At 73.6% G+C, this 57671-nt stretch carries 29 protein-coding genes and 2 pseudogenes (2 of these 31 only partly in view); 14 read left to right on the top strand and 17 right to left on the bottom strand.

Annotated elements, in window-relative coordinates; all coding sequences use genetic code 11:
• Positions 1 to 2205 carry the 3' end of a type I polyketide synthase gene (locus ACPXCS_RS26455; RefSeq protein WP_425951786.1) on the top strand. The gene continues 8613 nt to the left of window position 1, outside the view, so the window shows 2205 of its 10818 coding nt (coding positions 8614–10818); its start codon lies beyond the left edge, outside the window; its stop codon occupies positions 2203 to 2205.
• A gap of 73 nt (positions 2206 to 2278) precedes the next feature.
• Here ACPXCS_RS26455 and ACPXCS_RS26450 read toward each other — a convergent pair whose 3' ends face one another.
• From ACPXCS_RS26450 to mqnE, 9 genes are all read right to left on the bottom strand, one after another.
• On the bottom strand, positions 2279 to 3313 hold the full coding sequence (locus ACPXCS_RS26450; protein ID WP_365099786.1) for a ketoacyl-ACP synthase III family protein: 1035 nt from the start codon (positions 3311 to 3313) through the stop codon (positions 2279 to 2281).
• A gap of 110 nt (positions 3314 to 3423) precedes the next feature.
• Positions 3424 to 7464: an AMP-binding protein gene (locus ACPXCS_RS26445; RefSeq protein WP_425951780.1), complete on the bottom strand. Its 4041-nt coding sequence runs from the start codon at positions 7462 to 7464 to the stop codon at positions 3424 to 3426.
• Positions 7457 to 8308: an ABC transporter permease gene (locus tag ACPXCS_RS26440; protein WP_351366618.1), complete on the bottom strand. Its 852-nt coding sequence runs from the start codon at positions 8306 to 8308 to the stop codon at positions 7457 to 7459. The genes ACPXCS_RS26445 and ACPXCS_RS26440 overlap by 8 nt, the downstream gene beginning before the upstream one ends.
• The gene (locus tag ACPXCS_RS26435; RefSeq protein ID WP_425951781.1) at positions 8308 to 9297 is read right to left on the bottom strand and encodes an ATP-binding cassette domain-containing protein; all 990 of its coding nucleotides are present in this window, start codon (positions 9295 to 9297) and stop codon (positions 8308 to 8310) included. Before ACPXCS_RS26435 ends, ACPXCS_RS26440 begins: the two co-directional genes overlap by 1 nt.
• A 49-nt stretch (positions 9298 to 9346) precedes the next feature.
• A complete protein-coding gene (gene mqnC, locus ACPXCS_RS26430) occupies positions 9347 to 10552 on the bottom strand; it encodes a cyclic dehypoxanthinyl futalosine synthase (RefSeq protein WP_425951782.1) in 1206 nt (401 codons plus the stop codon).
• A gap of 37 nt (positions 10553 to 10589) precedes the next feature.
• Positions 10590 to 11495, bottom strand: coding sequence for a menaquinone biosynthetic enzyme MqnA/MqnD family protein (locus tag ACPXCS_RS26425; RefSeq protein ID WP_425951783.1), 906 nt, complete (start codon positions 11493 to 11495; stop codon positions 10590 to 10592).
• Between the two features lie 62 nt (positions 11496 to 11557).
• Positions 11558 to 12325: a thioesterase II family protein gene (locus tag ACPXCS_RS26420; protein ID WP_425951784.1), complete on the bottom strand. Its 768-nt coding sequence runs from the start codon at positions 12323 to 12325 to the stop codon at positions 11558 to 11560.
• Positions 12326 to 12478: 153 nt separating this feature from the next.
• Positions 12479 to 12781 carry a ferredoxin gene (locus ACPXCS_RS26415; protein WP_351366603.1) on the bottom strand — a complete coding sequence of 101 codons (303 nt, stop codon included), beginning with the start codon at positions 12779 to 12781 and terminating at the stop codon, positions 12479 to 12481.
• A 73-nt stretch (positions 12782 to 12854) separates the two neighbouring features.
• The gene (gene mqnE, locus ACPXCS_RS26410) at positions 12855 to 14018 is read right to left on the bottom strand and encodes an aminofutalosine synthase MqnE (protein ID WP_351366600.1); all 1164 of its coding nucleotides are present in this window, start codon (positions 14016 to 14018) and stop codon (positions 12855 to 12857) included.
• A 444-nt stretch (positions 14019 to 14462) separates the two neighbouring features.
• On the opposite strand from mqnE, the gene ACPXCS_RS26405 reads away from it, so the two are divergent.
• The 5 genes and pseudogenes from ACPXCS_RS26405 to ACPXCS_RS26385 all read left to right on the top strand — a co-directional run bounded on the left by ACPXCS_RS26405 (position 14463) and on the right by ACPXCS_RS26385 (position 35554).
• Entirely contained in the window at positions 14463 to 15323 is an 861-nt protein-coding gene (locus ACPXCS_RS26405; protein WP_425951785.1) for a 1,4-dihydroxy-6-naphthoate synthase, read from the top strand.
• Between the two features lie 409 nt (positions 15324 to 15732).
• Positions 15733 to 19320, top strand: a pseudogene (locus tag ACPXCS_RS26400) (type I polyketide synthase); the annotation flags it as partial.
• Positions 19303 to 19842, top strand: a pseudogene (locus ACPXCS_RS26395) (SpnB-like Rossmann fold domain-containing protein); the annotation flags it as partial. The pseudogenes ACPXCS_RS26400 and ACPXCS_RS26395, both read left to right, overlap by 18 nt.
• Before the next feature lie 138 nt (positions 19843 to 19980).
• Positions 19981 to 25893 carry a type I polyketide synthase gene (locus ACPXCS_RS26390; protein WP_425971029.1) on the top strand — a complete coding sequence of 1971 codons (5913 nt, stop codon included), beginning with the start codon at positions 19981 to 19983 and terminating at the stop codon, positions 25891 to 25893.
• Between the two features lie 136 nt (positions 25894 to 26029).
• Entirely contained in the window at positions 26030 to 35554 is a 9525-nt protein-coding gene (locus ACPXCS_RS26385; protein WP_425951088.1) for a type I polyketide synthase, read from the top strand.
• A gap of 158 nt (positions 35555 to 35712) precedes the next feature.
• Here the strand turns inward: ACPXCS_RS26385 and ACPXCS_RS26380 are convergent, their stop codons facing one another.
• The 6 genes from ACPXCS_RS26380 to ACPXCS_RS26355 all read right to left on the bottom strand — a co-directional run bounded on the left by ACPXCS_RS26380 (position 35713) and on the right by ACPXCS_RS26355 (position 47436).
• On the bottom strand, positions 35713 to 36423 hold the full coding sequence (locus ACPXCS_RS26380; protein ID WP_425951089.1) for a LuxR C-terminal-related transcriptional regulator: 711 nt from the start codon (positions 36421 to 36423) through the stop codon (positions 35713 to 35715).
• Between the two features lie 455 nt (positions 36424 to 36878).
• Positions 36879 to 39701, bottom strand: coding sequence for an AAA family ATPase (locus tag ACPXCS_RS26375; protein WP_425951090.1), 2823 nt, complete (start codon positions 39699 to 39701; stop codon positions 36879 to 36881).
• A gap of 708 nt (positions 39702 to 40409) precedes the next feature.
• Positions 40410 to 43268 carry an AAA family ATPase gene (locus tag ACPXCS_RS26370; RefSeq protein WP_425951091.1) on the bottom strand — a complete coding sequence of 953 codons (2859 nt, stop codon included), beginning with the start codon at positions 43266 to 43268 and terminating at the stop codon, positions 40410 to 40412.
• A gap of 272 nt (positions 43269 to 43540) precedes the next feature.
• Positions 43541 to 44923 (bottom strand): acyltransferase, encoded by a 1383-nt coding sequence (locus tag ACPXCS_RS26365; RefSeq protein WP_425951092.1) that lies wholly within the window; start codon positions 44921 to 44923, stop codon positions 43541 to 43543.
• A 7-nt stretch (positions 44924 to 44930) separates the two neighbouring features.
• On the bottom strand, positions 44931 to 46151 hold the full coding sequence (locus ACPXCS_RS26360; protein ID WP_425951093.1) for a cytochrome P450: 1221 nt from the start codon (positions 46149 to 46151) through the stop codon (positions 44931 to 44933).
• 61 nt (positions 46152 to 46212) lie between these two features.
• On the bottom strand, positions 46213 to 47436 hold the full coding sequence (locus ACPXCS_RS26355; protein WP_425951094.1) for a cytochrome P450: 1224 nt from the start codon (positions 47434 to 47436) through the stop codon (positions 46213 to 46215).
• 389 nt (positions 47437 to 47825) lie between these two features.
• On the opposite strand from ACPXCS_RS26355, the gene ACPXCS_RS26350 reads away from it, so the two are divergent.
• From ACPXCS_RS26350 to ACPXCS_RS26335, 4 genes are all read left to right on the top strand, one after another.
• A complete protein-coding gene (locus ACPXCS_RS26350) occupies positions 47826 to 48038 on the top strand; it encodes a ferredoxin (RefSeq protein ID WP_425951095.1) in 213 nt (70 codons plus the stop codon).
• Between the two features lie 47 nt (positions 48039 to 48085).
• Positions 48086 to 49333 (top strand): activator-dependent family glycosyltransferase, encoded by a 1248-nt coding sequence (locus tag ACPXCS_RS26345; protein ID WP_425951096.1) that lies wholly within the window; start codon positions 48086 to 48088, stop codon positions 49331 to 49333.
• 101 nt (positions 49334 to 49434) lie between these two features.
• A complete protein-coding gene (gene rfbB, locus ACPXCS_RS26340) occupies positions 49435 to 50451 on the top strand; it encodes a dTDP-glucose 4,6-dehydratase (protein WP_425951097.1) in 1017 nt (338 codons plus the stop codon).
• A complete protein-coding gene (locus ACPXCS_RS26335; protein ID WP_425951098.1) occupies positions 50445 to 51236 on the top strand; it encodes an AfsR/SARP family transcriptional regulator in 792 nt (263 codons plus the stop codon). Before rfbB ends, ACPXCS_RS26335 begins: the two co-directional genes overlap by 7 nt.
• 109 nt (positions 51237 to 51345) lie before the next feature.
• On the opposite strand, the gene ACPXCS_RS26330 is transcribed toward ACPXCS_RS26335, so the two are convergent.
• The gene (locus tag ACPXCS_RS26330; RefSeq protein WP_425951099.1) at positions 51346 to 52329 is read right to left on the bottom strand and encodes an NAD-dependent epimerase/dehydratase family protein; all 984 of its coding nucleotides are present in this window, start codon (positions 52327 to 52329) and stop codon (positions 51346 to 51348) included.
• 187 nt (positions 52330 to 52516) lie between these two features.
• Here ACPXCS_RS26330 and ACPXCS_RS26325 point away from each other — a divergent pair, with 187 nt between their 5' ends.
• The gene (locus ACPXCS_RS26325) at positions 52517 to 53125 is read left to right on the top strand and encodes a dTDP-4-dehydrorhamnose 3,5-epimerase family protein (RefSeq protein WP_365099075.1); all 609 of its coding nucleotides are present in this window, start codon (positions 52517 to 52519) and stop codon (positions 53123 to 53125) included.
• Between the two features lie 46 nt (positions 53126 to 53171).
• Positions 53172 to 54401, top strand: coding sequence for a macrolide family glycosyltransferase (locus tag ACPXCS_RS26320; protein WP_425951100.1), 1230 nt, complete (start codon positions 53172 to 53174; stop codon positions 54399 to 54401).
• An 89-nt stretch (positions 54402 to 54490) separates the two neighbouring features.
• Here the strand turns inward: ACPXCS_RS26320 and rfbH are convergent, their stop codons facing one another.
• On the bottom strand, positions 54491 to 55792 hold the full coding sequence (gene rfbH, locus ACPXCS_RS26315) for a lipopolysaccharide biosynthesis protein RfbH (RefSeq protein ID WP_425951101.1): 1302 nt from the start codon (positions 55790 to 55792) through the stop codon (positions 54491 to 54493).
• Positions 55793 to 56053: 261 nt separating this feature from the next.
• Here rfbH and ACPXCS_RS26310 point away from each other — a divergent pair, with 261 nt between their 5' ends.
• Complete coding sequence (locus ACPXCS_RS26310; protein ID WP_425951102.1) at positions 56054 to 57409, top strand: acyltransferase; 1356 nt, start codon at positions 56054 to 56056, stop codon at positions 57407 to 57409.
• Between the two features lie 89 nt (positions 57410 to 57498).
• Positions 57499 to 57671: the 5' portion of an HAD family hydrolase gene (locus ACPXCS_RS26305; protein ID WP_425951103.1), read on the top strand. The gene runs 454 nt beyond the window's last position; 173 of the gene's 627 nt are visible here — the first part of the coding sequence; it begins with the start codon at positions 57499 to 57501; its stop codon lies beyond the right edge, outside the window.

Below are 57671 nucleotides of genomic sequence, written 5' to 3'. Positions count from 1 at the left end.
GGGGCGGCCCTGCCGGACGTCGCCGGCGCCGCCCTGTGGGGACTGGTGCGCTCCGCGCAGGCCGAGCACCCCGGACGGTTCCAGCTGCTGGACCTGCCCGGCGAGCCCACGGACGCCGACGACCGGGCGCTGCTCGCCGCGGTCGCCGCCGGCCACCCGCACGGCGCCGTCCGCGACGGACGCCTCCTGCACCCCGACGTCGCCCCCGCCGCCACCGGCCCCACCACGCCTGGCCTGGCCGCCGGAACCGTCCTGGTCACCGGCGCCACCGGCACCCTCGGCCGGGCCGTCGCCCGGCACCTGGTCACCCGGCACGGCGTGCGCTCCCTGCTGCTGACCGGCCGCCGCGGCCCCGCCGCCGACGGCGCCGACACCCTGGTCGCCGAACTGACCGCACTGGGAGCCAGGGTCCGGCTGGAGGCCTGCGACGTCGCCGACCGCGCCGACGTCACCCGCCTGCTGAGCCGGCTGCCCGACGACGCGCCGCTCACGGGCGTCGTCCACGCGGCCGGCGTCACCGACGACGCCGTGCTCACCGCCCTCGACCCGGGCCGTCTGGACACCGTGCTGCGGCCCAAGGCGGACGGCGCCCGGCACCTGCACGACGCCACCGCGCACCTCGGCCCGACGGCGTTCGTGCTGTTCTCCTCCGCGGCCGGCACCTTCGGCGCGCCCGGCCAGGCCAACTACGCGGCCGCGAACGCCTTCCTCGACGGGCTCGCCGCCCATCGGCACGCCCTCGGGCTGCCCGCCGTCTCCGTCGCCTGGGGACTGTGGGACGGCGACAGCGGCATGACCTCCCGGCTGTCCGCCACCGACCGCGGCCGGCTGGCCCGCGGCGGACTGCGCCCGCTGGCCACCGACGAGGCCCTCGCCCTGCTGGACGACGCGCTGACCGCCACGGACCCCGCGGTGATCGCCGTACGCACCGGCTCGGGCACCGCGGGAGTACGCGCGCTGCTCCGCCCCGCCCCCACCGCCCCGGCCCGCCGCACCGTCGAGGCCGGGTCCACCGGTGGACCGGTCACCTCGCGCCTGCTCGCCGGCACCACGCCCGAGGAGGGCCGCGCCCGCCTGCTCGGACTGGTCCGCGACCTGGCCGCCACCGTGCTGGGCCACCCCTCGGCCGACGCGGTCGAACCCGACCGCCTCTTCACCGAGCAGGGCTTCGACTCCCTGACGGTGGTGGAACTGCGCAACCACCTCGCCTCGGCGACCGGTCTCACCCTGCCCCCCACCCTGCTGTTCGACCACGCCACCCCCGAGGCGCTCGCCGCCCACCTGCACCAGCGCCTCGACACGGAGCCGCAGCAGGCCGCCGCACCCGCCGGCGGCCCGGCTCCGGCCGGCCCGCCGGTCCGCGCCGAGGACACGATCGGCGGCCTGTTCAAGGCGGCCTGCCTGGACGGCCGGGTGGACGACGGCTTCACGCTGCTCCAGGCGGCGGCCGGACTGCGCCCCACCTTCACCGCCCCGGCCGACCTGCCGTCCGTCCCGGAGGCCATCCGCCTGTCGGCCGGCGACGCCGCCGCACCCCTGGTGTGCTTCAGCTCCTACGTCGCCCTCGCCGGCGTCCACCAGTACGCCCGGTTCGCCTCCCGCTTCCGCGGCCGGCGCGACGTGTGGGCGCTGCCCACCCAGGGTTTCGGCGCCGGGGAGCCGCTGCCCGCCACCTTCGACGCGGTGGCCGACCTGCACGCCGACGCCGTACACCGCACCGTCGGCGACACCCCGGCGGTCCTGCTCGGCTCCTCCTCCGGCGGCGTACTGGCCCTGTCCGCGGCCCGGCGCCTGCAGGAGCGCGGCGCGGCACCGGCCGCCGTCGTCCTGCTGGACACCTACATGCCGCGGGCCGACTCGCCGTTCCTGCGCTTCTCCCAGCAGATGCTGAGCGGCATGTTCGAACGGGAGTCGATGTTCGCGCACATGGACACCGACCGGCTGACCGCCATGAGCTGGTACGTGGCGCTCATCGGCGAATGGGAGCCGGGCCCGCTCGACTGCCCGGTCCTGCTGGTGCGTTCCAGCGAACCGCCGGTGCCCCCGGCTCCCGGGGAGGAGCTGCCCGCGCACGAGTGGCAGACGTCCTGGGACCGGGCCCACACCGTGCTCGACGTCCCCGGCAACCACTTCACCATGATGGAGGCGCACGCCCGCTCCACCGCCGACGCCACCGACGGCTGGCTGACCGGCCTCGGCGCCTGACGCGGGTCCGAGGACACAGCGCAAGGGCCCGCCCCCTCGGATGGGGGGCGGGCCCTTGCGTCGTGCCGCGCGGTCACTCGGCCCAGTGCGGCACCTCGGTGACCGTGACCACGGCCGCGCTGCACAGCCAGCCGGGCCCCTGGGACACCAGCAGCACGTGGTCGCCGGGGGACACCGCCCGGGTGCGGACCAGGTGCTCCAGCGTGATGAACACGTCCGCGCCGCCCACGTGCCCCACCGCCCGGCCGAAGTCCCAGCTGCACCGGTCCATCGTCAGCCCCAGCGGCATCATGATCGAGTACTCGATCATCCGGCCGTCCATGTTGATGGGGACGACCTTCGCCAGGTCCGAGGCGTTGATCCCGGCGTCCACCAGGGAACGCTGGATGATGTCCAGGTCGAACAGGGTCAGCTTCTCCATCGTCTCCGACAGCGGCATCTCGCGTTCGGTGAACCGCTGCGCCCGCTCGGCCATGTCGGACATCGACCCGGCGCCCTCGCGCAGCACCAGCGGACCGTCACCGCGGTGCCACTTCTCCAGCTCGTGCAGCACCCCGGAGTTCAGCGAGCGCACCTCGGCGAACCCGCCCTCGTCGCTGACCAGCGCCGCCGCCGCGCCGTCCCCGAGGATGTACGCCTGCCCGAAGCCCCGCCAGCGGTCCATGGTGGGGGAGGAGAAGTTCTCACCCGTCGTCAGCAGCACCGACCCCGCCTCGGCGGCCCCCGTGAGCTTGCCGATCGCCACCTCCAGCGCGCTGAGCATGCCGTCGCAGCCCTGCTGGAGGAAGAGCGCGGGCAGCCGTCCCAGCCCCAGCTCCCGCAGGATGTAGCCGGGCGGGTACGCGCCTTCGGGTGCCTGGTAGTGGACCGCGCTGTGAATGTGCGCCCCCAGGTCCTCCGGGTCGATCTTCGAGCGGTCCAGCGCGATCCGCGCCGCCGACACCGCCAGGTCCATCGCCGGTACGTCCCCCGCGACATGCGCCCCGGTCAGGCCGTTCGCGGCCTGGATCTCCGCGTCCAGCCGGCCCTCGGCCACCGCCTGCTCGGCACTGGCCCAGGCGGGCAGCACCACGCCCAGCGACTCGACGTACACGTTCTCGACACGCATCTCTTCCTCCTCCTGGCCGGCCTGTCGGGCCGACCTCCATGGGCGGCGTCGAACACGGCACCGGGCGGCAGCGCACCCCTCGGTGCCCTGCCGCCCGGCGTCGGCTCGCCTCAGCCGGCGAGCAGTTCCTCCCGCAGATGACGGGCCAGCCCCGCCGGTGTCGCGAAGTCGAAGACCACCGACGCCGGCAGCGACAGCCCGGTTGCCGACTCCAGTGCGTTGCGCGCGGTCAGCGCGGTCAGCGAGTCGAAGCCCAGATCGCGGATCTCCTGGTCGGCGGGCACCTGTCCGGCGCCCGCGCGGCCCAGCGCCTCCGCGAAGTGCCCGCGCACCAGACGCAGCAGGATCTCCTCCTGCTCGGCGCCCGTGAGCGCGGCCAGGCGGTGCCGCAGCCCGCCGGGGTCGGCGACCGCGTCGCGCGCGGCCCGCCGCACCGTGCCCGGTGCGAGGCCGCGCAGCAGCGCGGCGCTCGCCGTGAGGGGCGCGGCGGTACGCGGGCGCGGTATCCCGGGCCGCTCGGCGGTGAGCGCCGGCCGTCCGGCGCCGACGGCCGCGGCGAACAGGTCGGCGGCCTCCTCCGGCGGTCCGGCCGGGCCGCGCACCGACACGGCCGCCACCCCCGCCTCCCGCAGCCGGCGGGCGCAGACGTCGAACACCGCCGCGACCGCCGCGTCCGCGGGCCCCGCCTCGCGCGGGCCGGGCGTGGCGAACACCACGGACGTCACCGCGGCGGTGGGTGCCGAGCGGACCAGTTCCAGTGCCGGGTCCACGACGGGGCGCAGCGCGGCGTCCACGTCGGCGTCCCGCTCGGCCCGTACGGAAGCGGCGAACACCACGGTCGCGGGACCGGCGTCGAGCAGTGCCCGGACGGATCCGGCCGGGTCGCCGGGCTCCCACGGCACCGGATCGCCGTCCCACGGCACCGGATCGCCGGCCCCGGTGGCCGCCGGCATCCGGTCGGCCGCGTTCTTCGCGTACGGGCCCGCCAGCAGCGGCCGGTGCCCGGGCCACACGGCCGGCAGGAACGCCGCCGGACCCGCCTCCTCGCCCGCGGCGAACAGCGCGACCCGCCCGGCCGGGGGGCCGTCGGGCACCGCCACCGGCAGCCGGGCCGCTCGCGGCCGGCGGACCTCGCCGCCGCGCAGCGCGAGTCGGGGCTCGCCCGAGGCGACCGCGGCCTCCACCCGCCGCCAGGAGCGTTTGACGGCGTCGGTCTCGATCAGCGCGATCCGGCCCGGCGCCCGGTCCTGGACCGCGCCGACCAGACCCCACACGGCGGCGGCCGCCGGGTCCGGCGGCACGCCGTCCTCCCGGGCGGCGAGGGCGCCGCGGGTCAGCACGACGAGACGGCTGTGCGCGAAGCGGGGACCGGCCCAGTGCCGCACCCAGCCCAGCGCCTCGTCGACGGCCGCGCGCACCGCGTCGGCGGACGACGGTCCCTCCGCCGTTCCGGCCGGCGAGACGACCACCACGTCCGGTACCGGGGCGCCCTCCTCCACCGCGGACAGCAGCTCCGGCAGACCGGGCTGGATCTCGCAGTAGCGGCCGGCCGACATCAGCCCCGAGCGGGCCCCCAGCGCGTCCGCGCCGACGACCGTCCAGCGCTCCTGCCGCGGCGGCGTGCGGGGCAGGTCGAAGACGTCCCACACCTCCTCGAACAGGCCGTCCTGCTGGGCCGCGGACGCCGCCCGGACGGCAGCGCGGGCCGACGGCGCGAACGTCACCGAGCGCGCCGTCAGCACCGGGTCCCCGGCACCGTCCGAGGCGTCCACCGACCAGGTCCCGTCCGCCGCGGCCCGCAGCCGCACCCGCAGCACCGACGCGTCCACCGCGTACAGGGACACCTCGCGCCAGGACACCGCGGTCTCCGGTTCCGGTGACCGTCCGACCGCGGCCGCGAACGCCGCCTCCAGCAGCGCCGGGTGCGCCTCGAACCCGTCCCGCGCCGTAGTCCAGTCCGGCAGCGACACCTCCACGAACACCTCGTCGTCCCGCCGCCACACCGTGCCCGGCACCCGGCCGTCCGGCTCGGCGTCACCGGCGCTGTCGCGGCGGGCGCCCTGCGGAGGCCACACGGCCACCGGATCGTCCGGCTCCGGCAGGGCGACGGGCGCCACCGCGCCCGACGCGTGCCGGGCCCACGGGCGGCCCGCGGCGCCGTGCGCGTCCCGCCGTCCGTGCACCTCCACGCGCCGCACACCGGCACCGTCCGCCGCACCCACGGTCACCCGCAGCTGCACACCCTCCTCGCGGGGCACCACCAGCGGCTCGTCTGCCGAGAGCTCGACCACGCGCGCGCAGCCGGCCCGGCCCGCCGCGTACAGCACCAGCTCCAGCAGCGCGGATCCGGCAACGACCGTGCCGCCGCCGGTCCGCCGCAGCAGCGAGGGGTCGGTCCCGGCGGCCGTGAGACGGCCGGTGTACACCAGTTCCCGCCGGTCGGGCAGCTCGACGCACGCGGTCAGCAACGGGTGACCGGTGTCGTCCAGGCCCAGGTCGGCGGCGCCGGTGTACCGGCGGGCCGACTCCGCGGCCTGCCGGTTACGGCGCCACAGCAACCGGCCCGCCGCACCGGCCAGTTCCTTGCGGATGACCTTGCCGGCCGGGTTGCGCGGCACCTCGGCGATCTCGTGGATCTCCTCCGGCAGCTTGAACGCCGACAGCCGCTCCCGGCACACGGCCAGCACGGCGTCGACGTCGATCCCGTCCGGGCCCGGCACCAGGTAGGCCGCGGGGACCTCGCCGAGCGACTCGTGCGGGACACCCGCCACGGCCGCGTCGGCCACCCCGGGAGCCGCGGCCAGCGCCTGTTCCACCTCGCGCGGGTGGATGTTCTCCCCGCCGCGGATGATGAGCTCCTTGAGCCGGCCCGTGATCGTCACATAGCCGTCGGCGTCCTGCCGGGCCAGGTCACCGGTGCGGTACCAGCCGTCCGACAGGACGGCGGCGGTCTCCTCCGGCTGCCGGTGGTAGCCCAGCATCAGGGCGGGGCTGGAGACCCAGATCTCCCCCTCGGAACCCGGTTCGACCTCCGCGCGGGTGCGCGGATCGGTCAGCCGCAGCGTCAGCCCGGGCAGCGGCACCCCGCACGAACCCGGCACGTACGGCCCGCCGGGCAGGTTGGTCGTGATGGCGCCGCCGGTCTCGGTGGAGCCGTAGCTGTCCAGCAGCCCGATGCCGAAGGCGGCCCGGAACTCCTCGTGCAGGGACCGCGGGCAGGAGGAGCCCGCCACCATGCACACCCGCAACCGCGGCACCTCCACGGCACCGGAGCGGGCCAGCTCCACCATGTGGTGGAACAGCGTCGGCACGCCCACCAGGAACGTGGCGTCCTCCTCCCGCGCCCGGAGCAGCACCTCCTCGGCCGCCAGCGCGTCGGTGATGCGGGCGCTCGCGCCGACGGCGACCACACCGAGCACGCAGATGTTGTGCGCCACCGCGTGGAAGAGGGGCATCGGCCACACGAGGCGGTCCTGCGGCGACAGCCCCAGCAGCGGGGCGTTGCACGCGGCCGTCGCCCACAGGGAGCCGCGCTGCGTGGAGACGACGCCCTTGGGGCGTCCGGTCGTGCCGGAGGTGTACAGCATCGAGGCCGGCTCGTCCAGGCCCAGGTCGTCGCGGGGCGGGTCGCGCAGCGACCAGGTCGACGCAAGTACCTCCCACCGCGGCAGCGTCTCGTCGCGGGCCTCGGCGAACCCCGGCTCGGAGGCGTCACCGACCAGGATCACCACGACGTCCGGCCGGTCCGCGAGGACCCGGCGCACCTGCGGCAGCTGCGCCGCACCCGTGATGACCACCCGGGCCGCGCAGTCCGCCAGCACATGGGCCAGTTCGGGGTCGGTCGACTGCGGGTTCAGCGGCACCCCCACGCCGGCGGCGCGGGTGACGGCGAGATAGCTTTCCACCGTCTCCACCCGGTTCGGCAGGTAGATCACCGCCGACTCGCCGCGGCCCAGCCCCAGGCCCACCAGGTGCCCGGCGACCCGCGCCGTGCGCCGGTCCAGCTCGGCCCAGGTGACCGAGCGGCGGCCGTCCTTGAAGGCGACGCGGTCCGGCTGCCGGGCCGCGTGCCCGGCGAGCAGTTCGTGCACCGGCCGGATCAGATCCGCCCGGAACGTGGCGTCCGTCATCAGGCCGTCCCCCTCAGGCACCGGCCGCACGGTAGCGGCGCACCGCCAGCGTCCGGCACACCACGGCGATGACCACCGACCAGGTCACCGAGACCAGCACCGGATGCTGCGCGGGCCACGACCCGGTGGCGGCCAGCCCCGGGTTGCCGAACAGCTCGCGGGCCGCCTGCACCGTCGCGCTCAGCGGATTCCACTCGGCGGCCCAGCGCAGCACCGTCGGCAGCGTGGACGGCGCCACGAACGCGTTGGACAGGAACGTCAGCGGGAACAGCCACAGGAAGTTGCTGGTCGCCGCCGCCTCCGGGGCGCGCACCGACAGTCCGACGACGACGCCCACCCACGACAGTGCGTACCCCATGAGCAGCAGCAGCGCGAAGGCCGCCACCGCCCGGAGCACACCGTGGTGGATCCGCCAGCCGACCAGCAGCGCGCAGAGGATCATCACCACGATGACGATCACGTTCTGCACCAGGTCCGCGACCGTGCGCCCGGTCAGCAGCGCGCCGCGCGCCATCGGCAGCGACCGGAACCGGTCCACCATGCCGCTCTGCACGTCGGTGGCCATGCTGACGCTGCTGTTGCTGGCCGTGGCGAACGCGATGGTCTGGGCGAAGAACCCCGGCATCATGAACTCCCGGTAGGCCGCCGGGCCCTCCGCGCCGGGCAGCCCGAAGGAGCCGGCGAACAGGTAGGCGAAGAGCAGCACGAACACCACGGGCTGCACCAGGCTGAGGATCAGCACCTCGGGGATCCGCACCATGCGGAGCACGTTGCGCCGGGTCACCACCAGGACGTCGCGTACGGCCTTGGCGGCCGTACCGGGCTTCAGTTCGGGTACGGCGGGTGCCGCTGCCGACACGTTCATCACTCCTTCTCGCTCGGCGCGCCGACGCCCACCGCGGTCCGTCCGGTGCCCCGGGACACGTTCTCGGTCAGGGCCAGGAAGACCTCGTCCAGGGTGGGGCGGCGCAGCCCGATGTCGGTGATCTCGATGCCCTCGGCGTCCAGCGCGGTGACCACCTCCGCCAGCAGCCGCACCCCGCCCTCGGCCGGTGCGGACACCGTGGCCCGGGGCCGGTCGACGTCCGGGGTGCGGCCGGCGAGCCGGGCCAGCAGCCGTGCGGCGGCGTCGAGTTGCTCGGACCAGGACACGACCAGCTCGATGCGCCGGCCGCCGGCCCTGGCCTTGAGGTCGTGGGGGGTTCCCCGGGCGATGATCCGCCCGTGGTCGACCACCGCGAGGTCCTGGGCGAGCCGGTCGGCCTCCTCCAGGTACTGGGTGGTGAGCAGCAGCGTGGTGCCCTGCCGCACCAAGTCCTCGATGGCGTCCCACAGCAGCAGCCGGCTCGTCGGGTCAAGACCGACCGACGGCTCGTCGAGGAACATCACCGAGGGCCGCACCACCAGCGCGCACGCCAGGTCCAGGCGGCGCCGCATGCCGCCGGAGTAGGTGCCCGACACCCGGTCGGCGGCGCCGGCCAGGTCGAACCGGTCGAGCAGTTCGTCGGCGCGCCGCCGGGCCGAGCGGGAGCGCAGCCCGTACAGCTCGCCGATCATGCGGAGGTTCTCGCGGCCGGTGAGCCGGTCGTCGACGGCGGCGAACTGGCCCGACAGGCCGATCGCGAGCCGCACCGAGTCCGGGTCGCGGACCACTTCGTGACCGGCCACGGTCGCGGTGCCCGCGTCGGGGCGCAGCAGCGTGGTGAGCAGACGCACCATGGTGGTCTTGCCCGCTCCGTTGGGGCCCAGGAGGCCCAGCACGCTGCCTTCCGGTACGTCCAGGTCGACTCCGTCGACGGCCCGGACATCGCCGAAGGTCTTCACCAGACCCGCGGCGTGAATGGCGCCCGCCATGGGCTTCTCCGTCCTTGTGCGCAGGGGTGGGGGTGGGGGAGCCCGGTCGTCAGGTGGCGGCGATCAGCTTCAGTTCCGGGTGTGCGGTGCCGCCCTCGATGGCCGTGGAGGACACGTGCGAGACGACGCGGTCGTCGACGGGGTCGTTCGCCGGGTCGTCGTGCACCACGAGGTGCTCGTAGGTCGTGGAGCGCTGCGCCGGGACCCGGCCCGCGGCGCGGATCAGGTTGATCAGCTCCATCAGGTTGGAGCGGTGCTTGGCGCCCGCGGAGGACACGACGTTCTCCTCGAGCATGACCGAGCCGAGGTCGTCCGCGCCGTAGTGCAGCGAGAGCTGGCCGACCTCCTTGCCGGTGGTCAGCCAGGAGCCCTGGATGTGCGCCACGTTGTCGAGGAACAGGCGCGCGACGGCGATCATGCGCAGGTACTCGAACAGGGTGGCCTGGGTGCGGCCCTTCAGGTGGTTGTTCTCGGGCTGGTAGGTGTACGGGATGAACGCGCGGAAGCCGCCCGTGCGGTCCTGCACGTCCCGGATCATGCGCAGGTGCTCGATGCGCTCGGCGTTGGTCTCACCGGTGCCCATCAGCATCGTGGACGTCGACTCCACGCCCAGGTTGTGCGCGATCTCCATGATCTCCAGCCAGCGCTCGCCGGACTCCTTCAGCGGGGCGATCGCCTTGCGCGGCCGCTCCGGAAGCAGTTCGGCGCCGGCACCGGCGAAGGAGTCGAGGCCCGCGGCGTGGATGCGCTGGATGGCCTCCTCCACGCTGACCTTGGAGATCCGCGCCATGTGCTCGACCTCGGAGGCGCCCAGGCTGTGGATGACGAGCTGCGGGAACTCCTTCTTGATGGCGGCGAAGTGCTTCTCGTAGTACTCGACGCCGTAGTCCGGGTGGTGGCCGCCCTGGAACATGATCTGCGTGCCGCCCAGCTCGACGGTCTCCGCGCAGCGGCGCAGGATGTCGTCGAGGTCGCGGGTCCAGCCCTTGGCGGTGTCCTTCGGCGCGGCGTAGAAGGCGCAGAAGCGGCACGCCGTCACGCAGACGTTCGTGTAGTTGATGTTCCGCTCGATGATGTACGTCGCGATGTGCTCGGTGCCGGCGTACCGGCGGCGGCGCACGGCGTCGGCGGCGGCGCCCAGCGCGTGCAGCGGGGCGTCGCGGTAGAGGTCGAGGGCCTCTTCGGGGGTGATCCGCCCACCGGCGGCAGCACGGTCGAGGACGGACTGGAGGGGATGGTGTGGAGGTCGGGACACGGTGCCGGCCTTTCCGGTGGCGTGGTCGGGGAAGTGATCAGGAAGCAGCGGGTTCGAGCAGCCGGACCACGACGTCGGGCGGGAAGCCCGCGTCGTCTCCGCCGACCCGCTGGGCGAACTCGGAGATGCCGGCGAGCTGGGCCCGGCCGAGGCTGAAGTCGAGAGCGGTGGTGTAGTAGCGCTCCAGCGTCGCGGCGTCGAACTCCTCCCATTGGGCGGCCTGTTCGCACACCTTGGTGACCTCGGCCAGCGACAGGTCGCGCGAGGCGAGCAGGTCGGCGTGGACGCGGTGCACCAGCTCCGGCTCCCGGTCCAGGAAGTCGCGGCGTGCCGCGAAGACGGCGAAGACGAAGGGCAGACCCGTCCAGTCCTTCCACATCCGGCCCAGGTCGTGCACGCGCAGCCCCATCCTCGGTGCCTCGTGCAGGGCCGCGCGCAGCGCCGCGTCACCGATGATCACGGCGGCCTTCGCCTCGGACATCATGGTGCGCAGGTCGGGCGGGCAGACGTAGTAGTCGGGACGCACCCCGACGCGCTCGGCCAGCAGCAGCTGCGCCAGGCGCACGGAGGTGCGGCTGGTCGAGCCCAGCGCGACACGCTGACCGTCGAGGTCCTCCAGCGGCACCTGGCTGACGATCAGGCAGGACATCACGTCGCCGTCGCTGCCGACCGCGATGTCCGGCAGGGCCACCAGGTCGTCCGCGTGCCGCAGGAACTCCAGCAGGCTGATCGGCCCGATGTCGAGGTCGCCCGCGGCCAGCGCGTCGTTGAGGCCGTCCGGGGTGTCGGTGCGCAGCTCCATGTCGAGGAGGGTGCCGGTGCGGGCCAGCCCCCAGAACAGCGGCAGGCAGTTGAGGAACTGGATGTGCCCCACCCGGGGCCGGCGGCGGCGCACCGGGATCGGCACCGGTGCCGGTGCCTCGGGGGCGAGTTGCTCGGTCATGGTGCACAACTCCCGGAACGGGTCGAGGGGGACGGTCGGCGGAGGGAGCCGGCCGCGGGAGGTCAGGCCGGTCCGGTGGTGCGGCCGGCGGCGAAGTGTTCGGTCAGCACGGCCAGTACCTCGCCGGGCCGCTCCGACAGGAAGAAGTGCCCGCCGGAGAAGACGCGCACGTCGCAGTCGCCCTCGGTGTGCCCGCTCCACGCGCGGGCCTCCTCCAGCGAGGTGCGCGGATCCGCGTCCCCGGTCAGCACGGTGACGGGGCAGCGCAGCCGGGCGCCGGGCTCGCAGCGGTAGGTCTCCACGGCCCGGTAGTCGCTGCGGATGGCGGGCAGCACCATGCGCAGCAGTTCCTCGTCCTGGAGGACCTTGGCGTCCGTGCCGGCCAGGGCGCGCAGTTCGGCGACCACACCGTCGTCGTCGAGCGTGTGCACGTGCTCGTCGCGGGTCCTGGAGGGGGCGCGGCGGCCCGACGCGAACAGCCGGACCGGCCCGGCCCCGTTCCGTTCCATCCGCCGGGCCGTCTCGAAGGCGACCAGGGCTCCCATGCTGTGCCCGAAGAAGGTCAGCGGACGGTCGTCCCAGCCGGCCAGCGCCGCCGCCACCCCGTCCGCGAGTTCGGCGACGGAGGCGGGTCCCGGCTCGTTCCGGCGGTCCTGGCGTCCGGGGTACTGGATCGCGAGGACGTCGACCCCGGGGCTCAGCGCGGCGGCGACGGGCACGTAGAAACTGGCCGACCCGCCGGCGTGCGGAAAGCACACCAGACGGCCGGCCGCGTCGGGAGAGGGCCGGAACCTGCGGATCCACAGGTTGGCGGAGAGGGTGGTGCTCATGGGATGTGGGGTGTCCTTCCCGGGTGTCGACGTGCCCGCTCCGCAGGGCAGGGATTCAGCGTGGTGCGCGGGGTGCGGTCAGGAGGGGGGCGGGGCCCGCCGGCCCGCGCAGGGGCCGGTGCGGCGGGTCCCGCCCGGTGGGGGTCGGGGCGGTCAGGCGTCCACGGCATCAGGTCCGTGGATCTCGACACCGTCGGCGACGCGGCGGACGTGGATGCACTCGCCCGGGCACTCCTTGGCCGAGTCGACCACGTCGGAGAGCACCTCCAGCGGGATCCTCGTCGTCGCGCCGGGCTCCTGCAGCAGTTCGTCCTGCTCGCTCTTCACGTAGGCGAGTCCGTCGATGTCCAGCTCGAACACCTCGGGCGCGTACTGGGCGCAGATGCCGTCACCGGTGCACAGGTCCTGGTCGATCCAGACTTCCAGGTCCTCGTTGTTCGTCGTCTGGGGGGACATTCACACCTGCCTGGCGGAGTCGTCGTGGGTTTGCGGGCGTGGGGGAGAGGAAGTCACGGTGCCGTCCGCCGGTTCACACCCGCATGGGCTGCGGGGACTCGCGGCGCGCCGGGTCGGGGCCGTCGTACTCGCGGATGATCTCGTAGCGGGTGTTGCGCTCCACCGGGCGGAACCCGGCGTCGCGGATCAGGTCGAGGAGGTCCTCACGGGTCAGCTTGTTCGGCGTGCCGTAGTTGTCGGCGTCGTGGGTGATCTTGTACTCGACGACCGAGCCGTCCATGTCGTCCGCGCCGTGCTGGAGGGCAAGCTGCGCGGTCTGCAGGCCGTGCATCACCCAGAACACCTTGACGTGCGGGACGTTGTCGAACAGCAGCCGGGAGACCGCGAAGGTCTTCAGGGCCTCCGCGCCGGTCGCCATCCGGGTGCGGGCCTGGAGGCGGTTGCGGACCTTGCCGTCCTTCATGTCGACGAAGTCGTGCTGGTAGCGCAGCGGGATGAAGACCTGGAAGCCGCCGGTCTCGTCCTGCAGTTCACGCAGCCGCAGCACGTGGTCCACGCGGTGGCGGGGCTCCTCGATGTGGCCGTAGAGCATGGTGCACGGGGTCTTCAGGCCCTTCTCGTGCGCCAGGCGGTGGATGCGGGACCAGTCCTCCCAGTGGGTGCGGTGGTCGACGATGTGCTGGCGGACCTCCCAGTCGAAGATCTCCGCGCCACCGCCGGTCAGCGACTCCAGACCCGCGTCGATCAACTCGTCCAGGATCTCGGAGGCGGACAGGCCGGAGATCGTCTCGAAGTGGTGGATCTCGGTGGCGGTGAACGCCTTCAGCCCCACGTTGGGCAGCGCCTTCTTCAGTTCGCGCAGGGAGCGCGGGTAGTAGCGCCACGGCAGGTTCGGGTGCAGGCCGTTGACGATGTGCAGCTCGGAGAGGTGCTCGTTCTCCATCGCCTTCGCCAGCCGGACGGCCTCCTCGATGCGCATCGTGTACGCGTCCGCCTCGCCCGGCTTGCGCTGGAAGGAGCAGTACGCGCAGGAGGCGGTGCACACGTTCGTCATGTTGAGGTGACGGTTGACGTTGAAGTGCACGACGTCGCCGTTCTTGCGCGTGCGCACCTCGTGCGCCAGACCGCCCAGCCAGGCCAGGTCGTCCGACTCGTACAACGCGATGCCGTCCTCGCGGGACAGCCGCTCACCGGAGTGGACCTTCTCCTCCAGCTCGCGCTTGAGCCCAGCGTCCATGGCCGGGAACCTCCTCGGTCAGTGCCTCGTGGCACACGTAGTGGGTCCGAGCACGCGCAGCACGTGGCTCGTCGGCCCCCCGGAACGGAACGATCTCCCGCGGACCGTGGACCGGCCGTCCCGCCCAGGGACGGGCGGGCGGGACGGACCGCGCCGCACCATCCGGGCGGCCGCGTCGAGGCCGTCCGGCGGGAGCCCGCGGAGCCGGCCAACGATCCGGGTGCCACGGGCCCCGGCCGGACGACGGGGGCATCGACACCGCTCCGGGTGGGGCGCTCCCATCCTCGCGGACGGCAGTCTGGGGAAAACCCCATACCCGCAACGGCTTTGCTGAGGACGACGGCCCCGTGCCGCCCGGCATGTCCCTGGCCGCCCGGCACGTCCCTGGCCGTACGGCACGTTCCGGGCCGACCGCCGGACCGCAGACCGAGGGAGCCACCGCCCATGACGTCACCGCTGACCCTGGCGCACTCGCCGTGCCCCAACGACACGTTCGTCTTCCACGCCTGGACCGAGGGGCTGCTCCCGGAAGCCCCCGAGGTGCGGCTCACCTTCGCCGACATCGACGTCACCAACGGGATGGCCGCACGCGGTGAACTGGACGTGCTGAAGATCTCCTACGGGGCACTGCCCCACGTCCTGGACGACTACGCCCTGCTGCCGTGCGGCGGCGCCCTCGGCTACGGGTGCGGCCCCCTCGTCCTGTCCGCCGGACCCGCCGAGCCCGCCGCGCTGGCCGGGGCCCGGATCGCCGTCCCCAGCACGAGCTCCACCGCCTACCTGCTGTTCAGGCTGTGGGCCGCCGAAGCCGTACCGGGCGGCGTCGGCGACATCACCGTCCTGCCGTTCCACGAGATCATGCCGGCCGTCCGCGACGGCCGCGTCGACGCCGGCCTGGTCATCCACGAGGCCCGCTTCACCTACGGGCGCCACGGTCTGCACCGCGTCGCCGACATGGGCGAGGAATGGGAGAAGCTGACGGGCCTGCCCATCCCCCTCGGCGCCATCGTCGCCCGCCGCTCCCTCGGCGAGCCCCTGCTCCACCGGATCGCCGACACCGTACGGGCCTCGCTGCGCGCCGCCCGCCGCACACCCGCCGCCTCCCGCGCCTACGTCCTGCGGCACGCCCAGGAGATGGAACCGGACGTCGTCGACCGGCACATCGGCCTCTACGTCAACGAGTTCACCGCCGACCTCGGCCAGGACGGCCTGCACGCGGTCCGCACCCTGCTGGACCGCTCCGCGCGACTGGGCCTGCTGCCGGCGCCGCGGGACGGAGCGCTGGAGGTGACCGCCCGCCTGTGAGCGGCACCCCCGCCGCACGCCCCGCCGCACAGGGCCTGGGCGGCACAGGGCTTGGACCGCACAAGGCACGGGCGGCACAGGGCCTGGGCGGCTCGGGGGTCCGGGCGGCTCGGGGCAGGGGCGGCCGCCGGACCCGAACGGCACGCACGCGCCCGGCAAACGGCGCGGCAACGCTAGAAGTTCTCTTAGAGCCCCCGGCCGAACCTCCGGAACCGTCCCCGGCCGTCCCCATAATCGCCCTGGAGGACGGCCCGGCACCGGGAGCGCCACGGCCGCCCGCCGCGAGGGCCCCGGCCGCCGGCCCCGCCCTCGCCCGGCCCCGGCACCCAGGTGCCGGGGCCGACACGATGGCCCGTGCCCCACCGGCGAGCCTCCGCGCCCGCCGCCGAAGGGAGACCGATCCGTGAGCGAGGACAAGCTTCGCGACTTCCTGACCCGCGTCTCCACCGACCTCCAGCGCACCCGCGCACGGCTGCGCCAGGTCGAGGCCAGGGCAACGGAACCCATCGCCGTCGTCTCCATGAGCTGCCGCTACCCCGGCGGCGTCCGCACCCCCGAGGACCTGTGGCGCCTCGTCGACACCGGCACGGACGGCGTCTCCGGCTTCCCCGACGACCGGGGCTGGGACCTGGACGCCCTCTACCACCCCGACCCCGCCCACCCGGGGACCTGCTACACGCGGGAAGGGGGATTCCTGCACGACGCCGCCGACTTCGACCCCGCCTTCTTCGGCATGTCACCCCGCGAGGCACTCGCCACCGACCCGCAGCAGCGGCTGCTGCTCGAGCTGACCTGGGAAGCCCTCGAACGCGCCGGCCTGCGCCCCTCCGACCTGCGCGGCAGCGCCACCGGGGTGTTCGCGGGCGTCATGTACAACGACTACGCCACCCGCTTCCCCGAGCCGCCCCCCGGGGTCGAGGGCCACCTCGGCAACGGCAGCGCGGCCAGCATCGCCTCCGGCCGCATCTCCTACACCTTCGGTTTCGAGGGCCCGGCCCTGACCGTCGACACCGCCTGCTCCTCCTCGCTGGTCGCCCTGCACCTGGCCGTCCAGGCACTGCGCGCCGGGGAATGCGACCTCGCCGTGGCCGGCGGCGTCGCCGTCATGTCCACCCCCGTCACCTTCCTGGAGTTCAGCCGGCAGCGCGGACTCTCGCCCGACGGACGCTGCAAGTCCTTCGCCGAGGCGACCGACGGCACCGGCTGGGGCGAGGGCGCGGGCCTGGTCCTGCTCGAACGCCTCTCCGACGCCCAGCGCAACGGCCACCAGGTCCTCGCCGTCATCCGCGGCTCCGCCGTCAACCAGGACGGGGCGAGCAGCGGCCTCACCGCCCCCAACGGCCCCGCACAACAGCGCGTCATCCGCGCCGCACTGGCCTCCGCCGGGCTCTCCCCGGCCGACGTCGACGCCGTCGAGGCGCACGGCACCGGCACCACCCTGGGCGACCCCATCGAGGCGCAGGCCCTGCTCGCCACCTACGGCCAGGACCGGCCCGACGGGCGGCCCCTGTGGCTGGGTTCCCTCAAGTCGAACATCGGCCACACCCAGGCCGCGGCCGGGGTCGGCGGCGTCATCAAGATGGTCCAGGCCCTGCGCCACGAACGCCTGCCGCGCACCCTGCACGTCGACGCCCCCACCACCAAGGTCGACTGGACCGAGGGCGACGTACGGCTGCTCACCGAACCCGTCGCCTGGCCGCGCACCGAACGCCCGCGCCGTACGGGCGTGTCCGCGTTCGGCGTCTCCGGCACCAACGCCCACGTGATCCTGGAGGAGGCCCCGGCCGCCACCCCGGGCGACGACCCGGCCGCCACCCCGGGCGACGCCGTGGACACGGCCCGGCCGGCCGGCCGCACGTCGCCGGTACTGCCCTGGATCCTCAGCGCGCGCACCCCCGCGTCCCTCCAGGGGCAGGCCCGCGCCCTCCTGGACCACATCGAGGCGCACCCCGGCACGGACGACCGGGCCGTCGCCCACACCCTGGCCACCCGACGCACCTTCTTCGAACACCGCGCCGTCGTCCTCGGCACCGACCGGGACGCCCTCCTCGACGGTCTGCGCGCTCTCGGCGCCGGCGGGTCCCCGGCGAACACGGTGACCGGCACCGCACGCCGCGGCGGCAAGGTCGCCTTCCTGTTCTCGGGCCAGGGCGCGCAGCGCGCGGGTATGGGGCGCGAACTGTACGAGGCGTTTCCGGTGTTCGCGGAGGCCTTCGACGCGGTGTGCGCGCACGTCGGCGGGGAGCTGAAGGACGTCGTCCTCGGCGCGGACGGCGACCTGCTGGAGCGCACGGAGTGGACGCAGCCGGCGCTGTTCGCGGTCGAGGTGGCACTGTTTCGGCTGGCCGAATCGTGGGGTGTACGGCCGGACTTCGTGGCCGGCCACTCCGTCGGCGAGATCGCGGCCGCGCACGTGGCGGGCGTGCTGTCCCTGGAGGACGCCTGCACGCTGGTGGTGGCACGTGGACGGCTGATGCAGCAACTGCCCCCGGGCGGCGCCATGGTGGCCGTCGAGGCCGCCGAGGAGGAGGTCCTCGCGCTGCTGGAGGGGCGCGCCGCGGAGGTGTCGGTGGCGGCGGTCAACGGCCCCCGTGCCGTGGTGATCGCAGGCACCGAGGCGGCCGTGACCGAGGTCGCCGATGAGCTGCGGGCGCAGGGCCGGCGTACGTCCCGCCTGCGGGTGTCGCACGCGTTCCACTCGCCCCTGATGGAACCGATGCTGGCCGGGTTCCGCGCGGTCACCGAAGGCCTCACGTACCGGCCCGCCGCGATCCCGGTCGTCTCCACCGTGACCGGCCGGGTGGCGGCGGCCGGTGAGCTGGACGCCGAGTACTGGGTGCGGCACGTCCGGCAGCCGGTGCGTTTCGCGGACGGTGTCACCACCGCCGCGGCGGAGGGGGTCACCCGCTTCCTGGAGATCGGTCCGGACGCCACCCTCACCGCACTGGCCCGCACCTGCCTGCCGGACGAGCGGGGACCGCTGTTCGTGCCCATGTGCCGCAAGGACCGCGACGAGGCGCACACGGCCGTGTCCGCCCTCGCGTCCCTGCACACCACGGGACTGACCGTCGACTGGAACGCCCTCGTCCCGGGCCCCCAGCCCCATGTCGAGCTGCCCACCTACGCCTTCGAGCGGCACCGCTACTGGCTCGACCCGGTCATCGGCCACACCGGCCACCGCGGCGAGCACCCCCTGCTGTCCCACGGCACCCACCTCGCCGACTCGGCCACCGTCATGGCGACCGGACGCCTCTCCCGGCGCGCCCAGCCGTGGCTGGCCGACCTCCCCACCGGCGGCGCCACCTCGGTACCCGGATCCGTCCTCACCGACCTCGCCCTGCACACCGGACGCGCCCTCGGCGCCCACCACCTCGCCGACCTGCACATCGACGTACCGCTGCCGCTCCCGGCCACCGGTGAGACCGAGGTGCAGACGGTCACCGAGGCGGGCGACGGCGAGAACCGCTGGACCTTCGCCCTCTACGCACGGCCCTTCCACCCCGACGCCGACCGGACCGACGAGCTCCGGCCCTGGACGCGCCACGCCCACGGCACACTGACCCGTGCCCAGGACGAGGAACCGGCCGCGAGCGCCGCCCTCACGGAGGGAACCTGGCCGCCTTCCGGCGCGGTCCCGGCCGACCCCGAGGAGCTGTACGGCGCCCTCGACCTCCCCGGCGCGCCGAACCCGGCACCGCGCACCCTCAAGGCCGTGTGGCGCCGGGCGGACGAGATCTTCGCCGACGTCGCGCTGAACGAGGGCCAGGAGGCGGACGCCGCACGGTTCGCCGTGCACCCGGCCCTCCTGGACGGCGCGCTCGTCGCACTCACCGCGCTCGGCCACCCCGCCCCCCGGCTGCTCACCTGGTCCGGCCTCACCCTGCACGCCCACGCGGCCACCTCGGTCCGCGTCCACATCACCCCGAACTCCGGCACCGGGGCCACGCTCCGGCTGCTGGACGGCGCGGGCGCCCCCGTACTGACCGCGCGAGCGGTCACGGTCACACCCCACGAGCTGGACGACCTCCCGGCGGACGCCCCGCAGCCCACCGGAGACCTCTACACCGTCACGTGGACCCCCGCCGGGCCCGCCTCCCTGCCGGAACCCGCCTCGACGACCCTCCTCACCGGCCCGGACGACGTACTCGCGGACGTCTCCGACACCCCGTACGGCGAACTGGTCGTCGTCCCCTGGCAGTCCGCCGACGCCGACGCCGCCACGGCGGCCGGCGCGCACACGTCCACCGCGCACGCCCTGGCCCTGCTCCAGCGCTGGCTCACCGACCCCCGCGCGGCCCGCTCACGTCTCCTCCTGGTCACCCGGCGCGCGGTCGCCGTGACCGGCGGCGACACGGTCACCGACCTGGCGGCCGCCGCGGTCCGCGGCCTCGTGAAGTCGGCCCAGTCCGAGAACCCGGGCCGCTTCCTGCTCCTCGACACCGACGGCACCCCTTCGGACGACGACCTCGCACTCGCCGCCCGCCTCGACCACGAGGACCTCGCGCTCCGCGGCGGCCGCCTCCTCGCCCCCACCCTCACCCGAGCGGACACGACCCGGACGGACACCACCCGAGCGGACACGACCCGGACGGACACCACCCGGACGGACACGACCGCGCGGACCCCCGTCGCGGCCTTCGACCCGGACCGGACCGTCCTGGTCACCGGCGGCACCGGCACCGTCGGAGCCGCCACGGCCCGCCACCTCGTCGTCCACCACGGCGTCAGGCACCTCCTGCTCGTGACACGCCGTGGAACGGACGCCCCCGGAGCGACCGAACTGGTCGCCGAACTCGCCGCCCACGGCGCCCGGACCACCGTGGTGAGCTGTGACGCAGCCGACCGTGACGCCCTCGCCGCCGTCATCCGCGCGATCCCCGACGACCACCCCCTCGGTGCCGTGGTGCACGCCGCCGGCGTGCTCGACGACGGAGTCATCACGTCCCTCACCCCGGCCCGGCTCTCCACCGTGCTGCGCCCCAAGGTCGATGCCGCGTGCCACCTGCGCGACCTCACCAGGGACCACGAGCTGTCGGCGTTCGTGATGTTCTCCTCGGCCGCTGCCACCCTCGCGGGCCCCGGCCAGGGCAACTACGTGGCCGCGAACAGTTTCCTCGACGCCCTCGCCTCGGCCCTGCGTGCCGAGGGCCGCCCCGTGCTGTCCATCGCCTGGGGACTGTGGGAGGCCGACAGCTCCATGACCCGGGAGCTGACCGGCGCCACCCACCACAGGGCCGCGCGCCACGGCATCACGGCGCTGCCCACCGACGACGCCCTAACCCTCTTCGACCGCGCCCTGGCCCACACCGGCGGCACCCCCGTCCCGCTGCGCCTGGACCGGTCCGCCCTGCGCCGCACCGCCGACCGGCTCCCGCCTCTGCTGCGCTCCCTCACGGGCCGCCCGGCCCTGCGCACGGCCGTCGCACCCGCGCAGGGTACCCCTGCCGCTCAGGACTTCGCGCGGCTGCCGGAGCCGAGGCGCCGCGACGCGGTGACCGATCTCGTGCGCAGCACCCTGTCCCTCGTGCTGGGACACGCCCCGGGCACATCCATCGGTCTCGACCAGCCCTTCACCCAACTGGGACTGGACTCCCTGACCTCCCTCGAACTGCGCAACACCCTCAGCCGTGAGACCGGCCTGCCCCTGCCGGCCACCCTCGCCTTCGACTGCCCCACCCCCCGGGCGGTCGCGGACCACCTGCTGACCGCCCTCGCCCCGCCGGCACAGCAGGACGTCCACACGGCCCCCGCGGCCCCGAACGGCACGAGTGGCACGCCGGCCGACGACCTGATCGTCATCGTGGGCATGGGCTGCCGCTTCCCGGGCGGAGTGGAGAGCCCCGAACAGCTCTGGGACGTACTCCTCCGGGCCGAGGACACCATCGGTGAGTTCCCCACCGACCGCGGCTGGTCCGAGGTGCCGACCCCCGGCGGTCCGGACGCGGACTACGTGCGCCTGGGCGGTTTCCTGGACGATGTCGCCGGGTTCGACGCGGAGTTCTTCGGTATCTCGCCGCGTGAGGCGTTGGCGATGGATCCGCAGCAGCGGTTGCTGCTGGAGTCGTCGTGGGAGGCGGTGGAGCGGGCTGGGATCGATCCGAGGTCGCTGCGCGGTCGGCAGGTCGGTGTGTTCACGGGTACCAACGGGCAGGACTATCCGGCCCTGCTGGGTGTGGCGGAGGGTGACTTCGGCGGGTACGTCGGCACGGGCAACGCGGCCAGTGTCATCTCCGGACGCCTGGCCTACGTACTGGGCCTGGAAGGACCGGCGGTCACCGTCGACACGGCCTGCTCCTCCTCGCTCGTCGCCCTGCACATGGCGGCACGCTCCCTCACCTCAGGTGAGTGCTCGATGGCCCTGGTCGCCGGAGTCACGGTGATGTCCACCCCGGCCGCCTTCGCGGAGTTCAGTCGTCAGGGTGGTCTGGCGGGTGATGGCCGGTGCAAGGCGTTCGCGGAGGGTGCGGACGGTACCGGCTGGGGTGAGGGTGTCGGTGTGCTGCTGGTGGAGCGGCTGTCCGATGCGCGGGCCAAGGGACACCCGGTGCTGGCGGTGGTGCGTGGCTCGGCGGTGAACCAGGACGGTGCGTCGAACGGGTTGACGGCGCCGAACGGCCCGTCGCAGCAGCGTGTCATCCGGGCGGCACTCGCGGACGCGGGCGTGTCGGCGGCGGACGTGGACGCGGTGGAGGCGCACGGGACGGGTACGCGGTTGGGTGACCCGATCGAGGCGCAGGCGCTGCTGGCCACCTACGGCCAGAACCGTGAAGTCCCCTTGTATGTGGGGTCGGTGAAGTCGAACCTGGGTCACACGCAGGCGGCCGCTGGTGTGGCGGGTGTGATCAAGATGGTGGAGGCGTTGCGGCGTGGTGTGCTGCCGGCGACGCTGCACGTGGACGAGCCGTCCTCGCGGGTGGACTGGTCGGCGGGCGCCGTGCGACTGGTCACCGAGCGGCAGGAGTGGCCGTCGGTGGACCGGCCGCGCCGGGCGGGTGTCTCCTCGTTCGGCTTCAGCGGCACCAACGCCCACGTCATCCTCGAACAGGCCCCGCAGGAGACGACCACTCGGCCGACGGAACTCGACGCTCCGCCCATGACTCCGTGGCTCGTCTCGGGCGAGGGCGGCGACGCCCTCCGTGCGCAGGCGGTCCGTCTGCACGCGTACGCCCGGACCAGCCCGGACGTCGACCTCGACGCCGTGGCCGCCGCGCTGGCGACGCAGCGGACGTCCTTCACGAACCGCGCCGTGATCCGAGGCCGTGACCGTGAGGAACTCATGGCCGGACTCCTGGCGCTCGCCGAAGGCCGTACCGCGCCTCAGGTCACCGTGGGTGCCGTCGCCGAGGGTCGCACGGCGTTCCTGTTCTCGGGCCAGGGTGCGCAGCGTCCCGGAATGGGCCGTGAACTGTACGAGGCCTACCCGGTGTTCGCGGATGCCTTCGACGCGGTGTGCGCGCACGTCGGCGCGGAGCTGAAGGACGTCGTCTTCGGCGACGACGCGGAGCACCTGGGGCGTACGGAGTGGACGCAACCCGCCCTGTTCGCCGTCGAGGTGGCGTTGTTCCGGCTGCTGGAGTCCTGGGGTGTGCGCCCGGACTATGTGGGCGGGCACTCCATCGGTGAGATCGCTGCTGCGCATGTGGCCGGGGTGCTGTCCCTGGAGGACGCCTGCACGCTGGTGAGCGCGCGGGGCCGGCTGATGCAGGCGTTGCCGTCGGGTGGGGCGATGGTGGCGGTGGAGGCGGCCGAGGACGAGGTGCTGCCGCTGCTGGCCGGGCGTGTGGTGTCGGTGGCGGCGGTCAACGGCCCTCGCGCCGTGGTGATCGCGGGCGCCGAGGCGGCTGTGGCCGAGGTCGCCGCAGAGCTGGCCGGGCAGGGCCGCCGCACCACCCGCCTGCGCGTCTCCCACGCCTTCCACTCACCCCTGATGGAACCGATGCTGGCGGAGTTCCGTGAGGTCGCCGAAGGCATCACCTACACCACCCCCGCCCTCCCGATCGTCTCCAACGTCACCGGACAGCTCGCGGCCGAGGGGGAGTTGACGGCCGACTACTGGGTCCGCCACGTCCGCGAGGCTGTCCGGTTCGCCGACGGCGTCGCCGCCCTCGCGGCGGAAGGCGTCACCCGGTTCCTGGAGATCGGCCCGGACAGCACCCTCACCGCACTCGCCCAGAACTGCCTGCCCGACGCGCACGGTGCGCTCATCGCTGCCACCCTCCGCAAGCACCGCGACGAAGTGGACACCGTGCTGGAGTGCGTGGCCGCCGGGCACACGACGGGGATGGCGGTCGACTGGGCGTCGATGATCGGCACCCGGGCCACGGAGGGTGTGGCACTGCCGACCTACGCCTTCCGGCACGAGCGGTTCTGGCCGCAGACGAAGCGTGCACGGACGGCACCGCCGGCCGAGGGCACCGGGGTCGTGGACGACGCCGACTCCTGGGAGACGGTTGCTCCCGGGGAGTCGCGCGAACTGGCGCGCTCCCTCGGCATCGGTGAGGACGTCGTCGAGGAGATCGTGTCCGGTCTCGCCGCTCGGCGGCGGGAGCGAGCCCTGCGCGCTCAGGTGGACGGCTGGCGCTACCGCGTCGAATGGGAGGCGTTCACACCGCCCTCGGCGCCCAGTGGAACGGGGCGATGGCTGGTGCTCCACCCGGCCGACGGATCGGACGGCCTCGACACCGTCGTCGAGGCACTGCCCGGTTGCCGCGTCCTCGCCGTCCCGACGGGCACCGGCCGTGCTTCTCTGGCACGCGATCTGGTCTCCGCGGCCCGCGGCGATTCCCTCGCCGGAGTGGTCGTCCTGCCCGACTCGCTGTCCTGGGCCCTCACCGCCGTCCAGGCGCTCGGCGACGCCGGCACGGCCGGACCCCTGTGGTGCGTCACCACGGGTGCCGTATCCGTCGGGCATTCCACGGAAGGCGCCGTGAACCCGGAACGGGCCGCCGTCTGGGGATTCGGGCGCGTGGCGGCCCTGGAGTACCCCGATCGCTGGGGCGGACTGGTCGACCTGCCGGCCACGCCCGACGCGGACACGGCCGGCCTGCTCGCGGCAGCGCTCGCCGACTCGGGCGAGGACCAGCTCGCCCTGCGGGCCGGCAGGACGTTCGCGCGTCGCCTCCGTGAGCATCCGGCCCCCCTGCCCGCCGTGACCGGCTGGAAGTCACCGGGGCGGGTGCTCGTCACCGGCGGCACCGGTGCCCTCGGCGGGCACGTGGCGCGCTGGCTCGCCGAGCGCGGCGCGCACGAGATCGTGCTCGCCGGCCGGCGCGGCCCCGACTCCCCGGACGCGGGTCGGCTCGTGGAGGAGATACGCGCCGCCGGAGCGGAGCGGGTGCACGTCGAGCGGTGCGACATGGCCGACCGCGATTCCGTCGCCGCGCTGCTGGCCCGACACCGCGTCGACGCCGTCTTCCATGCCGCCGGCGTACCCGACTCCACGCCCATCGACGAGGTCGACGACGCTCACCTGGCCGACGTGTGGTCGGCGAAGGCGTCGGGTGCGCTGTACCTCGACGAGTTGACGCGGGGATGGGGGCTGGAGGCGTTCGTCGTCTTCTCGTCGATCGCGGGCGTGTGGGGGAGCGGCGGGCAGAGCGTGTACGCGGCGGCGAACGCGTGCGCCGACGCCGTGGTGGAAGCGCGTCGTGGCCGTGGCGAGACGGGACTGTCGGTGGCATGGGGCCCGTGGTCGGGCGGGGGAATGGTGTCGAGTGTGGGTGCGGTGGAGCTGAAGCGTCGAGGGTTGCAGGTGATGGAGCCTCGGCACGCACTGCGGGGACTGGGGCGTGCGCTGGAGGCGGGTGACGGCTCGGTCGTGGTGGCCGATGTGGCATGGGAGCGCTTCGTCCCCGCGTTCACCAGCCGTCGGCCCAGCCGCCTGCTGAGCACGGTCCGCGCCCTCGACACCGGCGGCTCCGCCGGGAGCGCAGGGACGACGGAGAGTACGACGGGGAGTGCGACGAGCACGACGGTCAATTCGGCCGAGGACGCTCGCGAGCGTCTGGTACGGCGCTTGGCCGACCGGCCCGAGAAGGAACGGCGCCGGGCCCTGCGCGAGCTCGTCCAGGAGCGGGCCACTGCGGTGCTCGGCCGGTCCGCCGATCGCGTGGTGCACGTCGACCGGCCCTTCAAGGACGTCGGATTCGACTCCCTCACCGCCGTCGAACTGCGTAACGGACTGAGCGCCGAAACCGGCCTGCGGCTGCCCCCGTCCCTCGTCTTCGACCACCCGACCCCTCGGCACCTCGCCGATCACCTCCACGACGAACTCTTCGCGCCACAGCCGGCCGCCAGCCCGCTTCCCGCGGCGACCGGGCGGGACGAGACCCGTCTCCGCGACGCCCTCGCCGCCATCCCCTACGCCACATGGCAGGAGAGCGGCCTGCTGACGGCCGTGCTCGCCCTGGCGGAGAGCGAGAAACGAGCGTCGGACACACAGCCCCAGACTGCCAACGCCAACGCCAACGCCAACGCCAACGCCAACGCCGGCGCTACCGATGCCGACGCCAACGGCATCGGCACCATGGACGTCGACGCCCTCGTCCAGCTGGCCCTCGGCGACACCTGAGGCTGCGCCGCACGAGGCACCGTGTCGCCCCGCCCGCTGTCCTTGCCACCCGCGCCGCGCCGCCTCATCAGGTGACTCCCGCCCCTGCCGCCCGCCCGTCCGCCCGAGTACGGATCACCCACCAGTGGAGCTGAGCATGTCCACCCCCGAAGAGCGCGTCGTCGCCGCGCTGCGCGCGTCCCTGCTCGAGAACGAGCGCCTTCGCCGGCACAACGAGGAGCTCCTTCGGACGGCGAAGGAGCCGATAGCCATCGTCGGCATGGCCTGCCGCTACCCGGGTGACGTCACCGGTCCGGACGATCTGTGGCGGCTGGTCGACGCCGGCGTCGACGCCATCTCCCCGTTCCCCGCCGACCGGGGCTGGGACACCGAGGACCACACCGGTCCGGCCACCACGGACCAGGGCGGGTTCGTCACCACGGCGACCGAGTTCGACGCCGGGTTCTTCGGCATCTCACCGCGTGAAGCGCTGGCCATGGACCCTCAGCAGCGGCTCGTCCTGGAGGCGTCCTGGGAGGCGCTCGAACGGGCGGGCCTCACCTCCGCCTCCGTACGCGGAAGCCGGACCGGCGTGTTCATCGGCTGCAGCAACCAGAACTACGGCGCCCACACAGGTGAGGAACTGCCCGAAGGAATCGAAGGGCACCTGCTCACCGGCAACGCGGCGAGCGTGGTGTCGGGCCGGGTGTCCTACGTCCTGGGCCTGGAAGGACCGGCCGTCACGGTGGACACCGCGTGCTCGTCGTCGCTGGTGGCGCTGCACCTGGCGGTCCAGTCGCTGCGGTCGGGCGAGTGTGACCTCGCGCTCGCGGGCGGTGTGACGGTGATGTCCACACCCGACGTCTTCACCGAGTTCAGTCGTCAGGGCGGTCTGGCGGGTGACGGCCGGTGCAAGGCGTTCGCGGAGGGTGCGGACGGTACCGGCTGGGGTGAGGGTGTCGGTGTGCTGCTGGTGGAGCGGCTGTCCGATGCGCAGGCGAACGGTCATCGGGTGCTGGCGGTGGTGCGCGGTTCGGCGGTGAACCAGGACGGTGCGTCGAACGGGTTGACGGCGCCGAACGGTCCGTCGCAGCAGCGGGTGATCCGCGCGGCCCTGGCGGATGCCGGGGTGTCGGCGGCGGACGTGGACGCGGTGGAGGCGCACGGGACGGGCACGCGGCTGGGTGACCCGATCGAGGCGCAGGCGCTGCTGGCCACCTACGGACAGGACCGCGAAGTCCCCCTGTATCTGGGGTCGGTGAAGTCGAATCTGGGTCACACGCAGGCGGCCGCCGGTGTGGCGGGTGTGATCAAGATGGTGGAGGCGCTGCGGCGCGGTGTGCTGCCGGCGACGCTGCACGTCGACGAGCCCTCTTCCCGGGTGGACTGGTCGGCGGGCGAAGTACGGCTCCTGACCGAGCGGCGCTCATGGCCCGACACCGGCAGCCGTCCCCGACGCGCCGCCGTCTCGGCGTTCGGCGTCAGCGGTACCAACGCTCACGTCATCCTGGAACAGGGTCCCGCACCCGCGGTCACCGAGCCGCCCGCCTCCTTGACGGGCAGCGAGCCGACCGTCTGGCTGCTCTCCGGCCGCAGCGAGGAGGCTCTGCGCGCCCAGGCTCGTAGCCTCCGCGCCTTCGCCACCCAGCACCCGGAAACACCGGCGGCCCTCACCGGACTCGCCCTCGCGACGACCCGCACCCACTTCGAGCACCGGGCTGTCGTCGTCGGCGGGTCCCCGCGTCTCGTCGACGCGCTGGCCGAACTCGGCTCCGGGACCACGCCGAACGACGTCGTGATCGGCCGGGATCGGGGCGAGGCACGCCAGGCGTTCCTGTTCTCGGGTCAGGGTGCGCAGCGCGCGGGTATGGGGCGTGAACTGTACGAGGCGTTTCCGGTGTTCGCGGAGGCCTTCGACGCGGTGTGCGCGTACGTGGGCGGCGGGTTGAAGGATGTCGTCTTCGGTGACGATGCGGAGCGTCTGGCGCGTACGGAGTGGACGCAGCCGGCGTTGTTCGCGGTCGAGGTGGCGTTGTTCCGGCTGCTTGAGTCGTGGGGTGTGCGCCCGGACTTTGTCGGCGGGCACTCCATCGGTGAGATCGCTGCCGCGCATGTGGCCGGGGTGCTGTCTCTGGAGGATGCCTGCACGCTGGTGGCAGCCAGGGGCCGGTTGATGCAGGCGTTGCCCGAGGGCGGCGCCATGATCGCGGTGGAGGCCGCTGAGGACGAGGTGCTGCCGCTGCTGGCCGGGCGTGAGGTGTCGGTGGCGGCGGTCAACGGCCCCCGCGCCGTGGTGATCGCGGGCGACGAAGCGGCTGTGTCCGAGGTCGCCGCCGAGCTGGCCGGACAGGGCCGCCGCACGACCCGCCTGCGCGTCTCCCACGCCTTCCACTCGCCGCTGATGGAACCGATGCTGGCGGAGTTCCGCCGGGTCGCCGAAGGCATCACCTACGCCACCCCCGCCCTCCCGGTCGTCTCGAACGTCACCGGACAGCTCGCGGCCGAGGGGGAGTTGACCACCGCCGACTACTGGGTCCGCCACGTCCGCGAGGCCGTCCGGTTCGCCGACGGCGTCACCGCCCTCGCGGCGGAAGGCGTCACGCGGTTCCTGGAGATCGGCCCGGACAGCACCCTCACCGCACTCGCCCGGAACTGCCTGCCCGACGCGCACGACTCACTGTTCGTGCCCGTTCTGCGCAAGGACGACTCGGAGCGCGTCGCCGTTCTTCGGGCGGCCGCACGCCTGCACGTCGACGGCGGTGAGGTCGCCTGGCCCGGCGTGCTGGGCGACCGCGACGGGACACCCGAGGTGGAGCTGCCCACCTATCCCTTCCAGCGCAGCCGCTACTGGCTGGGGCCGAAGGACTCGGCCAAGGACGCTCCGACAGGCCCCGCCCGCGCCTCCGCGGTCGTCGACGCTGCCTTCTGGTCCGCCGTCGAGCGGCAGGACGTCACCGGCCTCGCCGCGGATCTCGACCTCACGCCGGAGGCGCTCGACGCGGTGGTCCCCGCGCTGTCCGACTGGTACCGGCGCCGGCAGGACCAGGCGGAACTGGACGCCCTGTGCCATGAGGTCTCCTGGCGCCCTCTGACAAGCGACGACATGGTGCCCGTCGCCGCATCTGTAGCATCCCGCGTGGACCGCTGGACGATCCTCGCACCGAAGGACCCGGACCCCTCGGTGCGGGCGCTGGCGGACGAACTCGCGGAGGGACTGCGCACCCAGGGACTGGCGGTACGGATCTGCCAGGTCGACGCCACGGATCCGGAAGCCTGCGCCTCAGCCGTCCTCACCCCCACCCCCACCCCCACTGCGACGGACACGGCGGGAGCCCCGCAAGGGGCCGAAGCCCTGCACGGCATCCTCTCCCTGCTGGGCTTCTCCACGTCGACGGACGCCGTCGTCGCAACGCTCACCGCCGTGCAGGCGCTGGCCCGGGAGGTTCCCGGCGCGAGGCTGTGGGCGATCACTCAGGGCGGCGTCGCCGTCGGCGGCCAGGACCGCATCACCCGACTGTCCCACAGTGCCGTCTGGGGACTCGGCCGGGTCGCCGCCCTGGAGCACCCGGACCTGTGGGGCGGCCTGATCGACCTCCCCGCGCAGACGGATCACCGGGTATGGACCCGACTGGCGTCGGCGCTGACGCGCCTGAAGCCGGGCGAGGACCAGGTCGCGCTGCGTTCCCACGGCATGTTCGGACGCCGGGTGAAGCCCGCCGCGCCGCTCGCAGCGCGCACGGCTTCCGTCGCCGACGCCGGCTGGACACCGGGTGAGGGCGCCGTGCTCATCACCGGCGGGACCGGCGCCCTGGGTGCTCAGGTGGCACGCTGGGCCGTCCAGCGGGGCGCCCGTCACCTCCTCCTGGTCAGCCGCCGGGGCGAACAGGCTCCCGGCGCCGCGGAACTCCGCACCGAACTGGAGCAGTCGGGCGCCCGCGTGACCATCGCGGCCGTGGACCTCTCCGCCCGCGAGCAACTGGCCGCCCTCCTCGCGGAGTGCTCCGTCGACGCGGTGTTCCACGCGGCCGGGGATCTGGAGGACGGGACGGTCCTCACCACGGATGCCGACCGGGTGCGGCGCGTGATGGGACCGAAGGCCGAGGGAGCGCTGCTGCTGGACGAACTGACCAGCGGCACCGACCTCACCGCGTTCGTCCTGTTCTCCTCCCTGGCCGGAACGATCGGCAGCCCGGGGCAGGGCGCGTACGCGGCCGCCAACGCGGTGCTGGACGCGCTGGCCGAGCGGCGCCGCGCCGAGGGCCTGCCCGCGACGTCCATCGCGTGGGGCCCCTGGGCGGGCGCCGGCATGGCCGCAGTCGCCGGCGGCCGACGCCGCGGACAGGGAGCAGTGACCCCGCTCCCTCCAGAGACAGCCCTGTCGGCGCTGGGAGCGCTGATCGACGCCGGAGCCGTCACCCGGCTCGTCGTCGCGGCCGACTGGAGCCGCTTCGTGCCCGCGTTCACCACCTCGCGGCCCAGCGCACTTCTCACCCCGCTGAGTCCGGTGCCGACCGCCTCCCCGGGCCGGGCCGCCGTCCGCGACGCCGGAGAGACCACGGCCGACCTGCGCCTGCGCGTCAACTCCCTGCCCCGCGAGGCCGGACAACGTCTGGTCCTGGACGAGGTGCGCGAGCGTGCGGCGGCCGTCCTCGGCCACGCCGGGACGGAACAGGTGGGCCCGGACCGGGCGTTCCGCGACCTCGGCGTCGACTCGCTGATCGCGGTGGAACTGCGCAACGTCCTGGCGGCGGGCTGTGGAGTCACGCTGCCGGCCACGGCCGTCTTCGACCACCCGACCCCGCAGGACCTCGCCGCTCACATCTACGGCGCACTGCGCGAGGACACCGACACCGCCGTCACGGGCACCGTCTCCGCGGCCGCCGTCACCGACGAGCCGGTGGCGATCGTCGGGATGGCCTGCCGTTTCCCGGGCGGCGTCGACTCGCCGGAGAGCCTGTGGGCGCTGCTGGAGGAAGGGCGCGACGGCATCACCGACTTCCCCGCCGACCGCGGCTGGACCGGCCTGGACGCGCTCTACGAACACTACGCACGCACAGCGGACGGCACCGCGGACGCGGACTACGTGCGCCTGGGCGGTTTCCTGGAAGATGTCGCCGGGTTCGACGCGGAGTTCTTCGGTATCTCGCCGCGTGAGGCGTTGGCGATGGATCCCCAGCAGCGGTTGTTGCTGGAGTCGTCGTGGGAGGCGGTGGAGCGGGCGGGGATCGATCCGAGGTCGCTGCGCGGGGCTCAGGTGGGTGTGTTCACGGGTACCAATGGGCAGGACTATCCGGCCTTGTTGGGTGTGGCGGAGGGTCACTTCGGCGGGTACGTCGGCACGGGCAACGCGGCGAGCGTGATGTCCGGTCGTCTGGCCTACGTCCTGGGCCTTGAGGGTCCGGCGGTCACGGTGGACACGGCGTGTTCTTCCTCGCTCGTCGCGCTGCACATGGCGGTGCGGTCGTTGCGGTCGGGGGAGTGTGATCTGGCGCTGGCCGGTGGTGTGACGGTGATGTCGACGCCGGGTGCTTTCGTGGAGTTCAGCCGTCAGGGTGGTCTGGCGGGTGATGGCCGGTGCAAGGCGTTCGCGGAGGGTGCGGACGGTACCGGGTGGGGTGAAGGCGTAGGGGTACTGCTCGTGGAGCGGCTGTCCGATGCGCAGAAGCATGGTCACCGGGTGCTGGCGGTGGTGCGCGGTTCGGCGGTGAATCAGGATGGTGCGTCGAACGGTTTGACGGCGCCGAACGGTCCGTCGCAGCAGCGCGTGATCCGCGCGGCCCTGGCGGATGCCGGGGTGTCGGCGGCGGAGGTGGACGCGGTCGAGGCACACGGCACCGGTACGCGGTTGGGTGACCCGATCGAGGCGCAGGCGCTGCTGGCCACCTACGGCCAGGACCGCGAAGTCCCCCTGTTTCTGGGGTCGGTGAAGTCGAATCTGGGTCATACGCAGGCGGCCGCCGGTGTGGCGGGTGTGATCAAGATGGTGGAGGCGTTGCGGCGCGGTGTGCTGCCGGCGACGCTGCACGTCGACGAGCCGTCCTCGCGGGTGGACTGGTCGGCGGGCGCCGTGCGACTGGTCACCGAGCGCCAGGAGTGGCCGTCGGTGGACCGGCCCCGCAGGGCGGGTGTCTCCTCGTTCGGGCTCAGTGGCACCAACGCCCACATCATCCTTGAACAAGCCCCGCCGATGGAAGCGCAGTTCAGTCCGGACGCCGACGGCGTGTTGGTGCCCTGGCTCATCAGCGGCCGGAGCGAGGCGGCTCTGCGTGCCCAGGCCGGCCGACTCCTCGCTGCTGTGGAGGAGCTGCCCGCGCCCGGTCTGGCGGAATTCGCGGGGGCGCTCGCGAGCTCCCGGTCGTCGTTCCAGCACCGTGCCGTGGTGATCGCCGCTGACCGGGACACGTTCGTCCGCGATCTGCGCGCCCTGCACCTGGGCGGCGAGCCGGGCGCACACACGGTCACCGGCGAGACCCGCCACGGTCGCACGGCGTTCCTGTTCTCGGGCCAGGGTGCGCAGCGCGCGGGTATGGGGCGTGAACTGTACGAGGCCTACCCGGTGTTCGCGGATGCCTTCGACGCGGTGTGCGCGCACGTCGGCGCGGAGCTGAAGGACGTCGTCTTCGGTGACGACGCGGAGCGTCTGGCGCCTACGGAGTGGACGCAGCCGGCGTTGTTCGCGGTCGAGGTGGCGTTGTTCCGGCTGCTTGAGTCGTGGGGTGTGCGTCCGGACTATGTGGGTGGGCACTCCATCGGTGAGATCGCTGCTGCGCATGTGGCCGGGGTGCTGTCCCTGGAGGACGCCTGCACGCTGGTGGCAGCCAGGGGCCGGTTGATGCAGGCCCTGCCCGAAGGCGGCGCCATGATCGCGGTGGAGGCCGCCGAGGACGAGGTGCTGCCGCTGCTGGCCGGGCATGAGGTGTCGGTGGCGGCGGTCAACGGCCCCCGCGCCGTGGTGATCGCGGGCGACGAAGCGGCTGTGGCCGAGGTCGCCGCCGAGCTGGCCGGACAGGGCCGCCGCACCACCCGCCTGCGCGTCTCCCACGCCTTCCACTCACCCCTGATGGAACCGATGCTGGCCGACTTCCGCCAGATCGCCGAAGGCATCACCTACACCACCCCCGCCCTCCCGGTCGTCTCGAACGTCACCGGACAGCTCGCGGCCGAGGGGGAGTTGACCACCGCTGACTACTGGGTCCGCCACGTCCGCGAGGCCGTCCGGTTCGCCGACGGCGTCGCCGCCCTGGCGGCGGAAGGCGTCACCCGGTTCGTCGAGCTGGGCCCCGACGCCACCCTCACCGCCCTCACCCGCACCGTTCTCGGCGACGCCACCGACCCGGTCTGCGTGCCGTTGATGCGCCGCGACGTGGCTGAAGAACTCGCCCTGGTGCGCGGACTGGCCGCCTTCCACGTGAGCGGTGGCAGCGTCGACTGGACGGCGTTGCCGGTCATGCGTACGCAGGCCCACGTGGACCTCCCCACGTACGCCTTCCAGCGCACCCGGTACTGGCCCGCTGCCGACGCGCACGCCGCCGCATCGCGCATGTCCGCCGCGTCGGCCTCCCGGGTGTCCTCCCGGGCGACCTCCACGGACGGGGCCTTCTGGTCGATCGTCGAGCAGGAGAGTCCCCAGGACCTGGCCGGCCGTCTCGGGGTTCCGGAAGACGCTCTGGAGACCGTGCTGCCCGCCCTGGCCTCTCTGCGGCGTGAGCATGCCGTACGCGAGGAGGTCGACCACTGGCGGTACCGCGTCGACTGGGCGCCGGTCGACGCGGGAGCGGCCGGGCCCGTGCCGGGACGCTGGCTGCTGCTGCAGCCGTTTGGCGACGCCGCGCCCCTCGAAGGGCTGGAGGAGTTCGTACCGGGGCTGGAGCGCGTGGACTGCGGGGTCCGGGACCGTGAAGGGCTGACCCGTCTGCTCGGTTCGGTCGTCGAGGGGGAGGCGCCGGCCGGCGTGCTCTCCTGCCTGACGGGCGGCGCGTCCGGTGCCGGCGACGGCGCTTCCGGTGTGGTCGCCGCCGTGGCGGACACCATGGCGCTGGTCCAGGCACTCGGTGACGCCTCCGTTCCCGCGCCGCTGTGGGTGGTCACGCACACCGGCCCCGGGCCGGGCGACGCGCCCGAGGACCCGGCGCAGGCCGCTGTGTGGGGTCTGGGACGGGTGGCCGCGTTGGAGCATCCCGACCGGTGGGGCGGGTTGATCGACGTGTCGCACCGGGCGAGCCGAACGGAACTCTCTCGCCTGGCCTCCGTTCTGGCGCGAGCCGACGAGGACCAGGTGTCCTTGCGTGGCACCGCGGTGTACGCGCGACGCCTGCGCCCGGCCCTGCCCGCCGGCACCGTGTCGGCCGGCGACTGGACGGCTCCGGCACGGATGCTGGTCACGGGCGGCACCGGTGCGCTCGGCGGCCGGGTCGCCCAGTGGTTCGCCGAACACGGCACCCGGGAACTCGTCTTGACGAGCCGCGGTGGGTCCGCCTCGCCCGGCGCCGCCGATCTCGTGGCGCGGCTGCGCGCGGCCGGAGCGCAGCGCGTCGACGTCGTGGCGTGCGACGTCGCCGAGCGCGCCGAGGTGGCCGACCTGCTCACCGCCCACCGGGTCGACGGCATCGCCCACGTGGCGGGCGTCCTGGACGACGACCTGATCGACGCGATGACGTCGAAACGCCTGGAGCACGTGCTGCGGGCCAAGGCCCTGGGGGCGGTGCACCTGGATGAGCTGACGCGGGGGTGGGCTCTGGAGGCGTTCGTGGTGTTCTCGTCGATCGCCGGTGTGTGGGGGAGCGGCGGTCAGGGCGCCTATGCGGCTGCCAACGCGTGCGCCGACGCGGTCGTGAGGGCACGTCGCGGGCGGGGCGAGGTGGGAACCTCGGTGGCGTGGGGCCCGTGGTCGGGCGGGGGAATGGTGTCGAGCGAGGCGGCGGTGGAGCTGCGGCGTCGCGGGCTGCGGGTGATGGAGCCGGCCCGTGCCCTTGTGGGACTGGGGCGTGCGATGGAGGTGGCGGACGGCACGGTGGTCGTGGCGGACGTGGAGTGGGAACGGTTCGTTCCCGCGTTCACCAGCCGCCGGCCCAGCCCGTTGCTGACCACCCTCCCGCAGGCGGCGGCTGTGACGGACCAGGGAGGCACTCCCGAGCAGCACGGCGGCGGCGGAGTCCGGCCCGCACTGGTGGAACGGGTGATGTCGCTGCCTGACGCGGACCGGCCGGCCGCCCTCCAGCACCATGTGCGGCAGGTCGCGGCCGTGGCGCTCGGGCACGCCGACCCGGGCGCCGTGCCCGCGGACCGGGCCTTCCGCGACATGGGATTCGACTCGCTGACGGCCGTCGAGCTGCGTGACCGGCTCACGAAGGACACGGGACTGCGACTGCCCTCGACGCTCGTCTTCGACCACCCCACCCCCGCCGCCCTCGCCCGCCACCTGGACGCCGAACTGACCGGCGGGGGCGGGACGGTGACCGGCATGCTGGCCGATCTCGAGACCGGCATCGCGCGCATCCTCCAGGCAGATCCGGACCGGGACGCGCGCACGTTGCTGGGTACCCGGCTGCGGGCGCTGCTCGCGGAGGTCGAGGGCGTGCCGGCCGACGAGACGGACGCGGGCGGTGCCTCGCTCAGCGACCTCCTGGAGGAGGCGAGCGACGACGAGTTGTTCGACCTCATCAGTCGCGAACTGGAGCAATAGGCGGCAGGCCCGGGGCGGCGGACGACCGCCTCGGGCACACGTGCCGGCGGCCGTACCAGTAGGGATGGTACGGCCGCCGCTTCACCCGAGGTGAGGGCCGGAGCCCGGCTCGGTCGGTCGCGGTCCGCGCCCGCTGCGGGAGCCGGACCGCCATGTGGCTACTTGATGAACTCCGGCAGCACGCGAGGCGGCCACTGGCCCACCGTCAACATGCCCATCGAATGGGCGCGAGCCACCAGCGCGGCCCGGTTGGGGGCCTTGAGCTTCCGCAGCATGAGGCCGACGTGGTACTCGACGCCCTGTCTGCTGAGATAGAGCTTGGCGGCGAGCTGCACGGTCGAGGCGCCCGCGGCGACGCCCTCCAGGACCTGTGCGTCGAGCTTGCTGAGCAGCCGCTCGCGGGGGATGCCGACCACGTCCTTCACGTCCGTGCCGTCCGCCTCCGTGTCCGGCCGTACCTGCACGACGATTCCGGCCAGGCGTCCGGTGCTGTTCTGCACGGCGATGCCGGTCAGTTCACCGGAGAAGATCCGGCCGGCGTTCCCCAGGCCGACCATGCGCTCGGCGAAGCGCTGGGAGCGGCCCTCGGCGAGCCGGGCGAAGTGACGGTTGAGTACGGTAGGGGCCGAGGGGTGGAGCAATTCGTACAAGTTGCGGCCGCAGGTGTCGGCCGAGGTGCGGCCGAACTGGCGCGAGAAATTGGGTTCCGCGGCCACGATGTGCATGTCGGGATCTATGTGGGCCGTGTAGAGGCGTCGATTACTCAGTGCATGAGCTCGGTTCTCCTGGGTATTTCTGTGGGCGCCCGCAAGATGCGGCGGGGCGATCCTGTCCCTGTTGTGCGAGACACTAGCTGCGTGCGTGGTCACTGCGACGCACCGTCTTTCTGCGTTCAGATGTGGGGGATGCCCGTACCACCTGGGAGCGCATCTGATCACAGGTGGTACGAACTCGGCCGGGTCGCGGTCACTGACCCGCCGAGTTTTCTCTGATCAACTGCGGGAGAGCCTAGGAATGTCCCTACAGACCGGTCAAGCAAACCTTTGCGTGGCGCCAAAACACTGTGGTTCGGTGGTTCGGTGGTGCGGCCCGTGAGGGTCCACGGGGTCCCGCCCGAACGGCTGACGCCCGGCCTGACCAGCCAAGTCCTCGCCGAACGGTCGCGTTGCGGCTGCTCCCTCCCGTCGTCTCCGTGACGACGACGGCCGACCGGTGGGAACACCCGAGGCGCCGGTCCTGCCCGCGTGACCGTTTGCCTCCCGCGGACGCCCGTTTGCTGCCCGATCGCGCGGCGGGCAGGGGAACGGGGGCGGACCGGTACGCGTCACGAGTCCGGTGTTTCGCCGAGTTCCTCGAGGGCTCGGGCAAGATCCGGGCGGCCCGGGATGCCCAGCTTGCGGTACGAGTTCGTCAGATGCTTTTCCACCATGCGTGAACTCGTGCCCAGCCTGGCTGAAATCGCCGAATTGCTGAGACCGGTCGCCGCAAGCTCCGCCACTTTGCGCTCGGACGGAGTCAGCAGGTCCGTTCTGGAGGAAGTCCGGGGAGTGCGCTCGTCCCTCTTCTGTGCGATTGCCCGAGCCAGGGAGTCGGCTCCGTTGTCGACGGCGAGTTCGTGCGCCCGTTTGAGTGCGGACGCGCGCCGTCTGCGGTCCGTTTCGGGGTGGGTGCCGAGGGCGTACAGCGCCTGGCACAGTTCGTGCGTGTTGCTGCCCTTCTCCAGCACCTCGACGGCCTCCTGCAGCAGCGTCACGCCCTCCCGCCCCCGGGAGACCCTGCCCAGGGCCACCAGGGCGCGTCCCAGCCTGACCGGAGCGCCCCAGGCGCGGGAGCGCTCCACCTCCAGGAGCGCGGCGGCCACCGCCTCCTCGTGCTCGCCGAGACGGTGGTGCATGAGGGCGGCGCAGGACGCCCAGGGGACTGCGACCGGGTTGTGCCAGCCGATGCGTTCCGCGCGCTGGCCCGCCGTCCGGAAGTGGACCAGCGCGGTGCGGGTCTCGCCGCGCCCGGCCGCGAGGGTGCCCCGGGCCAGGTGCAGCAGGGCGGCCAAGTGCTGGTTCTCGACGTGCAGTCGGTGCCGGGTGAGGATCTGCTCCGCGAGGTGCGGCTCCTCGGTGTGGAGGGCGACGATGGCCAGGACCGCGGCGCAGATGGTCGGCAGGCCTCCGCTGTCGGGCCCGGCCAGCGCGTCGGCCTGGACCACCTTCTGCCGGGCGTGCGCCAGCCGGCCGTCGGCGAGCGCGACCAGGGCCTGCTCCGCGCGGATGACGGCCTGCTCCACCTCCCCGCCCCTGCGCTGGGCGAGCAGGTGAGCCTCGCGCAGCCAGCGGGCCGCGCCTTCCGTGCGGCCGGCGCCGGCGAGGATGTTGATGGCCAGCGGCATGGTGCTGTGGACGTGTTCGGGGGCGGGGGGCTCACGCTCCAGCAGCCGGGTGCACAGCGCCGTCAGCTCCTCGGCGGAGGCGGAGTTGGAGACGAACGCGATGTGCATGAGGGACGTCACCAGCTCGCGTTCCCCGGTCGTTCGCAGGGCGGGGGAGGGGCCCAGCGACCGGAACCGCCGCAGGGCCCGCTGCGCATGGGCGGGGTCCTGCGCCGACAGCACGTGCTCCCGGGCCTCCAGGCGCAGTGCGAGCTCTCGTTCGATCCAGTCGTCCGGCTCGGACCGGCCCAGTTCCTCGGTCACGGCGCGCCGGACGGCGTCGATGCGGAACGCGGCGGGGTCCATCAGCAGCGGACCCAGCCGGGTCACGGCGTCGGCCCGCTCCCGTACCGACTCCAGCAGCGGTACGGCCTCTGCGACGTGCCGCAGCGAGGCGGCGGAGGCGAAGCTGCGCTCGGCCGTCGCGAGGTCGACGAGCAGCCGGGCGCGGTCGTGGTCCGTCGGGGAGGTGTCCAGCAGCGCGCGTCTCAGGTAGCGGGCCGCGTCCCGGGGCGAGCCGCGCCTTACGGCGCTGTCGGCGGCGGTCCGCAGGATCTCCACCGCCTGCGGGCCGTGCAGGGTGATCACCGACATGAGCTGTTCCGCGGCCAGCTCGGCCGGATGGCCGGTCCGGTGCAGCAACTCGGCCGCCACACCGCGCATGGCGGTGCGCTCGGCCGCCGGCATGCTCTCCTCCAGCAGGTCCCACAGCAGCGTTTCGGGGATGAGGGAGCCGGAGCGCTCCGCCACGAGTCCGGCGAGCCGCAGGACGTCGACGGCCTCCGCCCGCCGGGGTTCGTCGATCTCGGCCAGACGGGTCATCAGTTGCGGGTCCGCGACGGCGTCGAGCACGGTCAGCGCGTAGGCGACGCGCCGGATGTGGTCCGGCTGGGAGCGCAGGAAGGCGGCCAGGCGCCGGCGCGCCCGTTCGGGACGGAGCGCGGCCGCCGCCGCGGCGCCGGCCTCGGTGGGCTGGAGCGCCTGGTACTGCGCCTCGTCCACCAGGGCCGTCACCAACAGCGGGTTCCCGCCGCTGCGTTGCAGCAGCGTGTCGACGAACGCGCCGTGGGGCGGTGTGCCGAAGGCCTCCTCCACCAGCAGGCTCACGCTGTCGCGGCCGAGGGCGGCCAGTTCCACCGTACGGTCCGCCTGCTCCAGCAGTTGCCCGACGTGGTCCCGGGCGCCGCGGACGTCGCCGGGCAGGACGGACAGGACGAACAGGACGCGGTTCTGTCTTCGCCGTGCGAGGGACGGCGCCAGCGCCAGCAGGGAGTCGGTGTCCGACCACTGGAGGTCGTCCACCATCACCACGACCGGCTGCCTGGACGCCATGGACTCCAGGAGGGTGGTCAGCCGGTGCGGCGCCTGCTGGAAGGCCACCGTGGACCACGGGGGGACGGGACCGGCGACGGGCGGCGCCGCGGCGCACGCGGAGACCGCCGCTTCCCGCAGTCCGCGTCCCTGCTCGTCGGCCGGCACGGCTGCCAGGACGGAGTCCACCAGTTGCCGTACGACGCCGAGGGTGTAGGTCTCCTCGGCTGCGGCCGCCTGGGCCCGCAGCGTCAGGAACCCCTCACCGTGCGCGTGTGCCGCCACCGCCTCCAGGAAGGTCGACCGGCCGATCCCCAGTGGGCCCCGGACGACCAGGAGGGAACCCTCCCCCTCCGCGGCGCGGCGCAGTGCCGACGTCGTCCGCGCCAGCTCGGACTCGCGCTCCAGCAACAAGGCGGTGGCCCTCCTTCGATGGTACGGGCCGTCGGCCACCGCCCGGGGCGTGGCCGGACGGGACTCCGTGAGCGTGACGCGGGGTGCCGGCAGTGCGCGAACAGCACCCGCGAGGGAGCCGATGCCCATGCGCACGGGAGCCCCTGCGGCTCCACCCCGAAAAAGCGTTCATCACTGCTGTCAAAACCTTTGGGGAGGAGCAGATCACAGCGACGCGCGAGGCAGCAAGGGGGCTCGGGCCACAGTGGTCCCCCTTGCGGGCGCCGGAAAGTGAACAGCCATCACCTCAGGTGTGACGGGCGCGTAAGCGGAACGCTCCGAGAAAACGGTTTCCGGTAGGGGGCGAGGAGGCATGGACTGCCCGACCGCCGCCGAGGGACCGTGCCGACCTGTGACTTCACCGTGCCGGACGCCCGCGAAGCGATGCCGGTCCTTCGCGGGCGAGAAAGCGCCCAAGGGAAGCGGAAGACCGGGTCGGGGCGGGTGGAAAAGTGTCGGAACGCACATTGCGGTAGGGCAGGAAAAGCGGCGCTGCCGGCCGGTGGGACGGACGGGTTACCCGCCACCTCTACTACGCGATTCCGTCCGACGGGAGGGCCCGCCCCGGAATTGACAGCAACACGACAGAAACGCGGCGGCGCGGTAGGGCCGCCGGCACGGCGTCCACCGGGGTGCCGTGCGGTCCACCCCGGCGGACGGCTCATGCGATCACATCCGGCTGCCCCCGCCGTGGACGTCCGCCGACTCCATGGCGTCGCGCAACTCCCGCCGGCCGGACAGATCGAGCTTGCGGTACACGGACGTCAGATGGACCTCCACGGTCCGCTGGGTGACGAACAGGGTCTCCGCGATCCACGCGTTGGAACGCCCGTCCGCCGCCAGACGGGCCACCTGGGCCTCACTGCGGGTGAGGGCCGCCAGCCCCCGGGACACGGGCCGGCGCGGACGGGCACCCGTGGCCAGCAGCGCCCGGTGGGCGACCTCGTGCAGCGGGCGGGCGCCGAGCGCGTACGCCTCCTCCCACCCCTGCCGCAGCACCTCCCGGGCCGCCTTGCGGTAACCGAGCTCGTGCAGCGCGCGGCCCCGGGCGACCTTCACCCGTGCCGTCAGCAGAGCCGCCCTCGTCCCACCGAGCGCGTCCTCCGCCTCCTCCAGCAGCCTCACCCGTTCGTCGGCGGCGGCCGTCGCGGCCCACAACTCCAGTCCGGTGCCCAGGGCGAGACGCAGCCGCGCCGACCGGGCCCCGGCGACGGCCTCCTCGGCCAAGGCGCGGGCCGCGCGCTGGTCACCCAGGGCCAGGTGCGCCCGGCCGGCCCAGTACCACCAGGGCGAGACGGCCGGGTTGGTGCGCTGCCAGGCCTCCTGCCGGCGTCCGCACTCCCGCAGGTCGGCCAGCGCGCGCTCGGCGTCCTCCTGCGCCAGCCGGAGCCGGCCGCGGGCGCACAGCAACTCGTTCCACTGCCACGCCTCGCTCCCGGCCGGATCGGGCACACGCCCGCACAGCTCCTCGGCCTCCGCCAACTGGCCGCGGTCCAGGAGCGTGTGCAGCCGCACGGACAGCGGGAGCGCGTCGTGCGCGTTGGCACGGGCCACGGTGGTGCCGCGCAGCGCCTCGGCGGTGTGCCGCAGCGCGCTGTCGAGGTCGCCGAGCCGTTCCTGCGCCTCGGCGCTCAGCGCGAACAGGTTGGGGTGGATCTGGCCGAGCAGCGGGTCGGTGCCGTCGATCAGCTGGCGGTAGACGTCCTGCGCCTCGTACGGCAGGTCGGCGTACAGCAGCACCGACGCGGCGATCGTGAGGAAGGCGGGGGAGTTCTCGGTCGGGCCGCTCCGCCCGGTGATCCTGAGTGCCGCCGCCACCGATTCCGCCACCCGGTCCATACGGGCCACCGAGATGACGGCCCGGGCGGCGAGCAGCGCCCGCTCCGGGGCGGTGTCGCCCGGCAGGGCGAGGTCCATGGGCACCGTGTCGAGCAGCCGCCGGTAGGCGGCCCGGTCGACCGTGGCGGCCATCAGCAGCTGTGCCTCCAGCAGTTGGACGCTCTGCGTCCCCAGGGGCAGCAGGGCCGGGTCCGAGCGGTACCGGTCGAGCAGATCGAAGGCACGGTCCATCCGCCCCTGGCGGGTCAGCGCGTCGGCGAGGGTGCTGACGGCCTTGAACCGCAGCTCCGCGGAGGTCGTCCGGTCGAGGGCCGCCGTCAGGTGCCGGACACTGGCCTCCGGGTCCAGCCGCGCCTCGGCCGTGCCCAGTTCGATCAGCAGCCCGGGGTCGCAGTCGTCCGCGGCACCGTCCGGAACGCAGGACCGCAGGAACATGACCGCCGTGCCCGGCGAGGCGTGCAGCATCGCCTCGCGGGCCGCTTCCCGCAGGACCGTCGTGGCCCACGGCTGGGTCGCTGTGGCGGGGGACCGGCACAGGTGGTCGGCGACGTCTCCCGCTCCCGCGCCGATGTCGTGCAGCAGACGGGCCGCCCGGCCGTGCGCGGCGGCGCGCTCGTCGTCCGGCAGGTCGTCGAGGACGGCGCGGCGCACCAGCGCGTGCGTGAAGGCCCAGGTGCCCGCGGCGTGATCGCCGTTCACCAGCCCCAGGGAGCCCAGCACCAGCAGGGACCGGTCGAAGGAGGCGGCGTCCACCAGGGCCAGACGCGCGCACAGTTCGTGGGCGGCCCCGTCCCCCAGCACCGCCATGGCACGGGCCGCGTTCACCGTGGCCGGCGCCTGCCGGTGCAGCAGACGCACCACCCGGGCCCCGAAGGCCTGCATGTCCTGCTCGCTCACCGCGCTGAGTTCGGCGCCCGTCAGCGGCAGGTCCTCCGCGTTGAGCGTCCGGATGAGCCGGGTCGCCAGCAGCGGGTTGCCGTGGGTGGCGGCCAGACACGCCTGCTGGAACGCCGCGTCGGTCTCGGCTCCGGTGAGGCGGCGGGCCAGCAGGCCGATGCCCGCCCCGGTGAGCGGGCGGGGCCGCAGCACCCGGCAGGACGCGAGCGTGGTGATCTCGGCGAGGGCCGGCGCGTCGGAACCGCTGCGGCCCACGAGCGCCAGCAGGACCGGCAGGCCCGTCAGCCGCCGCGCGGTGTGCGCCAGCAGGCGCAGGGAGGCGGGGTCGGCCTCGTGCGCGTCGTCCACCGCGATCAGCAGCGGAGTCCGGGCGGCGGCACGCCGGATGACGTCGTGCAGCCGCGTCAGCACACCGAACGAGACGTCCCCGACGTCGTTGTCGCAGCACAACAGCGCGGGTGGCCGTCGGTCCGCGAGCCCGTAGGCCACGGACTGCCCGGACTCGGCGCTGTCCGGCAGGCCGGACAGCAGGGCGTGCGCGGTACTGAGCGGCATCCGGTGCCCGTCGGCGGTCTCCGCGTGAACGACGCGCAGGCCCAGGCCGCGCGCTTCGGCGACCAGGGCCCGCAGCAGGGCCGTCTTCCCGATGCCGACCGGGCCCTCCAGGACGACGAGGCCGGAGCGTCCCGCCGCGGTGCGTCGCACCAGCTCACCGAACAGGGCGAGCTCGCGTTCCCGCTCCACGAGTGGCGGGGGCTCCGGGGAATCGTGACCCTCCGAGGCAGCGATCATGACCGTGTCCCTCTCTCCCGGTGCTCCCGGCGTCGCAAGGCATCCCACGCACCGGGGCCGCCGTGGCCGGCGGTTGCCGGCGCGCGCCCGGCGGTCCGGCCGGACGGCCCCTGCGCTGGTCGCCATCTTGGCTCAGACCAGCACGGCCGTCGTCGCCGACTGCCCTTCCCGCCCGGAGCGGTCCGTCCCCACTGTTCCCCCGGCGCAGGGGTGTGCCGCCCGGCCACCCGCCGCACTCGCCCACGGCCGCTCACCGTACCGCGCACGCGACCTCACCCCGCGCGGCCGGAGACCGCGCGCGGGTGCAGCCGCTCCTGCCAGCGCGGGGAGCGGGCCAGGTCCGCGTGCTCCTCGGACAGGCACAGGTACACGTCCCGGCCCCCGTCCTCCTGCGGCGTCGGGGTGACGTGCACGGTGGGGACCGGCAGGTCCGGGAACTCGTACCAGAACGGCTGCCCCGCGCCGAGGTCGATCCGGTACAGCGGGAAACGTGACCAGTTGTTGACCGACAGGGACGTCTCGGACACGTCGAGGGCGTGTACCGACATCACGTGCCGGGAGACGCCGCGCCGGCGGTAGGAGCCGAGGAAGGCGATCTCGTCGCGGAGCTTGTCCTCCGTGTTGCTCCCCAGGCACCGCCGCACGTCGCCCGCCACCGCGCCCAGGGACCGGCCGCGCAGGTCTCCGGCCGGCAGCGACGTCCAGCTCTTGGTGACGCAGTTCCCCCAGTACGACGACGGCAGGGCGCCGCCCAGCACGGACTGCGCGCCGACGACGAGGCCCAGCCACTCCACCGCCTCGTCCGGGTGCCCGCGCAACTCGCCCAGCACGCGCCACAGATGGGCCGTCAGCACGTCGTTGGTGGACACCCACGCGCCCGGGTCCGTCAGGGCGCCCAGCGCCTCGCTCTTCATCGCGGCCAGCTCGGCCGCCTCGAACCGCGTGGTGACGGTGGCGCGTTTGCGCAGCCCCGGGCGCAGGGTGCTCAGCAGACGCCGTGTCCGGCCCACCCCGGCGAACGCCCGGTTGTCCCGCGTCTCCGGACGGTCCGACAGCCGGCCGAGCGCCTCCAGCGCCCCGCGGTCGTGGCTGGGGGCCTCCCAGGGCAGTCCGAGGTGCTCTCGCGACCAGCTCTCCAGGAAGGCGAGGGTGCTGCCGCCGTCCGCCAGACTGTGGTTGACGAGGACGCCGAGCACCGACCCGCCACCGCGCATCTGCGTGAGCCGGATCTTCAGCAGGGGAGTGTCCCTGTCGACCACACCGAAGGGACTCACCTCGCGCAGCACGTCCCCGATGACCGGCTGCGCGCGCAGCAGATGACCGTACTCGCGCATCGGCTCGGGACTGGACGCCTCGGTGAAGCGCACGCCCGCGTCGTTGCAGAGCACGCTCAGTCCGCCGTCGGCATCCCGCAGCAGCCGCCCCGCCAGCAGCGGGTACCGCAGCAGCGTGCGGGCCAGTGAGTCGCGCAGCGCCGCGCCGTCGAGCGTCTTGCGGTAGAAGAACGTCAGCGGCGTGTACCAGGGACCGGTCAGCAGGTCGTAGGGGGTGAGCCGGACCCGGTCGCCGTCGGCCGTACCGGCCCGCACCGTGTGCACGCTCTCCACCCGGCTGTCGACCACCGTCCGGAACGGCGGCGTCTTCCTTCTCGCCACGGCCGCCTCAGTCCCAGGCCACCAGCAGCCGGTCCACGCCGTAGTGCACGGCGCGGTCCCGCAGCGGCACCTCCTGGGCCGGCTCCGCCAGCCGCAGGGTCGGGAACCGCTCGAACAGCGCGCGCAGCCCGATCCGCAGGCTGGCGCGGGCCACGTGCTGGCCCAGGCACTGGTGCGCGCCGAAGCCGAGTGCCAGGTGCTTGCGCGGCACCCGGGTGACGTCCAGCCGGTCCGGGTCGTCGAAGACCTCGGGGTCGCGGTTGGCCGCCGGCAGCGACAGCACCACCGTCTGGCCCGCCCTGATCGTGGTGCCGCCGATCTCCACGTCCTCCAGCGCGCACCGGCTGGATCCCATGTGCGAGATGGTGAGGTAGCGCAGCAGCTCGTCGACCGCCCCCTGCGCGTACAGCTCGGGCCGCTCCCGCAGCAGGGCCAGCTGGTCGGGGTGCTCCAGCAGGGCGAAGGTGCTCAGCGACAGCATGTTCGGCGTGGTGTCCAGCGAACCGGCCAGGGTGAGCACGGCCATGTTGACCAGCTCCTCCTCGGTCAGTTCACCGGTCGCCGCCAGCCTGCCGAAGAAGTCGTCCCCGCGCTCGGCCATGCGCGTGCGGATCATGGGGCGGATGAGGGCGTCCATCGCCTCCACGTGGTGGATGAACTCCTCCAGCGTGTAGGTGAGCGCCATCAGTACCGAGAAGTGCTCCTGGATGCCGTCCATCAGCTCCGGCTCGACGTCCATCAGCGAGCACGTCGAGCGCAGGCCGACCTTCTCGGCGAAGGCGGTCACCAGATCGGCCGGCGAGCCCTCGGCCGCCATCTCCTCCAGGGCGTCGTCGACGATGCGGGCCAGCCGGGGCTCGTGCCGCTGGACGTTGCGCAGCGTGAAGTGGCCCGCCAGCAGCCGCCGGTACTTGGTGTGCTCGGGCGCGTCGGTCTTGGCGAAGGAGCCGGGCGGCGAGGGCTGCGGCGCGTACTCGGTCATCGGGAACGGCGGGGCCACGACGTGCGCGAGCAGTTCGTTGCGGTGGCTGAAGCGGTCGTCGGCGAGGATCTGGCGGACCAGGTCGTGCCGGGTCACCAGCCAGCCGGAGGGGTCCTTCGGCGCCACCTGGAAGGTGATCGGGCTGACCGGCTCCTCGGCGCGCAGCCGGGCGTAGGCGGCGGGCGGGTCGAAGGGGCACGTGCCGCGCTCGGAAGGGATGACAGGCGGATCGGGGCGGGTCTTCATGGGATCACTCCGTCGCAGGGCGAGGATGGCGTGCGGGCAGGGCGGGTGGTGCGGGGGGACGTCAGGCGCGTTCCACGCACAGCGGCAGGTGCCGGGCGCCGAAGACGTTGGTGCCGTGCCACGAGAGCCGGACCGTGGGGTCGACGCGGATGTCGGTGAAGCGGTCCAGCAGGGCCTCCAGGGCGATCCGGCCCTCCAGCCGGGCCAGCGGGGCCCCGATGCAGTAGTGGATGCCGTGACCGAAGGCCGCCTGCCGGGCGTTGGCGCGGTCCGGGCGGAACGCGTCCGGGGCCTCGAAGACCCGCTCGTCGCGGTTGGCGGCCAGCAGCCACAGGTGCACCAGCGTGTCGGGGCCCACCTCCAGGCCCGCGACGGTCGTGGCGGTCGTGGTGACCCGCTCGATCCGGGTGAACGGCGGCCGCAGCCGCAGCGTCTCCTCGATGACCGCGGGGATCAGCGAACGGTCCGCGCGCACCTTCGCCAGCAGGTCCGGGTCGGAGTCCAGGCAGATCAGCGCGTTGCCGACCAGTACCGACGTGGTGATGTGCCCGGCGAGCAGCAGGAGCGTGGCGAAGCTGGCGATGTCCTCGTCCTCGAGGCGTTCCCCGTCGACCTCGGCGCCGACCAGGGTGCCCAGCAGGTCCGCTCGGGGTTCCTCGCGCCGGGCCTCGATGAAGCCCTGGAGGTAGGCGGTGATGGTGACCGCGGTCTCCTCCATGCGGCGCACGCTCTCGGGGTCCTCCGGATCGGTGGACAGCAACTGGTCGGCCCAGCCCTGGAACAGGTCCCGGTCCTGCGTCGGCACGCCCAGCATGCGGGCGATGACCGTCACCGGCAGCGGGTTGGCCAGCGCGTCCACCAGGTCGAAGCGGTCCCCGGTGACGGCGTCCAGCAACTCGCCGGTCAGCTCCGTGATCCACGGTTCCAGCCCGGCGATCAGACCGGGCGTGAACGCCTTGCTCACCAGCCGGCGCATCTTCCCGTGCAGCGGCGGGTCCAGCAGCAGGAGCGTGCCGCGCGGTGCCTTCTTCTCGCCGCCCGACAGGCGGCCCACCGTGTCCGAGGAGAAGGTGGCGGGATCGGACAGCACCTGCTGCACGTCGGCGTGCCGGAAGACGTGCACGTGACCGGAGTCGTCCCGCCAGGCCCGCTGCTCCTCGCGCATCCGCGCCGCCCACGCCAGCAGGGTGGCGCCGCCGTCCGGTTCGACGGACGGCGCGCGGCCGGGCCGGGGGGCCGCCGCGGGCGTAGGGTCGAGCACGTCCGAAGTGCCTTGCTGCGCCACCCGGATTCCCCTTTCACGACAGTGTTCGTACGGTCGCTCGCGTCCCGCGTCGCGTCCGCGGCCGTCCCGGCCACGGGCACCACGACGGCCGGTCCGGGAGCGCGCTGCACCAGGCACTGGTGGTCGGCGCCAACTGCGTTCCCACGGGCCGCCGTTGCTGCCGGCCACTCCAGCACGGCCGCGGCGTGCCCGGCCAGCGGCGCCGCCGCACTCTAGGGATTTTCCGAGTACCCGCCGGTCACCTCCGCCCCCGGAGCCAGGCGCTCCGCATCAATCACTGGAGGAAACCCCAGACAGCGCCGCTCCGCGCGCCCCTTCGCCCCGGGACGCCCCCAAGATGGGCACGACCCGGCACACGTGACCGGACCGACCGGCGAACAGGGGGCGGCATGGACATCACCATCGATCACGACCGGTGCATCGGCGCCGGCCAGTGCGCGCTCGTCGCACCCGCCGTCTTCGATCAGCGCGACGAGGACGGACTCGCCGTACTGCTCGTCGACCGGCCCGGGAGCGACCAGCACGCCGCGGTGCGCGAGGCGGCCGAGTCGTGCCCGCTGGGCGCCATATCCGTACGTGAGGACCGGGAGCCGACGGACTGAGGTCCGTCGCGCACCGCCCGCGCGGCCACCGACGAGGAGAGAAACGAATGCGCGTCCTGTTCGCCGGCTTGCCGGAGAAGTCGCACGTCTACACGATGGTGCCGCTGGCCTGGGCCCTGACGGCCGCCGGGCACGAGGTGCTGATGGCCAACGCCCCGTCGCTGACCGAGGCCATCACCGGCGCCGGCCTGGTCGCCGCGCCGGTGGGCGACGACCACGACCTGCACCGCGACATGGCCGTCGCCCGCGACTCCCAGGACGCCGACGTCGCCAACTGGAGCCACCTCGGCTACGGCGACGTCGACCACGCCGGCCTGGTCGACCGCTACAGCATCAGCGTCCCCTACGGATTCGCCCGCTACAACGACCCGATCCTCGACGACCTCGTCGCCCTCGCCCGCGACTGGCGGCCCGACCTCGTCGTGCGGGACCCCATCGCCTACGCGGGCGGCATCGCCGCCCGGGCCTGCGGTGCCGCCCACGCCCGTCTGCTGTGGTGCGCCGACGTCTACGGCCGGGCCCGCGCCACCTTCGTCGAACTCGCCCGGGACATGCCCGAGGAACAGCGCGTGGACCCCCTCGCCGACTGGATCGACGAGCGGGGCCGCCCGTACGGCGTACGCTGCGACGAGGAGCTCCTCAACGGGCAGTTCACGCTCGACACCCTGCCTCCGAGCCTGCGCCCGGCGACCGACCTGCGCACCGTCTCCATGCGGTACGTCCCCTACAACGGCCGTGCCGTGCAGGAGGACTGGCTGCGCGAGGAGCCCAAGCGGCCCCGGATCTGCGTCACCCTGGGACGCACCAACACCGAGGCGTACGGCGGCGACTACGTGGGCGTCGAGGACATCCTGCGCTCCCTGTCCCGGCTCGACGCGGAGATCGTCGCCGCGCTGCTGCCCGAGCAGACCCGGCGCCTGGGCGAACTGCCCCCCAACGTACGGGCCGTCAGCGGCGTCGCCCTCAACACGCTGCTGCCGGGCTGCGCCGCCGTCGTCCACCACGGCGGCTGGGGCACCTTCTCCACCGCCCTGGTGAACGCCGTGCCGCAGCTGGCACTGTCCACCCTCGTCGCCGACCAGGAACTGCGCGGCCGGTCCCTGGAGGAGGCCGGCGCCGGATTCTTCCTGCACCACTCCGAGAGCGACCCCGACCGGGTCGCCGACCTCGCCCGACGGCTCCTGGACGACCCCTCCCACGTCGCCGCCGCCCGCCGGCTGCGCGACGAGTCCGCCGCCATGCCCAGCCCCTACGACGTCGTGCCGGAGCTGGCCGGCCTGGCCACGGGCAACTGAGGCGCGCCGGCCTCACGCCCACCGGGCCGCCCCCACCGCACCACCGAAGAGGAAGGAGGACGGCGCACGCTCGGCACCGCCCGCTGACGCGCCGCATCCACATGAGTCAGACGCGCATCCTGGTGACCGGCGGTGCCGGCTTCATCGGCTCCCACTACGTCCGCACCCTGCTCGGCCCCGACGGCCCCGACGACGTCACCGTCACCGTTCTCGACGCCTTCACCTACGCCGCCAACCCGGCCAACCTCGACCCCGTCCAGGACTCGCCCCGCTACCGCCTGTGCGTCGGCGACATCTGCGAACCCACCGTGGTCGACGCGCTGATGGCCGAACACGACCAGGTGGTGCACTTCGCGGCCGAGTCCCACGTGGACCGCTCCCTGTCCAGCGCCACCGAGTTCGTGCGCACCAACGTGCTGGGCACCCAGGTCCTGCTGGACGCCGCCCTGCGCCACGGCGTCGACCGGTTCGTGCACATCTCCACCGACGAGGTCTACGGCTCGATCCCCGAAGGCTCCACCTCCGAGGAGCACCCGCTCCACCCCAACTCCCCGTACGCCGCGTCCAAGGCGGCCTCGGACCTGGTGGCCCTGTCCTACCACCGCTCGCACGGACTCGACGTGCGGGTCACCCGCTGCTCCAACAACTACGGGCACCACCAGTTCCCCGAGAAGATCATCCCGCTGTTCGTGACCCGCCTGCTCACCGGTGCGAAGGTGCCGCTGTACGGCGACGGACTCAACGTGCGCGACTGGCTGCACGTCGACGACCACGTCCGGGGCGTCGAACTCGTCCGCACCCGCGGCCGGGCCGGCGAGATCTACAACATCGGCGGCGGCACGGAACTGGACAACCGCCGGCTCACCGAACTGCTGCTGCGGGCCTGCGGCGCGGACTGGGACAGCGTCGAGTACGTCGCCGACCGCAAGGGACACGACCGCCGCTACTCCGTCGACTGGAGCAAGGCGCGCGCCGAACTCGGCTACACGCCGCGCAAGGACTTCACCGAGGGCCTCGCCGAGACCGTCGCCTGGTACCGGGACAACCCCGACGTGTGGAGGGAGGCCGCCCGCCGCGCCGCCCTGCCCGAGCCGTCCTCCGGAGCGGTGCCGTGCTGAGGTGGCGAACCCTGGGCCCGCTGCGGGCGACCCGCGACGGCCGGGATGTCACTCCTACGGCGCCGAAGGTGCGCCAGGTCCTGGCCCTCCTGCTGGCCCGCCGCAACACCGTCGTACCCCTGGCCGCCATCGCCGAGGAACTGTGGTCCGGCCAGGCCCCCCGCAGCGCGGTCACGACCGTGCAGACGTACGCCTACCAGCTGCGCAAGGCGCTGCACGAGGGAGAGGAACCGGACGGTCCCGACGGCGGGCCGCTGGCCACCCACGCGCACGGCTACCTGCTGCGGGTGGGCCACGGCGCGTGCGACGCGGAGGAGTTCACCTCGCTGACCGGCGCGGCGCGCACCGCGCTGGCCTGCGGCGACCCCGCCACCGCCGAAACCCTGACCGGCCGGGCGCTGGACCTGTGCGACGGGCCGCCCTTCGCGGACGTGGCCCACGGCCCCCTGCTGCGCGGATACGCCCTGCGGATGGGGGAGTTGCACCTCCAGGCGCAGGAACTGCGCGTCACCGCCGGCCTGCAGCTGGGCCGGCATCGTGAACTCGTGGGCGACCTGAAGGAACTGGCGTGCGCGTACCCGCTGCACGAGTGGTTCCAGGGCTCCCTCATCATCGCCCTCCAGCGGTGCGGCCGGCGCAGCGAGGCACTCGAGGTCTACCAGCGGCTGCGCGCGGTGCTGCGGGACGAGCTCGGTCTCGACCCCTCGCCCGGACTCCAGCAACTGCGCCAGCACGTCCTGACCGACAGGGTCAGCACCGCGGACCTCGACCTGCTCCCCGGCTGAGCCGCGCCCACCGCCGGCGCCCCGCGCCCACCGCCGGGCGGACGTCCTCGTCCGTGCCCCGTCGCCTGCGGCGCGACGGCACGCCCCGGTGCCCCGGGCGCCGGGGCGGTCACTCCTGCCGTGCCGCGGCCCGCCACAGGTCCTCCACCATGTCCCGGGGGGTGCGCCGCGGCTCCCAGCCGAGCACCGCGCGCGCGGCCGAGACGTCCACCCCCGTCCAGTCGTTGTCCGCGGCCGGACGCAGCTCCGCCGTGCCCCGTTCCACCAGCGTGGCCCGCCGGCCGCTGATCGCGAGCAGCAGATCGACCATGTCCCGGACGTGCTGCGAGGTGCCGCTGGCGATGTTCAGCACCCGGCCCGAGGCGTCGGGCGCCCGCAGCGCCGCGACCACGGCGCGCGAGACGTCCAGCGCGTCGACGAAGTCACGGCTGCTGCGCAGGGGCGAGACCCGTACCTGCGCCGGCGCCCCGTCCTCGCCGCCGGCCAGCAACTGCGCGGCCACCTGACCGAGCAGGCTCGCCCTGGGAGTGCCGGCGCCGATGACGTTCGACAGCCGCAGCACCACCGCGTCCGCGTCCCCGGCCCGCACGGCCCGCAGGACCGCCCGGCTGCCCATCAGCTTGGTCCGCCCGTAGTCGGAGACCGGCTCCTCCGGCGACGACTCCGTCAGCCACACCCCGTGCGGCTGCGGCGCGTACTCGTGCACCGACCCGAGCTGGATCAGCCGCGGCCGCACCCCGGAGGCGGCGAGCGCCGCGAGCAGCCGGTCGACGAGCAGCTCGTTGTTGCGGCGCATCCCCTCGGCATCGGGGGACCACACCTCGCCGGCGGCGTTCACGATCGCCACGGGCCGTTCCGTCCCGATCAGCCGGGTCAGCGCCTCCGGGTCGCCGTGCGCCAGGTCCATCGGCCGGAACCGCCAGGACGCCGGGGTCTTGAGCGGGCGGCGCGCGACGGCGAGGACCTCGTACCCGGCCGCCTCCAGCGCCGCTCCCACGTGCCCGCCGACGAAACCGGTCGCTCCGAGGACGACCACCCGACCGGACCCGGGACCCGGCCCGTCCGGTCGTCCCCGGACACCGACCTCCGTCATGCCGCTCTCCTCCCGGGCCCGCCGAGGCGTGCCCGTCCGTCTCCGCAACCCGCGACGCGGACGCGCGGGGCTCGGCAGCCACCTTGGCACCCGCCGGTCCAGGATCCCTCGAGGCTCCGTCGACCCGATCCGTTCGCGGCCGGTCCTGGATCGGTCCTCGACCGGGGTTGCCTACGGTGCTGTCACCATGAAGGTTCGAGAGATGGCCGTGCCGGACGCGTACCACATCACCCCGCGTCACCTGCGTGACGCGCGCGGCAGCTTCTACGAGTCGTTCCGGCACGACCGGCTGGCCGAGGAGATCGGCCGCCCCGTGCCCGTCGCGCAGGTGAACTACTCGGTCTCGCGCCGCCACACCCTGCGCGGGCTGCACGGGACGCTGCTCCCGCCGGGACAGGCCAAGGTCGTGTGCGTGGTGCGGGGCGTGGTCCTCGACATCGTCGTCGACCTGCGGGTCGGCTCGCCGACCTGGGGCGTCTACGAGGTGAACGAGCTGTCCGCCGAGACCGGCGAGACCCTGTTCGTCGCCGAGGGCCTGGTCCACGGCTTCCTCGCGCTCACCGACGACACCTGCGTGTCGTATCTGTGCTCCACCGAGTTCGTGCCCGGCACCCAGGTGGACATCGACCCCTTCGACCCCGAACTCGACCTGCCCTGGGGCCTGTCGGAGGCGCCGCTGATGTCGGCCAAGGACTCCTCGGCCATCTCCGTCGCCGAGGCCCGCCGGGCCGGGATCCTGGCGGGGTACGAGGAGTGCCTGGCGCACTACGCGGCGCTCCGCGAGGCCGCCCGCTGATCACGGCCGGCCGGCCTCGCCGTCCGCCCGACCCCTAGGAGAGCCGATGCCGCCCGGCACCCCCGCACCCCGCCTGCACTACGCCCTGCTGCTCTTCGCGGACTTCGGTCACATCGCCCCCACGCTGGGCGTGAGCCGCGAACTGCTGGACCGCGGACACCGCGTCACCTACGTCGTCGACGAGAAGTTCGCCGCCACCGTCGAGGAGATCGGCGCGGAGGCCGTCACCTACACCTCCGCCCGCGGCGACTTCTACCGTGCGGCCGATCCCACCCCGGACCGGCTCGCCGAGGACGGCTACGACCTGCTCGTCGACACCGTGCGCACCGTCTTCCCCACGGCCATGGAGGCGTTCGCCGCCGACCCGCCCGACGTCGTCCTGTACGACTTCGAGACGGTCGCCGCCGGCCGGGTCGCCGCCCGGGTGCTGGACGCGGTGCCGGTGCAGCTGTGCCCGAGCCACGCGGCCAACGAGTCGTTCTCGATGCGCGCCCAGATGTGGGGCGCCGACCATCCGGTGATGGCCAGGGGCGCCAAGGTGATGGTCGACTTCATGGGTGAGCACGGCATCGGCCTCGACGAGATGGCCCGCTACGGCGCCGAGTGGGACCGGCGCAACCTGGTGTTCCTGCCCCGGGCCTTCCAGATCGAGGGCGACAGCTTCGACGACCGGTTCGCCTTCGTCGGCCCGACCTTCGCCGAGCCCGCCCCCGGCTCCGGCCGGTGGTCGCCGCCCGCCGACGGCCGGCGCGTGGCGCTGGTGTCCCTGGGGACCGAGGCGGGGGACCGGGGCGACTTCTTCCGGCTGTGCGCGGAGGCGTTCGACCCGGCCGGCTGGCACGTGGTGATGACCCTCGGGCGCGGCAGCGATCCGCGGGCGCTGGGGCCGCTGCCCGCGCACGTCGAGGCGCACCCCTGGCTGCCGCACCCGCTGGTCCTGCCGCACGCCGACGTCTTCGTCTGCCACGCCGGCATGGGCAGCCTCATGGAGGCCCTGTACTACGGGACGCCCGTGGTGGCACTGCCCCGTGCTCACGAACTGGTGTTGAGCGCCGACCAGTTGGAGCGGTGCGGCGTCGGCCGCTCGCTGCCCCGGTCCGGACTCACCGCACCCGCTCTCGCCGCCGCGGTGACCGGCCTGCTCGCCGACCCCGAGACACCCGCCGCACTCGCCCGCATGCGGGAGGCGGTCCGTACGGCCGGTGGCGCCGCCCGGGCCGCCGACCTGCTGGAGACCTGGGCCGCCGACCGCCACGCGGTCCGGGCCGCCGGCTGAACACCCCCGCGCTTCCCGCGCGCGCCCGCCCGTGGGTCCCCGGCACCGGTGCCGGGGACCCACGGGCGGACAAGGGGAGGGGCGTGGCGTCAGTGCGGCAGCGTCACGTACTCGCTCACCGTGTTGATGCTGTGGTCGATCATCTCGTCGGTCAGACCCGGGTAGACGCCGATCCAGAACGTGCACTCGGTGGTGATGTCACTGTTCGTGAGCGGCCCGCTGACCCGGAACTCCCGCCCCTCGTACGCGGGATGACGGGTGAGGTTGCCCGCGAAGAAGCGCCGGGTGGCGACCTTGCTGGACTCCAGGTGATCGATGAGCGCACCCGGCGCGAAGGGCGCGTCGGGGCGCACGGTGATGGCGAACCCGAACCAGCTGGGGTCGCTGCCCTCGGTGGCCTCGGGCAGCAGCAGGTGCGGCAGCCCGTCCAGCCCCTCCCGCAGCCGGGCCCAGTTCCGCCTGCGCGCGGCACCGAACTCCTCGATACGACCGAGCTGCTGGAGTCCGAGTGCCGCTGCCACGTCGGTCGACTTCAGGTTGTAGCCGACGTGGGAGAAGATGTACTTGTGGTCGTAGCCCTGGGGGAGCGACCCCATCTGATGCTCGAAACGCTTGAAGCACCGGTTGTCCTCGCCCGGCTCGCACCAGCAGTCCCGCCCCCAGTCGCGCATCGACTCCACGATCCGGGCCAGCACCAGGTTGTCGGTCAGGACACAGCCGCCCTCGCCCATCGTGATGTGGTGCGCGGGGTAGAAGCTCTCCGTCGCCAGGTCGCCGAAGGTGCCGGTCAGCTGCCCGCCGTACGTGCTGCCCAGGGCGTCGCAGTTGTCCTCGATGAGGAACAGATCCCTGTCCTGCGCCAGTTGGGCGATCTCCCGCACCGGGAACGGGTTGCCCAGCGCGTGCGCCATCATGATCGCCCGGGTGCGCGGGCCGATCGCCTGCTCCACCCGCTCGAACGAGGCGTTGTACGTGCCCAGTTCCACGTCGACGAACACCGGCACGAGGCCGTTCTGCAGGATCGGGTTGACCGTCGTGGGAAAGCCGGCGGCCACCGTGATCACTTCGTCGCCGGGCCGCAGGCGGTCCTCGCCCAGCTGCGGCGACGTCAGCGAGCTGAGCGCCAGCAGGTTCGCCGAGGAACCCGAGTTCGTCAGATGGGCCTTGCGCAGGCCGAAGTACTTCGCCAGTGACCGTTCCAGCCGACGTGTGCTGACACCTGCGGCGATCCTCAGGTCGAGGGCCGCCTCGACCAGGGCCACGCGGTCGTCCTCGGTGAGCACGGCGCCGGAGGCCTGCACCGGGGTGACACCCGGCACGAACCCCGACGAGACGCTGGAGCGGTGGTATGCGCGAACCAGATCGAGGATTTCGGTCTTGTCGTACCCCATCGGCTGATGGCCTCCTGTGTGTGCCGGTGGGGACGAGACGTACGGCCGGCTCGCAGTCGAAGCGGGTCCCCACGCCCGAATCGATCGATCGGGGGACCCCAGACCAGCACGCGGGCGCGCCCGTGGGCCAGCGCTGCCGGACAACTCTAGGGATCCACCAAAAGGCGGGCCCCGCGCCGGGTCTAGGGATTTCCTCGCCCCGTACCGGTCAGGCTGGAGCGTCCGGCCACCGCCCCTCCGACCGACCATCTGGAGACGCCCATGAAACGCGGCCCCGCGGAAGGTGACGCCGACCATACCGTGCTCCTGCGCTCCGGAGCGGCCAGTGGTGAACGCGTCCGGCTGAGCGTCTACGACCTGATGACCGGCACCTTCGCCACGGCCCGTACCTTCTACTACCGGCAGCGCCTGGACGCCGCCGCCCTGCGGGAGTCGCTGCGCCGGACCCTCGTGCACTACCCCCTGCTCACCGGGCGCCTCGAACGGGACACGGACGGCGGCCTGAGCGTCGTCTGCAACGACGCCGGTGCCGTGTTCGCCGAAGACCACCGCGACCGGCCCATGCCCGACTACGGCCCCGGCCGATCGGCCAGGACCGATCTGCGCCACTACGTCCACTCCGTGAACCCCTTCCGGGTCGTCGGTCACGACACCCCGCTGCTGACGGTCAAGGTGACGCACCTGCGTGGCGGCTCCGTCCTCGGCGTCACGATCAACCACAGCCTGGTCGACGGCGGCGGATACCTCGACTTCCTCCTGCACTGGTCGCGCACGCACCGGGGACTGGACCATCCGGCGCCGTCCCACGACCGCGCCCTCCTGGACGGCCTCGCCGCCGGCACGCCACCCGCTCCGGACGACCCGCAGTACACGGTGGTCACCGGACGGGGCAAGTTCGGCTTCCTCTGGCGGGTCAACGCGCGTGCCCGCCGCATCCAGACCCTCACCACCCGTTTCTCCGCGGCGGAGGTCCTCGCGCTGCGGGACACCGCACGCACCGGAGGCGACGGCACCCGGGCGTCCAGCGGTGACGCCCTCAGCGCCCACGTGTGGCGGGTCCTGGGCCGGCTGCGCGACCGGGACCCGGAAGCGACGGAGCGACTGGGCATCGTGGTCGGTCTGCGCACCGCGCTGGCGGACCGGCTGCCGCCCGGGTACTGGGGCAACGCCGTCTCCAACACCACCGCCGCACTGCCGGCCCGTGCGCTGCGGGAGGAACCCCTGGCGCACACCGCGTCAGCGGTCCGTGAGGCCCTCGACCGTGTCACCGCGCGCCGGATCAGCGAGGAGACCGCGTTCCTGGAGGCGCAGCGGCGCGCGGGCCGGACGAACCGGGTACTCAGCCGCATGGCCCTGGACGCCTTCGAAGGCACCGTCGCCCTCAACAACGTCAGCCGGCTGCCGGTGTACGCGATCGAGTTCGGCGCCGGCCGGCCGTTCTGGTTCGAGTACCCCGCGATCCCCATCCCGTGGACCGTCCTCATCACCCCGACACCGGACGACGACCACAGCCGCGACGTGCACCTCAGCGTCCCCCGCGAGGCGGCCGAAGCTCTGCGCACCACCGAGTGGTCACGACGCCTGCACCCCGCGGAACGCTCGCGCGAACGCCCCTGAACCGCCTGCCCGTCCGTGCACGCTTTGAGGAGCGATCGTGCACATTTCCGCAGGGGGCGCGCCCCCGATGGCATGATGGAATCGTGTTCATGGTCGATCACGTCGGCGCCGTCTTCTTCTCCCTGGACTGCGTCCTGGTGCGGGGACGAACCCTCACCCATGTCGTCGAGGAGCGTCTCGGCCTGCGCGCGTCCACGACCGCGGCCGAGCCGGACGACGCGCGCCCCGACGCCGCCCGCTGGGCCGGAGTGTCCGAGGACGC

Origin of the sequence: Streptomyces sp. DT190 (assembly GCF_049846985.1) — a bacterium.
GTDB lineage: Bacteria > Actinomycetota > Actinomycetes > Streptomycetales > Streptomycetaceae > Streptomyces.
Note: the sequence above shows the minus strand (reverse complement) of the source record. Positions and strands in the feature narration are given on the sequence as shown.

Excerpts from the sequence above, each read along its gene's own strand:
- ACPXCS_RS26420 (WP_425951784.1), bottom strand. The coding sequence starts at position 12,325 with ATGAGCACCACCCTCTCCGCCAACCTGTGGATCCGCAGGTTCCGGCCC.
- ACPXCS_RS26325 (WP_365099075.1), top strand. The coding sequence starts at position 52,517 with ATGAAGGTTCGAGAGATGGCCGTGCCGGACGCGTACCACATCACCCCG.
- rfbB (WP_425951097.1), top strand. The coding sequence starts at position 49,435 with ATGAGTCAGACGCGCATCCTGGTGACCGGCGGTGCCGGCTTCATCGGC.
- rfbH (WP_425951101.1), bottom strand. The coding sequence starts at position 55,792 with ATGGGGTACGACAAGACCGAAATCCTCGATCTGGTTCGCGCATACCAC.
- ACPXCS_RS26415 (WP_351366603.1), bottom strand. The coding sequence starts at position 12,781 with ATGTCCCCCCAGACGACGAACAACGAGGACCTGGAAGTCTGGATCGAC.
- mqnE (WP_351366600.1), bottom strand. The coding sequence starts at position 14,018 with ATGGACGCTGGGCTCAAGCGCGAGCTGGAGGAGAAGGTCCACTCCGGT.
- ACPXCS_RS26310 (WP_425951102.1), top strand. The coding sequence starts at position 56,054 with ATGAAACGCGGCCCCGCGGAAGGTGACGCCGACCATACCGTGCTCCTG.
- ACPXCS_RS26330 (WP_425951099.1), bottom strand. The coding sequence starts at position 52,329 with ATGACGGAGGTCGGTGTCCGGGGACGACCGGACGGGCCGGGTCCCGGG.
- ACPXCS_RS26385 (WP_425951088.1), top strand. The coding sequence starts at position 26,030 with ATGTCCACCCCCGAAGAGCGCGTCGTCGCCGCGCTGCGCGCGTCCCTG.
- ACPXCS_RS26440 (WP_351366618.1), bottom strand. The coding sequence starts at position 8,308 with ATGAACGTGTCGGCAGCGGCACCCGCCGTACCCGAACTGAAGCCCGGT.
- ACPXCS_RS26450 (WP_365099786.1), bottom strand. The coding sequence starts at position 3,313 with ATGCGTGTCGAGAACGTGTACGTCGAGTCGCTGGGCGTGGTGCTGCCC.
- ACPXCS_RS26435 (WP_425951781.1), bottom strand. The coding sequence starts at position 9,297 with ATGGCGGGCGCCATTCACGCCGCGGGTCTGGTGAAGACCTTCGGCGAT.
- ACPXCS_RS26350 (WP_425951095.1), top strand. The coding sequence starts at position 47,826 with ATGGACATCACCATCGATCACGACCGGTGCATCGGCGCCGGCCAGTGC.
- ACPXCS_RS26360 (WP_425951093.1), bottom strand. The coding sequence starts at position 46,151 with ATGAAGACCCGCCCCGATCCGCCTGTCATCCCTTCCGAGCGCGGCACG.
- ACPXCS_RS26320 (WP_425951100.1), top strand. The coding sequence starts at position 53,172 with ATGCCGCCCGGCACCCCCGCACCCCGCCTGCACTACGCCCTGCTGCTC.
- ACPXCS_RS26425 (WP_425951783.1), bottom strand. The coding sequence starts at position 11,495 with ATGACCGAGCAACTCGCCCCCGAGGCACCGGCACCGGTGCCGATCCCG.
- ACPXCS_RS26345 (WP_425951096.1), top strand. The coding sequence starts at position 48,086 with ATGCGCGTCCTGTTCGCCGGCTTGCCGGAGAAGTCGCACGTCTACACG.
- ACPXCS_RS26370 (WP_425951091.1), bottom strand. The coding sequence starts at position 43,268 with ATGATCGCTGCCTCGGAGGGTCACGATTCCCCGGAGCCCCCGCCACTC.
- ACPXCS_RS26405 (WP_425951785.1), top strand. The coding sequence starts at position 14,463 with ATGACGTCACCGCTGACCCTGGCGCACTCGCCGTGCCCCAACGACACG.